This window comes from Thioalkalivibrio sp. ALE19 (genome assembly GCF_000428605.1).
Classification (GTDB): domain Bacteria; phylum Pseudomonadota; class Gammaproteobacteria; order Ectothiorhodospirales; family Ectothiorhodospiraceae; genus Thioalkalivibrio.
In genome coordinates, this window is the sequence record NZ_AUAG01000021.1 from 1 (window position 1) to 57,671 (window position 57,671).

Annotated in this window: 46 protein-coding genes and 1 tRNA gene (1 of these 47 running past the window's edge); 32 read left to right on the forward strand and 15 right to left on the reverse strand. The window is 68.3% G+C overall.

Annotated features, from left to right (window positions below; all coding sequences use genetic code 11):
- The first annotated feature begins 254 nt into the window (after nt 1-254).
- The gene (arsJ, locus tag F787_RS0109185) at nt 255-1,490 is read left to right on the forward strand and encodes an organoarsenical effux MFS transporter ArsJ (RefSeq protein ID WP_028491973.1); all 1,236 of its coding nucleotides are present in this window, start codon (nt 255-257) and stop codon (nt 1,488-1,490) included.
- A 90-nt stretch (nt 1,491-1,580) separates the two neighbouring features.
- Nucleotides 1,581-2,747: a GGDEF domain-containing protein gene (locus tag F787_RS0109190; protein WP_028491974.1), complete on the forward strand. Its 1,167-nt coding sequence runs from the start codon at nt 1,581-1,583 to the stop codon at nt 2,745-2,747.
- 11 nt (nt 2,748-2,758) lie between these two features.
- Here the strand turns inward: F787_RS0109190 and F787_RS0109195 are convergent, their stop codons facing one another.
- A complete protein-coding gene (locus F787_RS0109195; RefSeq protein ID WP_019570810.1) occupies nt 2,759-3,646 on the reverse strand; it encodes a LysR family transcriptional regulator in 888 nt (295 codons plus the stop codon).
- A 296-nt stretch (nt 3,647-3,942) separates the two neighbouring features.
- On the opposite strand from F787_RS0109195, the gene leuC reads away from it, so the two are divergent.
- The 17 genes from leuC to iscR all read left to right on the forward strand — a co-directional run bounded on the left by leuC (nt 3,943) and on the right by iscR (nt 21,839).
- On the forward strand, nt 3,943-5,352 hold the full coding sequence (leuC, locus tag F787_RS0109200) for a 3-isopropylmalate dehydratase large subunit (RefSeq protein WP_028491975.1): 1,410 nt from the start codon (nt 3,943-3,945) through the stop codon (nt 5,350-5,352).
- A gap of 3 nt (nt 5,353-5,355) precedes the next feature.
- Nucleotides 5,356-5,994 carry a 3-isopropylmalate dehydratase small subunit gene (gene leuD, locus F787_RS0109205; RefSeq protein ID WP_028491976.1) on the forward strand — a complete coding sequence of 213 codons (639 nt, stop codon included), beginning with the start codon at nt 5,356-5,358 and terminating at the stop codon, nt 5,992-5,994.
- A gap of 150 nt (nt 5,995-6,144) precedes the next feature.
- The gene (leuB, locus tag F787_RS0109210; protein ID WP_196801927.1) at nt 6,145-7,221 is read left to right on the forward strand and encodes a 3-isopropylmalate dehydrogenase; all 1,077 of its coding nucleotides are present in this window, start codon (nt 6,145-6,147) and stop codon (nt 7,219-7,221) included.
- A gap of 30 nt (nt 7,222-7,251) precedes the next feature.
- On the forward strand, nt 7,252-8,277 hold the full coding sequence (locus tag F787_RS0109215; RefSeq protein ID WP_018870826.1) for an aspartate-semialdehyde dehydrogenase: 1,026 nt from the start codon (nt 7,252-7,254) through the stop codon (nt 8,275-8,277).
- 155 nt (nt 8,278-8,432) lie between these two features.
- A complete protein-coding gene (locus F787_RS0109220; RefSeq protein ID WP_028491977.1) occupies nt 8,433-10,925 on the forward strand; it encodes a FimV/HubP family polar landmark protein in 2,493 nt (830 codons plus the stop codon).
- 89 nt (nt 10,926-11,014) lie between these two features.
- A complete protein-coding gene (locus tag F787_RS0109225) occupies nt 11,015-11,701 on the forward strand; it encodes a hypothetical protein (RefSeq protein ID WP_018870828.1) in 687 nt (228 codons plus the stop codon).
- Nucleotides 11,702-11,738: 37 nt separating this feature from the next.
- On the forward strand, nt 11,739-12,566 hold the full coding sequence (gene truA, locus F787_RS0109230) for a tRNA pseudouridine(38-40) synthase TruA (RefSeq protein WP_028491978.1): 828 nt from the start codon (nt 11,739-11,741) through the stop codon (nt 12,564-12,566).
- 57 nt (nt 12,567-12,623) lie between these two features.
- The gene (locus tag F787_RS0109235; RefSeq protein ID WP_018870830.1) at nt 12,624-13,259 is read left to right on the forward strand and encodes a phosphoribosylanthranilate isomerase; all 636 of its coding nucleotides are present in this window, start codon (nt 12,624-12,626) and stop codon (nt 13,257-13,259) included.
- Entirely contained in the window at nt 13,252-14,463 is a 1,212-nt protein-coding gene (gene trpB, locus F787_RS0109240) for a tryptophan synthase subunit beta (RefSeq protein ID WP_018870831.1), read from the forward strand. The genes F787_RS0109235 and trpB overlap by 8 nt, the downstream gene beginning before the upstream one ends.
- Entirely contained in the window at nt 14,460-15,293 is an 834-nt protein-coding gene (gene trpA, locus F787_RS0109245; protein WP_018870832.1) for a tryptophan synthase subunit alpha, read from the forward strand. The genes trpB and trpA overlap by 4 nt, the downstream gene beginning before the upstream one ends.
- 32 nt (nt 15,294-15,325) lie before the next feature.
- Complete coding sequence (accD, locus tag F787_RS0109250; RefSeq protein ID WP_019591799.1) at nt 15,326-16,291, forward strand: acetyl-CoA carboxylase, carboxyltransferase subunit beta; 966 nt, start codon at nt 15,326-15,328, stop codon at nt 16,289-16,291.
- Nucleotides 16,292-16,295: 4 nt separating this feature from the next.
- Nucleotides 16,296-17,654 (forward strand): folylpolyglutamate synthase/dihydrofolate synthase family protein, encoded by a 1,359-nt coding sequence (locus tag F787_RS0109255; RefSeq protein ID WP_028491979.1) that lies wholly within the window; start codon nt 16,296-16,298, stop codon nt 17,652-17,654.
- Nucleotides 17,630-18,286: an SPOR domain-containing protein gene (locus F787_RS0109260; RefSeq protein WP_019570846.1), complete on the forward strand. Its 657-nt coding sequence runs from the start codon at nt 17,630-17,632 to the stop codon at nt 18,284-18,286. The genes F787_RS0109255 and F787_RS0109260 overlap by 25 nt, the downstream gene beginning before the upstream one ends.
- Before the next feature lie 54 nt (nt 18,287-18,340).
- On the forward strand, nt 18,341-18,931 hold the full coding sequence (locus F787_RS0109265) for a CvpA family protein (RefSeq protein ID WP_028491980.1): 591 nt from the start codon (nt 18,341-18,343) through the stop codon (nt 18,929-18,931).
- Between the two features lie 87 nt (nt 18,932-19,018).
- Complete coding sequence (gene purF / locus F787_RS0109270; protein ID WP_019570845.1) at nt 19,019-20,530, forward strand: amidophosphoribosyltransferase; 1,512 nt, start codon at nt 19,019-19,021, stop codon at nt 20,528-20,530.
- A gap of 11 nt (nt 20,531-20,541) precedes the next feature.
- Entirely contained in the window at nt 20,542-21,111 is a 570-nt protein-coding gene (locus F787_RS0109275) for a L,D-transpeptidase (protein WP_196801928.1), read from the forward strand.
- 248 nt (nt 21,112-21,359) lie between these two features.
- Nucleotides 21,360-21,839, forward strand: coding sequence for a Fe-S cluster assembly transcriptional regulator IscR (gene iscR, locus F787_RS0109280; protein WP_018936055.1), 480 nt, complete (start codon nt 21,360-21,362; stop codon nt 21,837-21,839).
- A 111-nt stretch (nt 21,840-21,950) separates the two neighbouring features.
- Here iscR and F787_RS0109290 read toward each other — a convergent pair whose 3' ends face one another.
- A complete protein-coding gene (locus F787_RS0109290) occupies nt 21,951-22,766 on the reverse strand; it encodes a TIGR01458 family HAD-type hydrolase (protein WP_019570842.1) in 816 nt (271 codons plus the stop codon).
- Between the two features lie 30 nt (nt 22,767-22,796).
- Nucleotides 22,797-23,408 (reverse strand): methyltransferase domain-containing protein, encoded by a 612-nt coding sequence (locus F787_RS0109295; RefSeq protein ID WP_028491982.1) that lies wholly within the window; start codon nt 23,406-23,408, stop codon nt 22,797-22,799.
- 110 nt (nt 23,409-23,518) lie between these two features.
- Between F787_RS0109295 and F787_RS0109300 the strand changes: the two genes are divergently transcribed.
- Nucleotides 23,519-24,232, forward strand: coding sequence for an MBL fold metallo-hydrolase (locus tag F787_RS0109300; protein ID WP_028491983.1), 714 nt, complete (start codon nt 23,519-23,521; stop codon nt 24,230-24,232).
- Between the two features lie 54 nt (nt 24,233-24,286).
- On the opposite strand, the gene F787_RS0109305 is transcribed toward F787_RS0109300, so the two are convergent.
- A complete protein-coding gene (locus tag F787_RS0109305) occupies nt 24,287-24,586 on the reverse strand; it encodes a hypothetical protein (RefSeq protein WP_028491984.1) in 300 nt (99 codons plus the stop codon).
- A 761-nt stretch (nt 24,587-25,347) separates the two neighbouring features.
- On the opposite strand from F787_RS0109305, the gene yjjJ reads away from it, so the two are divergent.
- Nucleotides 25,348-26,742: a type II toxin-antitoxin system HipA family toxin YjjJ gene (yjjJ, locus tag F787_RS15665; RefSeq protein ID WP_028491985.1), complete on the forward strand. Its 1,395-nt coding sequence runs from the start codon at nt 25,348-25,350 to the stop codon at nt 26,740-26,742.
- Between the two features lie 279 nt (nt 26,743-27,021).
- Here yjjJ and F787_RS0109315 read toward each other — a convergent pair.
- Together F787_RS0109315 and F787_RS0109320 are read right to left on the reverse strand one after the other, a co-directional pair.
- Nucleotides 27,022-27,098: transfer RNA gene (locus F787_RS0109315), tRNA-Arg, on the reverse strand.
- A 104-nt stretch (nt 27,099-27,202) separates the two neighbouring features.
- Nucleotides 27,203-27,949, reverse strand: coding sequence for a glutamine amidotransferase (locus F787_RS0109320; RefSeq protein WP_231373425.1), 747 nt, complete (start codon nt 27,947-27,949; stop codon nt 27,203-27,205).
- Nucleotides 27,950-28,079: 130 nt separating this feature from the next.
- On the opposite strand from F787_RS0109320, the gene F787_RS0109325 reads away from it, so the two are divergent.
- Nucleotides 28,080-28,424, forward strand: a complete 345-nt coding sequence (locus F787_RS0109325) for a hypothetical protein (RefSeq protein ID WP_028491987.1) — start codon at nt 28,080-28,082, stop codon at nt 28,422-28,424.
- 21 nt (nt 28,425-28,445) lie between these two features.
- On the opposite strand, the gene F787_RS0109330 is transcribed toward F787_RS0109325, so the two are convergent.
- On the reverse strand, nt 28,446-28,967 hold the full coding sequence (locus tag F787_RS0109330) for an MOSC domain-containing protein (RefSeq protein ID WP_028491988.1): 522 nt from the start codon (nt 28,965-28,967) through the stop codon (nt 28,446-28,448).
- A 301-nt stretch (nt 28,968-29,268) separates the two neighbouring features.
- Between F787_RS0109330 and F787_RS0109335 the strand changes: the two genes are divergently transcribed.
- Both F787_RS0109335 and F787_RS0109340 read left to right on the forward strand, forming a co-directional pair.
- On the forward strand, nt 29,269-29,619 hold the full coding sequence (locus tag F787_RS0109335; RefSeq protein ID WP_028491989.1) for a hypothetical protein: 351 nt from the start codon (nt 29,269-29,271) through the stop codon (nt 29,617-29,619).
- A gap of 3 nt (nt 29,620-29,622) precedes the next feature.
- Nucleotides 29,623-31,737: a bifunctional diguanylate cyclase/phosphodiesterase gene (locus F787_RS0109340; protein WP_028491990.1), complete on the forward strand. Its 2,115-nt coding sequence runs from the start codon at nt 29,623-29,625 to the stop codon at nt 31,735-31,737.
- 60 nt (nt 31,738-31,797) lie between these two features.
- Here F787_RS0109340 and F787_RS0109345 read toward each other — a convergent pair whose 3' ends face one another.
- The 5 genes from F787_RS0109345 to F787_RS0109365 form a co-directional block, all read right to left on the reverse strand.
- The gene (locus F787_RS0109345; RefSeq protein WP_028491991.1) at nt 31,798-32,001 is read right to left on the reverse strand and encodes a hypothetical protein; all 204 of its coding nucleotides are present in this window, start codon (nt 31,999-32,001) and stop codon (nt 31,798-31,800) included.
- Between the two features lie 92 nt (nt 32,002-32,093).
- The gene (locus tag F787_RS0109350) at nt 32,094-32,834 is read right to left on the reverse strand and encodes a bifunctional 2-polyprenyl-6-hydroxyphenol methylase/3-demethylubiquinol 3-O-methyltransferase UbiG (protein WP_028491992.1); all 741 of its coding nucleotides are present in this window, start codon (nt 32,832-32,834) and stop codon (nt 32,094-32,096) included.
- A gap of 105 nt (nt 32,835-32,939) precedes the next feature.
- Nucleotides 32,940-34,694, reverse strand: a complete 1,755-nt coding sequence (gene treZ / locus F787_RS0109355; protein ID WP_028491993.1) for a malto-oligosyltrehalose trehalohydrolase — start codon at nt 34,692-34,694, stop codon at nt 32,940-32,942.
- On the reverse strand, nt 34,691-37,348 hold the full coding sequence (gene treY, locus F787_RS0109360; RefSeq protein WP_028491994.1) for a malto-oligosyltrehalose synthase: 2,658 nt from the start codon (nt 37,346-37,348) through the stop codon (nt 34,691-34,693). Before treY ends, treZ begins: the two co-directional genes overlap by 4 nt.
- 58 nt (nt 37,349-37,406) lie before the next feature.
- Nucleotides 37,407-39,209, reverse strand: coding sequence for a glycoside hydrolase family 15 protein (locus F787_RS0109365; RefSeq protein WP_028491995.1), 1,803 nt, complete (start codon nt 39,207-39,209; stop codon nt 37,407-37,409).
- A gap of 127 nt (nt 39,210-39,336) precedes the next feature.
- Between F787_RS0109365 and F787_RS0109370 the strand changes: the two genes are divergently transcribed.
- The 6 genes from F787_RS0109370 (at nt 39,337) to F787_RS0109395 (ending at nt 49,964) form a co-directional block, all read left to right on the forward strand.
- Nucleotides 39,337-41,982 carry an AMP-binding protein gene (locus tag F787_RS0109370; RefSeq protein ID WP_028491996.1) on the forward strand — a complete coding sequence of 882 codons (2,646 nt, stop codon included), beginning with the start codon at nt 39,337-39,339 and terminating at the stop codon, nt 41,980-41,982.
- Nucleotides 41,983-42,187: 205 nt separating this feature from the next.
- Nucleotides 42,188-42,760, forward strand: a complete 573-nt coding sequence (locus F787_RS0109375; RefSeq protein ID WP_018870854.1) for a hypothetical protein — start codon at nt 42,188-42,190, stop codon at nt 42,758-42,760.
- Between the two features lie 233 nt (nt 42,761-42,993).
- Nucleotides 42,994-44,094: an acyltransferase family protein gene (locus F787_RS0109380; protein WP_028491997.1), complete on the forward strand. Its 1,101-nt coding sequence runs from the start codon at nt 42,994-42,996 to the stop codon at nt 44,092-44,094.
- Nucleotides 44,095-44,207: 113 nt separating this feature from the next.
- On the forward strand, nt 44,208-46,733 hold the full coding sequence (locus tag F787_RS0109385) for a VWA domain-containing protein (protein WP_028491998.1): 2,526 nt from the start codon (nt 44,208-44,210) through the stop codon (nt 46,731-46,733).
- 221 nt (nt 46,734-46,954) lie between these two features.
- The gene (locus F787_RS0109390; protein WP_028491999.1) at nt 46,955-47,956 is read left to right on the forward strand and encodes a diguanylate cyclase domain-containing protein; all 1,002 of its coding nucleotides are present in this window, start codon (nt 46,955-46,957) and stop codon (nt 47,954-47,956) included.
- Between the two features lie 118 nt (nt 47,957-48,074).
- Entirely contained in the window at nt 48,075-49,964 is a 1,890-nt protein-coding gene (locus tag F787_RS0109395) for a DEAD/DEAH box helicase (RefSeq protein WP_028492000.1), read from the forward strand.
- Between the two features lie 27 nt (nt 49,965-49,991).
- On the opposite strand, the gene F787_RS0109400 is transcribed toward F787_RS0109395, so the two are convergent.
- The 3 genes from F787_RS0109400 to F787_RS0109410 form a co-directional block, all read right to left on the reverse strand.
- On the reverse strand, nt 49,992-50,501 hold the full coding sequence (locus F787_RS0109400) for a CZB domain-containing protein (protein ID WP_028492001.1): 510 nt from the start codon (nt 50,499-50,501) through the stop codon (nt 49,992-49,994).
- A 140-nt stretch (nt 50,502-50,641) separates the two neighbouring features.
- Nucleotides 50,642-54,184 carry a hypothetical protein gene (locus tag F787_RS0109405; protein ID WP_028492002.1) on the reverse strand — a complete coding sequence of 1,181 codons (3,543 nt, stop codon included), beginning with the start codon at nt 54,182-54,184 and terminating at the stop codon, nt 50,642-50,644.
- The gene (locus tag F787_RS0109410) at nt 54,181-55,512 is read right to left on the reverse strand and encodes a DNA repair exonuclease (protein WP_028492003.1); all 1,332 of its coding nucleotides are present in this window, start codon (nt 55,510-55,512) and stop codon (nt 54,181-54,183) included. Before F787_RS0109410 ends, F787_RS0109405 begins: the two co-directional genes overlap by 4 nt.
- A gap of 163 nt (nt 55,513-55,675) precedes the next feature.
- On the opposite strand from F787_RS0109410, the gene F787_RS0109415 reads away from it, so the two are divergent.
- Together F787_RS0109415 and F787_RS0109420 are read left to right on the forward strand one after the other, a co-directional pair.
- Entirely contained in the window at nt 55,676-56,797 is a 1,122-nt protein-coding gene (locus tag F787_RS0109415; protein WP_028492004.1) for a hypothetical protein, read from the forward strand.
- Between the two features lie 65 nt (nt 56,798-56,862).
- Nucleotides 56,863-57,671, forward strand: partial view of a DEAD/DEAH box helicase gene (locus F787_RS0109420; protein ID WP_028492005.1) — the 5' portion only. Its footprint extends 1,588 nt past the window's final position; 809 of the gene's 2,397 nt are visible here — the first part of the coding sequence; its start codon is at nt 56,863-56,865; its stop codon lies beyond the right edge, outside the window.

Sequence of the window (57,671 nt, forward strand, 5' to 3'; positions counted from 1 at the left end):
GCGTTGGCACCCCGGGTTTTCCGAGACAAGGCGCGGTGCGCAGCCGGTAGTGGTTCTACCGGCAAGGGCCGCAACGCAGGATCGGGGAACCCGGGGTGCCAACCCCCACAAGTTATTGAATGCAGGGGCTCGGCCGCCCGTTGTTATCGAAAACGGGCGCGCGCACGGCGTTGCGGCTCCCTTGTGCAGAATGACTGCACGGCGGTCACCGCGCCTTGTCCGCACGCAAAAGCGACTCGAGCGCGAGCGTGTACATGAATCAGCGTTTCCCTGGTCCGGATCCTGACGCTTCGCCGGTCCTCGGCGTGGGCGCCTACGCGCGCATCACCGCGAACTACTGGGCGTTCACCATCACCGATGGCGCAATCCGCATGCTGGTCGTGCTGTTCTTCCACCAGCTGGGCTACAGCCCGCTGGAGATCGCCTTCCTGTTCCTGTTCTACGAGCTGTTCGGGGTGGTCACCAATCTGACGGGCGGCTGGCTGGCCGCGCGGCTGGGGGTGAACACCACGATGATCGGCGGGACGCTATTGCAGGTCGCCGCGCTGTTGATGCTCACGGTGCCCGAGGCGTGGCTGGGCGTGGCGTACGTGATGTTCGCGCAGGCCCTGTCGGGGATCGCCAAGGACCTGAACAAGATGAGCGCGAAATCCGGCGTGAAGCTGGTCGCCGGCGACGGCGAAGGGCGTCTGTTTCGCTGGGTCGCGGTGCTCACCGGCTCCAAGAACGCACTGAAGGGGGTCGGTTTCTTCGTCGGTGGGGCGCTGCTGTACTCGGTCGGATTCCAGATGGCGCTGGTGGTCCTGGCCGGGATGCTCGCCGTGGTGATGCTGTTCTCGGTGGTCGGGCTGCCGCGTGGCCTTGGCAAGGTCGGCGGCAAGCCGAAGTTCACCCGGATGTTCTCGAACTCCACCGCGATCAACGTGCTCTCGGCCGCGCGCTTTTTCCTGTTTGGCGCGCGCGATGTCTGGTTCGTGGTCGCGCTGCCGGTGTTCCTGAGCGCGACCCTGGACTGGAACCACATGCAGGTGGGGGCGTTTCTGGCGCTGTGGGTGATCGGCTACGGCATCGTGCAGGCCTCGGTGCCGCGCCTGCTGGGCCGGGGCGGGGTGCATCCGACCGGGCTGACCGCGCGTCTGTGGGCGTTCGTTCTGATGCTGCTGCCGCTGGCCATCGTGATCGGCCTGGAGGCCGGCCTGGACCCGGCCTGGGTGCTGATGATCGGGCTGGGCGTGTTCGGCGTGGTGTTCGCCATCAACTCGGCCGTGCACTCCTTCCTGATCCTCGACTACGCCGAGTCCGACCGCGTGGCGATGAAGGTCGGCTTCTACTACATGGCTAACGCCGGTGGCCGCCTGGTCGGCACGCTGGCCTCTGGCGCGATCTTCATGCTCTGGGGGCTGGAGGGGGCGTTGGTGGCTTCCACGCTGTTTGTCTTTGCCGCCTGGATGATCTCCTCGGCGCTGCCGCGCGAGGCCCTGCACGCCTGAGCGAACTCCCGTGCCGAGCACGGAATGCTCTGGTGCACTCACACCTCTTGTGGGATCCTGCACTGTCAATATCCATTCGGAGGGGAAGCGGTGGGCGATCGTCCCAGCTATATGCCGTATGGCGGCCTCCCGGTGTCGCTGCCGCGCCCTTCCTCGTGGACGGCCGAGTTCCCGGACCGGGAGCTGGAAGGGCGGTTTCGCAGCGAGCGTTCGCGCGGGATGCGGGGGACGTTCCTGGTAGTCCTCGTGCTGATACTGGCCATGCTGGGGGCGCTGGTTCCGCTGGATCTGGCGCGTCTGGAGGCCGAATGGCTTTCGCTTGCGCTGGGGCTGCGAGGGATCTTCGCGGTGATGCTCGTGGCGGCGGCGGTGAGTGTCTGGCGCTGGCCGGAACGCCTGCTCACCGCTGCCCCGCTGACCGGCATCGGCGTGACGCTTCTGACCCTCGCGCTGACCTTTGTCTATGGACTGGAACACTCGAATCCGGCGCTGGACGTCAGCCAGTTCGCGTTTGTCGGGGTGGTGTTCGTGCTGCTGCTGCCGAACACCGGCCGCTGGCGCTGGGGTCTCACCGCGGTGCTGTTGCTCGCCACCTGGGGCGTGGTGCTTGGCAGTGCTGCCGGCGCCGAGGAAGCGGAGGCCCGACTGGCGGGGCTGTTTGTCTCCTTCGTGCTGCTTGCGCTGCTGGCCATCGCGCATCGCGAGGATACATTGCGCCACTGGCAGTTTGCGGCCATGGACCGGCTGGTGCGGATGTCCACCACGGATCCGCTGACCGGCGTGGCCAACCGGCGCGGATTCTTCGATGCCGCCGAGGCGGCCCGCCATCGCACGCGTCTGGAGGAGGAGCCGCTGACGGTCGTGCTGCTGGATCTCGACCACTTCAAGGGTGTGAACGATCGCCACGGTCATGCCGTCGGTGACGAGGTCCTGCGTCGGACGGCGCGGGTGCTGGGCGATGCCCTGAAGCCCGGCGAGACCCTGGCCCGACTGGGCGGGGAGGAGTTCGGGGTGCTGCTGCCCGGCGTGCCGCTGGAACGGGCGGAGAAGCGCGCGCAGGGCCTGCGTTCCGAGGTCGAGGCCCTTTGCGTACAGAGCGGGAATGCGGTGGTGCGCATGACCGCGAGCGTGGGGGTGGCCGCCTGGATGCCGGAGGAATCGATCGATGCCGTTCTGGCCCGGGCGGACCTGGGTATGTACGAAGCCAAGGCCGAAGGGCGCAACTGTGTGCGCGTGCAGGCCGACGACGCCGCCTGAGCGGCGAGAATTCAGGTCTGCGCCGCGCCTTCCAGTTCCTCGATGACGGCCTGCAGGGCACGCGAGCGGTAGCGAGCGGCGTGGCGTACCCAGCCGAGGGAACGGACAACCGGGGGCCCCGGCCAGTCGAGCACCGCGAGATCGTCGGTGGCCATGTCGCGTGGCAGGAAGCCGATGCCGAGACCCGCGGCGATCATCATGCGGATCACCTCCAGATAGGGACTCTCCTGGGCGGCGGCCGGGCGCAGCTCCGTCGCGGCCAGGGCCTGTTCGATCCGCCGACGGGTGGTGGAATCCGCCGGGGGAAGGATGGCCGGCCAGTCCCGCAGGCGCGTGAGGGTGTCGCCGGGCGCTCGGACAGCCTGCGTGCGGGCGATCATGGGCACCAGTTCGTCGGTCCACACGGTCCGGGCCTCGATTCCGTCGGGCAGCGACTCGGGCAGCGTGGCGAGGGCCAGATCGGCGTCGCCGTGCAGCACGGCCTGGATACCCGCCTCGGAGTCCATGAATGCCAGCTCGAGTTCGAGTTCCGGGTAGCGCCCGCGCAGCGCGGCCAGCGGGTCGGGCAGGCGGTGCAGCGCGATGTGATGGGAGGTGGCCAGGCGGATGCGACCGCGTACCACGGTGTCCAGATCCGCGATCTGCTGCTCGATCGCCCGCAGCCGGGCGAGGATCTCGCGGGCCTCGGGCAGCAGGCGTTCGGCGACTTCGGTGGGGCGCACGCGGCGTCCCTGACGTTCGAACAGGGGGCGTTCCAGGGTGGCCTCGAGTGAGTGGATGCGCTTGCTGATCGCTGGCTGCGTCAGGTGCAGACGTTCGGCTGCCGCGGAGAACGCACCCGTGTCGACCACCGCGACGAAGGCCTGCAGGGACTCAACACTCAGTTGCTCCGGGCGCATGCCTGTCTCTCCGGGGGCCGCGTGCGATAATGGCCGATTCGATGGCGGAATCCGGCTCGTCTGCCGCCGATTGATAACTGTATGGAATGATACGGATAAGAAATCGGATTTGAAAGAATATCGCGGCAGCCGCAGACTGACGATGTGATCGGCATGCCCGCCCGTAGGAGGCCAGCCCTCTGGCCGATTTGCCCCAACGTCGAATCGGCCAGAGGGCTGGCCTCCTACAGGGGGCTTTGGCGGCCGCTCACCGAAAATATGGCAGGAACATCGCGGCGCGGCCGGGGGAGTGAGGAATGGCAGGCAAGACCCTGTACGACAAGTTGTGGGAGGCACATGTGGTGCGCGAAGAGCCGGACGGTTCGACGCTGCTCTACATCGATCGCCACCTGGTGCACGAGGTGACCAGTCCGCAGGCCTTCGAGGGGCTGCGTCTGGCCGGGCGCACGCCGTGGCGCGGGGATTCCGTGCTGGCGGTGCCGGACCACAACGTGCCCACCACCAATCGGGATGCCGGGATCGAGGATCCGGTCTCGCGCACCCAGGTGGAGACGCTGGAGAGAAACGTTTCCGGCTTCGGGCTGAAGTTCTTTCCGATGGCCGACGTGCGCCAGGGCATCGTGCACGTGATCGGGCCGGAGCAGGGCGCGACCCTGCCGGGCATGACCGTGGTCTGCGGCGATTCGCACACCTCCACCCACGGCGCGCTGGGCGCGCTGGCCTTCGGCATCGGCACCTCCGAGGTGGAACACGTGCTGGCCACCCAGTGCCTGTGGCAGAAAAAGACGAAGGCCATGCAGATCCGCGTGGAGGGCGAGCTGCGCCCGGGCGTGACCGCCAAGGATATCGTGCTGGCGATCATCGGCCGTATCGGCACCGCGGGCGGTACCGGCTATGCGATCGAGTTTGCCGGATCGGCGATCCGCAGCCTGTCGGTCGAGGGCCGTATGAGCATCTGCAACATGTCCATCGAGGCCGGGGCCCGCGCGGGCATGGTGGCGGTGGACGAGAAGACCATCGAGTACGTGCGTAACAAGCCGCAGGCGCCCACCGGCGAGATGTTCGAACGCGCCGCCGAGTACTGGCGTACGCTGGTTTCCGACCCGGATGCCGAGTTCGACGCGGTCGTGGAGCTCGATGCCGCAGAGATTGCCCCGCAGGTGAGCTGGGGCACCTCGCCGGAGATGGTCGCGCCGATCGACGGTCGCGTGCCGGACCCGGCGGCCGAGTCCGATGCGGTGCGCGCCGAGGGCATGCAGCGCGCCCTGGAATACATGGACCTGAAGCCGAACACGCCGATGACGGAGATTCGTCCGGACAAGGTGTTCATCGGTTCCTGCACCAACTCGCGGATCGAGGATCTGCGCGCCGCCGCCGAGGTGGTCAGGGGTCGCAGGAAGGCCGACAACATCAAGCTGGCGATGGTGGTGCCGGGCTCCGGGCTGGTGAAGCAGCAGGCGGAGCAGGAAGGGCTGGACCGGATCTTCCTGGATGCCGGATTCGAGTGGCGCGAGCCGGGCTGCTCGATGTGCCTGGCGATGAACGCCGACCGGCTGGAGCCGGGCGAGCGCTGCGCCTCCACCTCGAACCGCAACTTCGAGGGCCGCCAGGGGCAGGGCGGGCGTACCCACCTGGTCAGCCCCGCGCTGGCGGCCGCGGCGGCCGTGGCCGGGCATTTCATCGAACCGTCGAAGCTGGAGGGCTGAGCGATGCAGGCCTTTACCGTTTACCGCGGGATCGTCGCGCCGCTGGATCGCTCCAATGTCGATACCGACGCGATCATCCCCAAGCAGTACCTGAAGTCGGTGAAGCGCACCGGCTTCGGCCCCAACGCGTTCGACGACTGGCGCTACCTGGACCCGGGCGAGCCGGGCATGGACCACTCGCAGCGCCGGCCGAACCCCGACTTCGTGCTCAACCGGCCACCGTATGACCAGGCGACCATCCTGCTGGCGCGCAAGAACTTCGGCTGCGGCTCCTCGCGCGAGCACGCGGTGTGGGCGCTGACCGATTTCGGCTTTCGCGCGGTGATCGCGCCGTCGTTCGCCGACATCTTCTTCTCCAACAGCTGCAAGAACGGGCTGCTGCCGGTGGTGCTGGCCGAGGACGAGGTGCAGAACCTGTTCGAGCAGGTGGAGGCGAATCCGGGCGCGCAGGTCGAGGTCAACCTGGAAGAGATGACCGTAACGGCGCCGGACGGTACGGTGTTTCGTTTCACGCTCGACGAGGACCGGCGCCACCGCCTGCTGAACGGGCTGGACGATATCGCCCTGACGTTGCAGTACGCCGATGACATCCGCGCCTATGAAGAACACCTGCGGCAGGAACGCCCGTGGATGGTGGAATAACGGTCGGATCGACCGGGCGCCAGGACGGGGTTACCCCCGTAGGAGGCCAGCCCTCTGGCCGATGGAGCCTGTCCTGGCGCCCAATCGGCCAGAGGGCTGGCCTCCTACGGGTGGAAAAAATTTGATGGATCTGATGGTTAGGAGAGGTTTGTGAGCCGAATTCTGGTATTGCCCGGTGACGGGATCGGGCCCGAGATTGTGGCCGAGGCGCTGAAAGTGCTGGAACGCGTCGCCGAGATCGGCGGCCTCGAACTGGAGATCGAACAGGGTCTGATCGGGGGCGCCGCGCATGATGCGGCGGGCCACCCCTATCCCGAGGCGACGCGGGAGCAGGCGCGCCGCGCCGATGCGATCCTGCTCGGTGCGGTCGGCGGCCCGCAGTACGAATCCCTGGAACGTGACCTGCGCCCCGAGCGCGGCCTGCTGGGGATCCGTTCCGATCTCGAGCTGTTCGCCAATCTGCGCCCGGCGATCCTCTACCCGCAGCTGGCTTCGGCCTCCACCCTCAAGCCCGAGGTGGTGAGCGGGCTGGATCTGCTGATCGTGCGCGAACTGACCGGCGGGATCTATTTCAGCCAGCCGCGCGGAATCGAGCAGCGTGACGGCGAACGCTACGGCTTCAATACCGCCGGCTACAGCGAGTCCGAGATCGAGCGCATCGCGCGGGTCGGCTTCGAGGCCGCGATGAAACGCAACAAGCGCCTGTGCTCGGTGGACAAGGCCAACGTGCTGGAGGTCTCCGAGTTGTGGCGCGAGGTGGTCGAGCGCGTCGGGCAGGAGTTCCCCGAGGTCGAGCTGTCGCACATGTACGTGGACAACGCGGCCATGCAGCTGGTGCGCGATCCGAAGCAGTTCGACGTGATGGTGACCAGTAACATGTTCGGTGACATCCTGTCGGATGCGGCCGCGATGCTGACCGGCTCCATCGGCATGCTGCCGTCCGCCTCGCTGAACAGCGAGGGCGTGGGTCTGTACGAACCGATCCATGGCTCCGCGCCGGACATTGCCGGGCAGGGCAAGGCCAATCCGATGGCGACGGTGCTGTCGATTGCCATGATGCTGCGGCACAGCCTGAACCGGAACGATCTTGCGGAACGCCTGGAAGCCGCGGTGGGCCGGGTGCTCGATCAGGGCCTGCGCACCCCGGACATCCATGGCGACGGCATGCAGCTGGTATCGACCCAGGGCATGGGCGATGCGCTGGTGGCTGCGCTGGACGACGCCTGACACCCTTTCTCAACGTTACAGGACTCCGACATGAGTGATCGCAAGTTCAACGTGGCCGTCGTCGGCGCCACCGGTGCCGTCGGCGAGACCCTGCTCTCCATCCTGGCCGAGCGTGACCTGCCGCTGGACCGTGTGCATGCCCTGGCCAGTGAACGCTCGGCCGGCAGCACCGTCTCCTACGGGAACCGCGAACTGATCGTGGAAGACCTCGCGCAGTTCGATTTCTCGCAGGTGGATATCGGGCTGTTCTCGCCGGGAGCATCGGTGTCGAAGGAATACGCGCCGAAGGCGGCCGCGGCCGGATGCGTGGTGATCGACAACACCTCGCAGTTCCGTTATGACCCCGAGATCCCGCTGGTGATCCCGGAGGTCAATCCGGATGCGGTGGGCGACTACGAGCGCCACGGGATCATCGCCAATCCCAACTGCTCCACCATCCAGATGCTGGTCGCGCTCAAGCCGCTGCACGACGCGGTCGGCGTGGAACGCGTGAACGTGGCCACCTATCAGGCGGTTTCCGGTACCGGCAAGGACGCGATCGAGGAGCTGGCCCACCAGACTGCGGCCCTGCTGAACGGTCGCCCGGTGGAATGCAGCGTCTACCCCAAGCAGATCGCGTTCAACGCGCTGCCGCATATCGATGTCTTCCAGGATAACGGCTACACCAAGGAAGAAATGAAGATGGTCTGGGAGACCCGCAAGATCATGGGCGACGAGTCCATCCAGATGAACCCCACGGCGGTGCGCATCCCGGTGTTCTACGGGCATTCCGAAGCGCTGCACATCGAAACCCGCGAGAAGATCTCGGCCGAACGCGCGCGCGAATTGCTGGCGGCCGCACCGGGCATCGAGGTGCTGGATCGCCACGAGGACGGAGGGTACCCGACCGCCGTGACCGAAAGCAGTGGCACCGATGCGGTTTACGTCGGCCGTATCCGCGAGGACATCTCGCATCCCCGCGGGCTGGATATGTGGGTGGTCTCCGATAATGTGCGCAAGGGCGCAGCCTTGAACACGATCCAGATCGCCGAGGTTTTGATCCGCGATTACCTGTGATTAAATCCCACAATATGCCGGGGATCTGGTAGCCTCATTGTTCAAGGGGCCGGGCAACAGCCCGTGTCGGCAGAGACACGGGCGGCCCCGGACAGCAACCACGCACACACAGGGGGACGTTCGTGCGCAAGTTACTATTCGGGCTAATCATTCTTTTGCTGGTCGCGCCGGCCTCTTCCAGCTCCGTGGGGCTGGGCGATCCCCAGATCCAGTCCACGTTGAACCAGGCGCTGGATGTCCGGGTGGCGCTGCGCGGAGGCGCGGCGACCGATGAATCGCTGCAGGTGCGTCAGGCCTCCGAAGAGCGGTACCGCCGTGCGGGACTGGACCGGGGCCGCGTGCCGGGGGACCTGCGGGTTGAACTCCGTGGCGAGGGGCAGGATCGCGAAGTCGTCCTGCGCACCCGCGAGCCCGTGCGCGAGCCCTACATCGGGGTCCTTCTCGAAGCCCGCTGGGACGGGGGGCGCAGTTACCGTGAAATCAACCTGCTGCTGGATCCTCCGGGCACGCTTCCGGATGATCGTGCGGCGGCACGCACCACCGCGGCCGCGCCCGATGATGACCGCGCGGCCCCGCAGGATACCTATCGCGTACGCTCCGGTGACACGCTGTATGCGATCGTGCAGCGGGCAGGGCTGAGCGGGGTCAGCAACGAGCAGGCCATGCTTGCGTTCCTGCGGGAAAATCCCGATGCCTTTATCGATGGCAACGTCAATGCACTGCGTGCCGACGCGGAACTGCGCACGCCGGACCGTGCGACGCTGGAAGCGGTCGACGCCGCCGGGGCGCGTGAAGAAATCCAGCGTCAGACCGAAGCCTGGCAGGCGCGTACGCGTCCCGAACCGGAGCCCGAGCCCGAGGTTACCGAAGAAGAAGTGACCGAGGACACGGATCCGGACGTGGCCGAGGAAGCCGTCGAGGAAGAGGCCAGGGACGAGCCCGAGGAAGATCCCGAAGAAGTCCGTGAAGAGGAAGCCGAACGCGAAGATGACGAAGCCGTGGCGGCCGAAGACGATGCGGACGCAGTGGATGATCGTCTCGAAATCGTCACCGACGTGCTGCCGGAAGGTGAGGAAGCGGCGCTGATCGCCGAATCGCCCGAAGTCGTTCAGGAGGCCCTGATCTCGCAGCGCGCCGAAATGGACGAAATGCAGGAAGAAATCGCACGCATGCGCGAATCCCTGCAGGATCGCGAACAGGTGGCCGAGATCGCCAGCGAGGAACTGGCCACGCTGGAAGCCCAGCTCGCGGAGCTGCAGGACGAGCGGGCGGAACTGCGGGCGCGCATGGAAGAGGCCGAGGCCGAACGTGACGCTCCGCTGCACCAGCGGATCATGAACGATCCGCTGCTCATGATGATGGCCATCGCTCTGGTGGTGCTGCTGGTGCTGGTTCTGCTGGCATTTGCCCGCGGCGGTCGTGGTGGCGGCCCGGGTGGCCCGGGTGGCCCGGGTGGCGACCGCAATGCCCGGGTGGACAACTCCGGCGTGAAGGCGACCCCGGATCCGCGCAGCGGTTACGAGGCCCGCGAGGAGGCGTCCGAGCCGTCCGTTTCGGGCGCCGCGGTGGCGGGTGCCACGGGGGTGGCTGCCGGAGGCGCCGTTGCCGCCTCGGCCGGTGGCACCGGTACGGAACCGCAGGACGAGGCCCCGGCCACGCCCGCGCGCCCGGGCGACGGGGACGATGCGGGCATGAGCCAGGCGGAAGAAGCGGTGGGCGAGCCGACCCCGGCTGGTGAAATCGGGGCGTCGGAAACCGGGGGTATGAGCGCCGACGACGTGCTGGCCGAGGTGGATGTCTGCCTTGCCTACGGCATGAACGATCAGGCCGTCGATACCCTGTCCTCGGCCATCGACGACGAGCCCGATAATCTCCAGTACCGCCTGAAGCTGGTGGAAGCCTTCGCGGCTCAGGGGCGCGACTCCGAGATGCGCCAGGCCGCCGCCAGCCTGCGCGAACGCCTGGGTCCGGAAGACGGCGAGATCCGCGAGAAACTCGCGGACCTGGAAGCCGGATCGGGCGACGGTTCTGCGGCCTCGGGTACGCCGTCCGCGGATACCGCAGCCAGCGATTCGGCCGACGAACCCGGGGAGTTTGACCTGTCGGGTTTTGCCGAGGAACAGGAGGCCCCGGGTTCGGGCGAGCCGGCGGCGCCGGAAAAGGCGGCCGGTGAGCTCGATTCCGGTATGGATTTCGAGGCCGATACCGGGCTCGACGAAGAGCTGGCCGCTGCCAGTCAGGGTTCGGAAGCCGGGGATGCGGCGGGGGATCTCGACGACCTCGACAATCTGTCCTTTGATATCGAGGAATCGGATCTGCCCTCTGCCGATGACAGTCAGCCTGCCGGCGGCGATGCCGGCAGCGATGTCCCGTCCATGGATCTGGACGAACTGCTGGGCGACGAAGCCGGCGGCGACGAGCCACCGGTTGCGTCCGCCGAAGCAGACGAACCGGCGGCGCTGGATTCCGCAGCTCCGGCGGCCGAAGGCGAAGACGATAACGAGACCCGGCTGAACCTGGCCCAGGCCTATGCGGACATGGGTGATCAGGAAGGCGCGCAGGATCTGATCGACGAGATCATGGCCTCCGGGTCGGATGAAGAGAAAGAGCGGGCCCGGGCGATCCAGGACCAACTGAAAGACGCCTGACGGGGTGGCCGGTCGGCGGGTTCGCCCGCGGTCCGGACCGTACCGGCGAGAGGGGCCTGCGGGCCCCTTTTCGCGTTGGGGAGGTGGTCATGCAACCGGCGATCGGGGCCCTGGGGGCCGTTCTGCTCTTGTCGGGGGCCGTGCTGACGGCATCCCCGGTGGCTGTCTCCGTGACGGTGCCGGCTCTGCTGCTGGCCCCGGGGCTGCGGGCGTTTCCGTGGGAGCGTGCGTTGCGCATGTGGTGGCGCATGAAGTGGTTCTACCTGTCGCTGGCCCTGTTCTTCGGGCTGTGGCCCGTGGATGGAGGCACCGCGGCGGGGCTGCTGGAGGCAGCTACGCGGATCGTGGCGCTGATGCTGGTGGTGCTGGCCGTGGTCTGGCTGACGGATCGGTACGCGCGCACGGAACTGGTGCCGGCCCTGGGCAGCGTGCTGGGCGGTCGGCGGGGTTCAGCGCTGGGGGCCGGACACTCTTTCGCCCGCCGGCTGTTCCTGGCGCTGGAGGCGTTCGAACGCGACCGGGCCGGAATCGAAGCTCGGCGGGGCCGGCTGTCGGGGGACCGCAGGGCGAGGGTGGATGCGGTGCGTGAATGGCTGGTGCAGCGGCTGGACGCGGCCCTGGATCCGGCCCTGGATCCGGCCGAACGGGAACAGCCCGCTCCGGGCTCCCCGATGGCGGTGCGCGAGGATCGCTGGCGGGGAGTGGAGACCGGCTGGATGGCGCTGGTGGGGATGGTCGCACTGGGGTTGCAGTGGGGCGGTTGGGTGACGGGGTGAACCGGCACCGAGGAAAGACGGGGAGTACGGGCAGCGGATGGGCAAGACAAGGGAACCGGAGGCGGGCTTGCAGCGCTGGGCGGCCGGGGTCGAATACGACGGTACGCCGTGGCTGGGCTGGCAGCGGCAGAAGGACGGGCCCAGCGTGCAGGAGAAACTGGAGAAGGCGCTTGGCTTTGTCGCGGATCACCCGCTGGAACTGACCTGCGCCGGAAGAACCGATGCGGGGGTGCATGCCACGGCTCAGGTGGTGCATTTCGACACCGCGAGCCGGCGTGAGGCGCATGCCTGGATCCTGGGGGGCAACACCAACCTGCCGGATTCGATTGCGATTCGCTGGGCGCAGCCGGTCGCACCGGCGTTCCATGCCCGTTTCGCGGCGCGTTCCCGCCGGTATCGCTACGTGATCGCGAACCGACCCGTGCGGCCGGGTCTGGAGGCGGGCCGCGTGGCCTGGTGGCGGCGGCCGCTGGATGTCGCGCGGATGCAGGAGGCGGCGCGGCATTTTGTCGGCGAGCAGGATTTCACCAGTCTGCGCGCGGCGGCCTGTCAGGCGAAGTCGCCGGTGCGTCGCGTGCACGAAGTGACGGTCCGGCGGCGCGGTGAGTACGTGCTGGTGGACGTGCATGCCAATGCGTTTCTGCATCATATGGTGCGCAACATCGCGGGCGTACTGCTGGCGGTGGGCGACGGCCGCGCGGAGCTGGAGTGGCCCCGTGAGGTGCTGGCGGCGCGGGATCGACGCCAGTCGGGGATCACGGCGCCGGCCGGGGGGCTGTACTTCGTGCAGGTGGAATACCCGCCGGAGTTTGCGCTGCCGGATCAGGAGGCACCGGTTCTGGGACCGGTGCCGGCCAGTGTGTAAGGGTGATCCCGGGCAGGGTATCCGCGGGAATCCGGCGCGTTCTGGTAGGCTTGGCCAATGCGTTATCGGATCAAGATCTGCGGGGTCACGACCCCGGAACAGGCGCGCGCGGCGGCCGAGGCCGGGGCCGATGCCGTGGGCCTGGTGTTTCACCCGGCCAGTCGGCGTTGCGTGGGCGCGGAGCAGGCCGCAGGGATTGCCGCGGCGCTGCCGCCGCTGGTGAGCGCCGTGGGTCTGTTCGTGGATCCGGATCCCCGGCGGGTGGAGGAGGTCCTGGACGTCGTGCCGCTGGACTGCCTGCAGTTTCACGGGAACGAGGAGGCGGCGGACTGTGCGCGGTTCGGCCGGCCGTATCTGAAGGCGGTCGCGATGGCCGGCGATGCGGATCCGCGCCGGGCGATGGACGCGCACCCGCAGGCACGCGGGTTCCTGCTTGACAGCCACGGTGGCGGGCGTACCGGCGGAACCGGTCACCGCTTCGACTGGTCGCGGATTCCGGCCGATCTGCCACGGCCGTGGCTGCTGGCCGGCGGTCTGGATCCCGAGTCGGTACAGACGGCATTGAACGTAACGCGGCCCTGGGGGGTCGACGTGAGTTCCGGGGTGGAGTCCGCACCCGGGATCAAGGAACCGGAACGCATGCGCGCCTTCGTGCGCGCGGTGCGACGCAACGAGGTGACACTGAATGAGTGAAGCGATCGACTGGGGGGCGTTCCCGGATGCCCGCGGGCATTTCGGCGTGTATGGCGGGCGGTTCGTGTCGGAGACCCTGATGGGGGCGCTGGACGAACTGCAGGGCGTGTACGAACGTTACATGAAGGACCCGGCATTTCTGGCCGAGCTGGATCGCGATCTGCGGCAGTTCGTGGGGCGGCCGAATCCGCTCTATCACGCGGAGCGGCTGTCGCGCGAGCTGGGCGGCGCGCAGATCTACCTCAAGCGCGAGGATCTCAACCATACCGGCGCGCACAAGGTGAACAACACCATCGGCCAGGCACTGCTGGCGCGGCATCTCGGCAAGAAGCGCATCATCGCCGAGACCGGGGCCGGGCAGCACGGCGTGGCCACCGCCACCGTCGCGGCTCGCCTGGGCCTGGAGTGCGTAATCTACATGGGCGAGGAAGATACCCGCCGCCAGGCCCCCAACGTCTATCGCATGCGCCTGCTGGGCGCGGAGGTGGTGCCGGTGACCTCCGGGACCCGCACCCTGAAGGATGCCCTCAACGAGGCGATGCGCGACTGGGTCACCAACGTCGACGACACCTTCTACATCATCGGCACGGTCGCCGGTCCGCACCCGTATCCGGCGATGGTCCGCGACTTCCAGGCGGTGATCGGACGCGAGGCTCGCGAGCAGCACGTGGAAGCGACCGGTCGCCTGCCCGACACTCTGGTGGCCTGCGTGGGTGGCGGTTCCAATGCCATCGGACTGTTCCATCCGTTTCTTGCGGATGAGTCCGTGGAGATGGTCGGCGTGGAAGCCGGCGGCGAGGGCGTGGATACCGGGCGCCATTCCGCGCCGCTGGGCGCCGGGCGCCCCGGCGTGCTGCACGGCAACCGCACCTACCTGATGGAAGACGACAACGGCCAGATCATCGGCACGCACTCCATCTCGGCCGGGCTGGACTACCCCGGCGTGGGGCCGGAGCATGCGTGGCTGAAGGACATCGGCCGGGCGAGCTACGTGTCGGTGACCGACGATCAGGCCCTGGCCGGCTTCCATCGACTGACCCGCACCGAGGGCATCATCCCGGCGCTGGAAACCAGCCATGCGATCGCGCACGTGCTCGATCTGGCGCCCACCATGCGCCCGGACCAGAGCATCATCGTCAACCTGTCCGGCCGTGGCGACAAGGATCTCGCCACCGTGGCCGACCGCGAGGGGATTACGCTGTGAGCCGCATCCAGCAACGCTTCGAACAATGCCGTGGGGCCGGGCGTGCGGCCCTGGTGCCCTATATCACCGCCGGCGACCCGGAACCGGGCGCCACGGTCGACCTGATGCATGCGCTGGTGGAGGCCGGCGCGGACCTGGTCGAACTCGGGGTCCCGTTTTCCGACCCGATGGCCGACGGGCCGGTGATCCAGCGCGCGCACGAGCGGGCCCTGCAGCATGGCACCGGGCTGCGCGACGTGCTGGAGATGGTGCGTCAGTTCCGCGAACGCGACGCGGATACCCCGGTGGTGCTGATGGGCTATCTGAACCCGGTCGAGCGCATGGGTTTCGAGACCTTCGCCACCGAGGCCGCGGCGGCCGGGCTGGACGGTCTGCTGACGGTGGACCTGCCGCCGGAGGAATGCGACGAGGTGACCGGGCTGCTCGACCGGGCGGGGATCGATCCGATCTTCCTGGTGGCCCCGACAACCTCCAGCGAACGGATCGGTCACCTGGCGCGTGCGGCACGCGGGTTCGTTTACTACGTTTCGCTCAAGGGCGTGACCGGTTCGCAGAGTCTGGACCCCTCGGCACTGAATGAACGTCTCGACGCGATCCGCCAATACACCGATCTGCCCCTGGGCGTAGGCTTCGGGATCCGCGATGCGGAATCCGCGGCGGCCGTGGCGCGGGTGGCCGACGCGGTAGTGGTTGGCAGTGCGCTGGTCAGTCTGGCGGAGGCCCATCCGGGGGATTCGGCGGGCTTCATCCGGGCGGCGGCGGACAAACTCGGTGAGATGCGTCGCGCGATGGATGCGGCACGCTCCACGAGTGCCGCCGGCTCGGTGTAGAATGCGCGTTTTGCGTCCGTGACGGAGTCGGCATGAGCTGGTTCGAAAAGTTGATGCCCTCGCGCATCCGCACCGACAACGCGAACAAGCGCGGGGTCCCGGAAGGTCTGTGGGTGCGTTGCGAAGGCTGTGACGCCACGCTCTACCGCCCCGAGGTGGAGCGCAATCTGGATGTCTGCCCCAAGTGCGGGCATCACCGGCGCATGCACGCGCGGCGGCGTCTGGAGACCTTCCTCGACGAACAGGGACGCGAGGAGATTGCGGAAAACATCGAATCCTCGGATGTCCTCAAGTTCCGCGATTCCAAGAAATACAAGGACCGCCTCGCAGCCGCGCAGAAATCCACCGGTGAGCGCGACGCCCTGGTGGTGATGGAAGGGCAGCTGCTGGGCCGGCCACTGGTGGCCTCGGCCTTCGATTTTCGTTTCATGGGCGGCTCCATGGGCTCGGCGGTCGGCGAGCGCTTCGTGCGCGGTGCGGATCGGGCGCTGGAGAAACAGATCCCGCTGGTCTGCTTCAGCGCTTCGGGCGGAGCGCGCATGCAGGAGGCGCTGTTCTCGCTGCTGCAGATGGCCAAGACCAGCGCGGTACTGGCGCGCCTGCGCGAGGAGCGCATCCCGTTCGTCTCGGTGATGACCGATCCCACCATGGGCGGGGTTTCGGCCAGTCTGGCCATGCTGGGCGATGTCAACGCGGCGGAACCTCAGGCGCTGATCGGTTTTGCCGGCCCGCGGGTGATCGAGCAGACGGTGCGCGAGACCCTGCCGGAGGGCTTTCAGCGCTCGGAATTCCTGCTGGATCACGGCGCTATCGACATGATTGTCGACCGTCGCGAGATGCGCACCCGCATGGCGTCCATCCTGGGCATGATGATGCACGCGCCGGCCCCGGGCGAGGATCCCGAGCCCGGAAGCCGCGAAGCCCATTCCGGTTCCGTGGACACGGCCGTGCCGGCCACCGCGGGAGCGGACGAAAGCCGCGGCCGGCCGGCCGACTGAGGCCGTGCGCTTCGAACGTCTCGACGACTGGCTGAGCTGGCAGGAGACCCTGCATCCGGTCGCCATGGATCTGACCCTGGAGCGGGCGGCGGTGGTGGCCGATCGCCTGGGGCTGTGCCGGCATGCGCCGCGTACGGTGCTGGTGGCCGGGACCAACGGCAAGGGCAGCGTGGCCACGCGTACCGCGGCCCTGCTGCAGGCAATGGGTCTGCGCACCGGTCTGTTCACCTCCCCCCACCTGGTTCGCTACAACGAACGCATTCGCATCAACGGCGGCGAGGCCGAGGACGATGCACTGTGCCGGGCCTTTGACGCGGTGGATCGGGCGCGGGGCGAGGACTCGCTGACCTATTTCGAATTCGCCGCGCTTGCCGCCGGCTGGCTGTTTCGCGAGGCCGCGGTGGACGTGCAGGTGCTGGAAGTGGGCCTGGGCGGGCGGCTGGACGCGACCAATATCTGGGACGCCGACATTGCGGTCATTACCGCGGTGGATCTGGACCATCAGAAATGGCTGGGCGACACCCGCGATGCGATCGGGGCCGAAAAGGCGGGGATCCTGCGCGAGGCTCGCCCGCTGATGCTGGGCGACCCGGATCCGCCCGACAGCGTGCAGGCCAGGGCTCGCCTGCTCGACGTGCCGGTACGTCAGGTGGGCGAGGACTACGACCTGCAGCCTGCCGTGGGGCGCGCAGATGCGCTGCGGTGGTGCTTCGAAGCCGAGGAGACGCTGCTGGAGCTGGCGCCGGAGGCGGTCGCGACCGTGGATGGCGCGGCACGCATGAACCTGGCCACGGCCATGGCCGTGGTGGCGGGTCTCGGGCTGGAATACCGCCTGGACGGCTCCGTGGTGGAGGCCGCGTTGTGCAGCCAGGCGCCGGGTCGGCTGCAGCGGATTCGCCCGGGTGGGGCCGAGCCCGAATGGTTGCTCGACGTAGCCCATAACGGGCATGCGGTCGCGGAACTGGGTCGCTGGCTGCGGGCGCGACCGGTATCGGGTCCGGTGGTCGCCGCCGTGGCGGTGATGGCCGACAAGGAGCGTGCCGCGATGTGGGCGGCCCTGGACGAGGTGGTCGACCACTGGGTGCCGCTGTCCCTGGATCTTCCGCGCGCGTTGCCGGCGGCTGACATCGCCGCGGAGCTGGCTGCAGCCGGTGTCGGCCGGGTTGAAGCCCCTGCGGCGAGCGTGGCGCAGGGGCTGGATCGGGCGCGGGAGCTAGCCGGGGCGTCGGGCCGCGTGGTGGTGTTCGGGTCGTTCCACACCGTGGCTGCCGCCGCGACCGAAGGGCCCGCGTTCCTGGCCGAGGCGGCAGCCACGGCGACGCGCCCGGTGGAGCGGGTATGCACGGGCGAGGTGTCACCGTGAGCGACGAGCCGGTTGTGCGTTATCGCCTGGTCGGCGCGGTGATCCTGATCGCGCTCGCGGTGATCTTCCTGCCATGGTTGTTCGACGGGGCGGGCTACCAGTACATGACGGATGCGGAAGACCCGGTCCCCGAGGCACCGCAGTTCGCCGAGCCGGACGTGCCGTTGCCATCGGAACGTGACACGCGCATGCGCGATGAAGCACCGGAGGACGAGATGGAAACGCCCGGCATGGATACGTCGCGCGTTGCGGAGGCGCGGAGACTGCCATCGGACCTTGACGCGGAAGATGACGAAGATGACATGGCCGCGGACGACTCTGTGGCCAGTCCCGAAACCGAGGCGGCGCAGGGGCCGGAACCGCTGCGGCGCGAGGGGGAACCGACGCAGGAGGTCACCAGTGGATGGGCGGTCCAGGTCGGCAGTTACCGTGACGGGGATAATGCGCGCGAACAGGAACGGGCCCTGCGGGATGCCGGACTGGCGGCGTTTGTCGAGGACGTGACGGTGGACGGCGAGACCGTCTACCGGGTCAAGGTCGGGCCTCGGGCCGATCGCGAAGCGGCGATCCGACTGCGCGAGGACCTGGAAGAAGAACGGGATTTGTCCGGGATCGTGGTGACCTTCCCCTGAAGGCCGCCACGCATCGATGTACGTGTTCCAGCAAGCCTGCGATAGACTGACACCGTGAACTGGATCGACCTTGTCATTATTGCCCTGATCGCCGTATCAGGAGTCATCAGCCTGTTCCGCGGATTCGTGCGCGAGACCTTCTCGCTGGCGACGTGGATCGTGGGCATATGGGTGGGCATCCGCTTTGCCGCCGACGTGGCCGTGGTCCTGCCGGATGCGGTCCCGGACGAGACCATTCGTCTGGCGATCGGTTTCGCCGTGCTGTTCATTGCCGTGCTGATCGTGGGCGGCCTGCTGGGCGTGCTGGCGGGCAAGCTGGTGAAGGGAACCGGGCTCACCGGGACCGACCGTTCCCTGGGCGTCATCTTTGGTGCTCTGCGCGGGGTGGTGCTGGTGGCCATGCTGGTGTTCCTCGCCTCGCTGACCCTGATGCCGGAGGAGGGCTGGTGGGAGCGCAGCATGCTCATCCCGCATTTCGAGCGCGTGGTCGACTGGATGCTGGGACTGCTCCCGGAAGACTGGCAGGAACATCTGGAGGGTCTGGTGTCCGGCGGCGAGACGGACGCGGGCGCCGGTGGGGAGGCCCCGTTCCCGTTCGAGTCCGGGGCCGAACCGGACGCCGAACCGCCGGATGCGCCGCAATAGGACGTCATCCGTAATCATCACCCGTCGAAACGAATCACCGATCCGGCCCGGTCACGCAAGGGCCATCCCGAACCCCCTGGAGTCAGTATGTGCGGAGTTGTCGGAATCGTTGGCCGTTCCCCGGTCAATCAGCCCATTTATGATGCCCTGCTGGTGCTGCAGCACCGTGGCCAGGACGCCGCGGGCATCGTGACCTGCGACGATGACGGGCGGCTGCATCTGCGCAAGGACAACGGGCTGGTGCGCGATGTGTTCAACAATCATCACATGCAGACGCTGACCGGCAACATGGGGATCGGCCATGTGCGTTATCCCACCGCCGGTTCCTCGTCTTCGGCCGAGGCCCAGCCGTTCTACGTGAATTCGCCGTTCGGCATCACGCTGGGGCACAACGGCAACCTGACCAATGCCGGGGAACTCAAGCACGAGCTGTTCGCGACCGATCGGCGCCACATCAATACCGATTCCGACTCCGAAATCCTGCTCAACGTCTTCGCCCAGGAGCTGCTCCGGTTCATCGACAACGGCCTGACGCCGGACTCTGTCTTCGATGCGGTGGAACGGGTGCACCAGCGGGCGCGCGGGGCGTACGGCGTGGTGGCCATGATCGCCGGCCGCGGGATGCTGGCGTTCCGCGACCCGCAGGGGATCCGGCCGCTGGTCTACGGCTCGCGCGAGGCCGAAGACGGTGAGGGACGGGAGTGGATGGCGGCCTCCGAGAGCGCGGCGCTGGAGTCGCTGGGCTTCGAGCTGGAGCGTGACCTGGCCCCCGGCGAGGCGCTGTTCGTTACGCCCGAGGGGGAGGTGTACACGCGCGCCTGCGCGGAGAATACGCGGCTGACGCCCTGCATGTTCGAGCATGTGTATTTTGCCCGGCCCGATTCGGTGATCGACAACGTGTTCGTCCATCGCGCGCGCATGCGCATGGGCACCGCGCTGGGCGAGAAGATCCGCCGCGAGTGGCCGGATCACGATATCGACGTGATCGTGCCCATCCCCGACACGGGTCGTACCGTCGCGCTGGAGATGGCCCACGAGCTGGATATCAAGTACCGCGAGGGCTTCATCAAGAACCGCTACATCGGCCGAACTTTCATCATGCCGGGGCAGACCAAGCGGCAGAAGTCGGTACGGCAGAAGCTCAATGCGATCTCGCTGGAGTTTCGGGGCAAGAACGTGATGCTGGTGGACGATTCCATCGTGCGCGGGACCACCTCGCGCGAGATCGTCCTGATGGCGCGCGAGGCGGGGGCGAAGAAGGTGTATTTCGCCTCCGCCGCGCCGCCGGTGCGCTATCCCAATGTCTACGGGATCGACATGCCGGCTGCACACGAGCTGATCGCCCACGGGCGCGACGAGGACGAGGTGTGCGAGGCGATCGCGGCGGATCGGCTGATCTATCAGGACCTGGAAGACCTGAAGGCAGCGGTGTGGCGCGGTAACCGCGCGATCGACGAATTCGACTGCTCGGTATTCACCGGCGAATACGTGACCGAGTTGCCGGATGGCTATCTGGACCAGCTGGCCGCGGCCCGCGCCGACGGCGTGAAAAACACCCCGGTCGCGGGCGAAGTACTCGACCTGGCCAACAAGAAGTAGGCGACGTGACCTTGCCCTCGCTCGAATGGATCGAACCGGTGGTGGCCGACGCCCGTGAACGGGCGCGGGCCTCCGCCGATCTGCCGGTGGTCGTGGTCCGCGTGGACCAGCAGCGCCTCTACGTGTGGGAGGGCGGCCGGGTGACCGATATCTTCGAGGTGTCCACCGCCGAGAACGGCGTGGGTAACGAGGACGGGAGCCTCAAGACCCCGCCGGGTCTGCATCGCATCGCCGAGCGCTTCGGCGAGGGCGCCCCGAAGGGCACCATCTTCCGCGCCCGGGGCAATACCGGGCAGACGGCCGAGATCCTCACCGGCCCCGATGAACGCAGTCCGCGTGACAACATCACCTCGCGGATCCTGTGGCTGGAAGGTCTGGAAGATGGCGTGAACCGTGGCGAGGGCATCGACTCGCTGCAGCGTTACATCTACATCCATGGTACCGACGAAGAGGGGCGTATCGGCCAGCCGGCCTCGCATGGTTGCGTGCGCATGCGCAATGACGAGGTCATCGAGCTGTTCCCCCGTCTCCCGGTCGGCACGCCGGTGCTGATCCTGCCGGAGGCCCGGGCGGGGTCGTAGTCCGTCCGGGCCTATAGCCCCGATACCGCCAGGGAAAAAAATCCCCGCGATTGTTGGAACTTTGACCGTTCCCGAATATCCTAATGCGTACAACCGTTAGAAAAGCGTGAAATCTGTCAAAACGCTTGTTAGGATAGCGGAATTATTCCTGACCATGGTTGTCGGGAACTAGGAACGGAATCTGTTGCCATAAGGACTGGGAAAAGGAACAAGGCGACATACCGACCACGATTTCGGAGGCGAAAGACATGAAACTCTCGACCAAGGGCCGCTATGCGGTGACAGCAATGATGGACCTGGCGATTCACGACCGGATCGGTCCGGTGACCCTCGCCGACATTTCCCAGTGCCAGGGGATCTCCCTGTCCTATCTGGAGCAGCTGTTTGCGAAGCTGCGCAAGGCCGGGCTGGTGGAAGGCGTTCGCGGCCCCGGCGGTGGCTATCGTCTGGCCAAACGGGCCGATCAGATCAGCGTGGCGAACATCATCACGGCGGTGGACGAATCGGTGGACGTGACCCGCTGCAAGGGCCACAAGGACTGCCAGGAAGGTGACCGCTGCCTGACCCACGAGCTGTGGGACGAGCTGAGCCAGCAGCTGTACGACTTCCTCGACGGCATCACCCTGGCGCAGTTCGCCAACCGTCCGGAAGTGCAGAAGGTGGCGCGGCAGCAGGACGAGCGTCGCGGCGCCCGGCACCACTTCATCTTCCGTAACGACGCCGCCTGATCACGATCAACGGTGCGGCCCGCTCTGGCGGGTCGTGCCGGGTTCGTGGTCCGGTACCCTATCCGCCCCGTCGGTCTTCTCCCCCCGGAAGTCCGTCGGGGCGGTCCTCATTCAGGGGCGTTCCCGCTCGGGATGGCAGGCGGGATCCAGCAGGCCGTCCACGACATCCGCCAGATCGCCCGCCAGTCCCGCACCGGGGTGACCGCACAGGTTCTCGTCGCCGGGCTGGTACTTGCCCGTCTGTACCAGGCAGGCGGCCATGCCCGCCTCCAGTGCACCGTCGACATCGGCGGTCACGTCATCCCCCACCATCAGGACTTCTTCCGGTTGCAGTCCCAGATCGGCGACGGCGGCGTGGAACAGCCGCGGGTCCGGCTTGCCGAAGTTTTCCGCGGTGACGTCGGCGGCGAATTCCAGCGCGCGCACGAACGGGCCCAGATCCAGCGACAGACCGTCCCCTTCGCGGAAATACCGGTTCAGTCCCATGACCCACAGGGGTGCCCCGTGCATCAGCACCCGGAACGCGCCGTTGAGATGGGCATAGTCGAAGGCCTCGCCCATGTCGCCCATGACCACGACGTCGGGATCTTCCGTCGGCAGGTCCGCGAACTCCGGCGCGAGATCCGGATTCAGCAGCAGGAGCGGCCGCCGCCCTTCGGCCTGCAGGCGGGCGTGAATGGCCGCGGGCGCGGTGGCCAGGTGCTCCGGCTGGATGCTGAAGCCCAGCGCGGCCATCTCCCGCACGATGCGGGATCGGGAATGCCGCGTGGTATTGGTGACGTAGCGCACCGGGTAGCCGGCGGTGTGCAGGCGCCGGAGGGCATCGGCCGCCCCGGGCAGCGCCTTGTCCCCGACATACAGGACACCGGAGAGATCCAGAAGCACCGCGCGGGTGCGGTCGAGGCCACTGGGTGGCTGCAGGAACATGGTCACCTCCCGGCCGTCGGGCGGCCCGTATCAGCGCCGGATCAGCCGACGCAGGATTTCATGCTTGCCGTTGAAATGCTCCGTGGCCCCGGCGTCGTCGCGCCAGATCCAGTGCTCCTCGGGAAACAGTGCCTGCATGTCGGGCAGGGCGCAATGATAGGGCGGCCCGCCTTCGCGCCCGGTCTGCATGAAACAGGCGAACAGCTCGCCACCCGGGCGCAGCCAGCGCCGCAGGCGCTCGGCGTACGCCTCCCACTGCGCGGGCGGCAGGGCACACAGCGAGGTCTGTTCGTAGATGGCGTCCGCGGGTGCCTCCGGCATCCAGTCGAGCATGTCGACCTGTACGGCCGCCGCGTGTGCCTGCAGGCCCCGGCGCTCCAGCTCCGCCCGCAGGTGCTCGACCGGCGTGGGGGCCACGTCCAGGCCGGTTACCCGGAAGCCGCGTTCGGCCAGCGCCGGCACCTCGTGGCCATAGCCGCAGCCCGGCACCAGCACATGGGCGCCGGGCGCGAGATCGGTGAGCGCCAGCCAGCGCTCCAGAGAAGGGCTGGGTTCGCCCCGGTCCCAGCGGGTCGAGCCCGCGTCATAACGGGCCTGCCAGTGCTGTTCGGGGTTTTCGGCTTCGGGCGCGGAACTTTGCATGACGTTTCGGGATTCCACAGGATGTAGGTTTACTTCCTCATGGTAGCCGGCCCGCGTTCCGGGCCGGAATCGCGACAGCATTACCACGGACATCACCACGGAGACAGCCAATGCCCCAGTCCAGTGCGCTTCCCTATCGGATCCATCGCCAGGAACTCGGTCCCATGGAGAACTTCGTCTACCTGATCGAAGATGTGGGCAGCCGGCGCGCTGCCGTGGTGGATCCGGCCTGGGACCCGGACGCGATCCTGCGCCAGGCGCGGGAACAGGACGTGGAGATCAGCGACATCCTGCTGACCCACAGCCATCACGACCACATCAATGGCATCGAGGCGATCCTCGAATACAACCCCTCGGCGCGTCTGCACCTGCTCAAGCCCGAGGCGGAGTTCTGGGGCCGTGACCTGGAACAGCCGCAGCTGCACCACGGTGGCGACCGCTTCATGCTCGGCGACACCGAGATCCGCATGCTGCACACCCCCGGTCATACCCCGGGCTCGACCTGCTTCCACATGCCGGCCGGCGACGACCTGATTACCGGGGATACCCTGTTCGTGTTCGGCTGCGGCCGTTGCGATCTGCACGGCGGCGACCCCGAGCAGATGTTCCACACCCTGAAGGGCCTGCGCGAGGGCCTGCCGGAGCACACCTGCATCCATCCCGGCCACAACTACGCGGAAAAGCCCGAATCGACGCTGGCCGAGGAAGAAGAGGGCAACCCGTTCATGCACTTCGAGGCGGTGGACGACTTCGTGCACTACCGCATGCACGAACACGACCGGATTCGCAGCCAGCCGTACCGGCCGGTGCCGCGCGGGGGGTGACGTGGCGACTTGCCCACCGTGAAGCGCCTGCCTGCCGGATCGGGGCACAGGCTGTCAGGCCCGGATATCGACGCGGTGATGATGTTGAGTGTGGACGGACACCTCGTTTCCCTGGCGGTCGGTCAGGGTCAGTTGCTGGCTTCCGCCAAAGAGCTTCACGCGTTCTTCGTAATGCACCCGCTGGCCATCCACCACCGCCATCGAGCCCTGGATGTTGCCGTTGTTCAGCGAATAGCTTGAGCCCGCCGGGGGCAGCCCCGACGCGGGTGGCGCGCTACTGGACTGGGCGGTATTGGACTGGGGAGTGATCCGTTGCAGCAGCGCAAGATCGGAGAACAGATTTCCGGACAGCATTTCGATTCCTCGGGGGAGGAGATACGGCCTCCCTCAACCTGTTAGCGGCCAGCTACGCCGGGACTTGAGACGGTCTCGGAGGTGGACGTGAGGGCGGGAACGACCACTGTCCCGCAGGTGTCCCGGAACGGTCCCACAGCTTGGGGGCCTGAATTCATAGATTACGCGCAACGGGTGAACCACGAGGCTCTGCAATATTACCCGGTGCCCGTTCGGACGACCCCACCGGTGTTCGATGCCCCGGCGCCTTTTGCCCGATCGGATGGTTGTACAGGCGCTGGTAGTCCCGGAGGGTGTCTTTCAGATGCGCCCCCGAGTCGAAGCGGTCCGTGAACGCCTTGCCGTCGAGCCGCTGATACCACCGCCGATGCGTCTCTGCCCAGCCACTCACACTATCCTCGGTCCGCGGGTACTTGCACACGGTGTTGCGCGAGCCTCCGGGTTCCTTCCCGATGGCCCGGATCGGCCTCGGCCGTCTTCGTGCAGCGTCTCGATCTTGTGTCTCACAACTTACTTCTTCAGGGCGGGGGAGTCGGTCATGGTGCGTTCCCGGGGTTGAGTCTTGAACTCCGGGATGGTGTCGCCCCGCCTTGGTCACAAATCGTGTCACAAACCTGTCCGGCCGAGAGTTGGCCTGGTTGAGCCCCGTTTCGGTCAAAGAATTGTTTCAGTGCACACCTCCAAAGGCTGTGGAAGCGATGCATATCAGCCCTTTGATGGGTTAGGATCTTCTCAATAATCATTTCAATAGGTGGGGTCGGATGAGGAGCAAGCGAGAGGCAGCGCATCAGCGGCTCGGCCTGGCGCTTGCGAGGCTCGCCCCGGCGCGCGCAGCTGATCTTGCCCGCGAACTGGGGCTGTCGGTCCCCACCCTTCATCGCCTGCTGCAGGAGACGACCGAGCCCGTCCTTGCGGCCGGGCGGGCCCGGCGCACTCGCTACGCTCTGCGCAGAGCGCTGCGAGGCGACTTCGCGCCCATCCCCATCCGTGTGATTGATGAAGCCGGCCAGCCGGACGAGCTCACGGAGATCTCGCCCGTGCAGCCGCAGGGCTGCCATGCCGACTTCGGTGGCTCGGATTGGCCTTTGGAGGATGACGACGAGACCCCCGAAGGATGGTGGGCCGGTCTGCCATACCCTTTGTACGATATGCGCCCCCAGGGCTACCTCGGGCGCCAGCTGGCGCATGGCCTGCAGGACACCCTCGCGGTGTCATCCAATCCCGATGCCTGGAGTGACGACGATATCCTCTGGGTTCTGAGTCGTATGGGGTCCGATCTCCCGGGCAACCTGGTTGTTGGTGATGCCGCATTCAAGGGCTGGCAGAAGGCCCGCCTGGACCCCCCTCCGATTCTCGGGGCGCATGAAATCGAAGCGATGTATGTGAAGGCGGCGGAGGAGGCCATCTCACTGGGCCTTGCGGGTTCCAGTGCCGCGGGTGAGTTCCCGAAGTTCACCGCCCTTCGAGACTTGCAGGGCAGTCGTAGTCCGCACGTCATCGTGAAGTTTTCGGGTGCGGACGAGTCCGTGACCGTGCAACGCTGGTCGGATCTGCTGGTGGCGGAGCATCTGGCACTGGAGGCGGTCGCGGGGCTGCCCGGTGTGCAGAGTCCGCCCAGCCGAATCCTCCGGCATCAGGGCCGCACGTTCCTGGAGATCGAGCGCTTCGACCGCCACGGACTGTTCGGCCGCAGCGCGGTCGTGACGCTGGAGACCGTGAACGCGGCCTTGCTCGGCCATGCGCCTTCGGCATGGGACGCCCTCGCCCAGGGACTCGCGGACAAGCGTCTGCTGGCGCCGGAGGCGGTTGCAGCCATCCGTCACATCACCTGGTTCGGCCGACTGATTGCCAATAGCGACATGCATCTGGGCAACCTCGCCTTTCGCCCGGAGGAGGGCCGGCTTCTCCTGTGCCCGATCTACGACATGCTCCCGATGGCGTACGCGCCGCTCCCGGGTGGTGAACTGCCACGCGTGAGGTTCGAGCCCGACCTGCCCTTGCCCCGTGAACATGGCGTGTGGGTCAACACTTGTCACGCCGCGATTCGGTACTGGCAAACCTTGGCGGATGACCCCCGCATCAGTTCCACGTTTCGCCGGGTTGCATCCGAAAACGCCCTCGAGCTGCAAAGGCGCCTGGCACTTGTCGGGCCCTGATCGCCGGTCGTATGGTCCGATGGCCGAATCAGGGCAGACCCTCCACGACATGTTGCAGGCATTCATGCGGGATGGCTGGTCGGGTCATCGCGTGTCAGGCCTGTGCGCGGGCGGCAGGGCTCGAACCGGACGATGCCAGGCGGCCAAATTCGGAGGAGGCAGGAAGATGCCGATCGAGACCGGTCACACAACGGTCGCAGCGTGGTCACAGACGGTTGAAAGGCCCCGAATGAAAAAGGGACCAGCGACCGTAAGTCACTGATCCCTTTCTCGAAATCATGGCGCGCCCGGGAGGATTCGAACCTCCGACCGCCTGGTTCGTAGCCAGGTACTCTATCCAGCTGAGCTACGGGCGCCTCGACTGAGAGGCGAATTATGGGGATCCGGGTCCGTTGATGCAAGCCCCTGCGCGCAATTTGCGGCACGCGGGAGGCCCCGTTCTTGCCGTCGGGCACGCTGCTCAGTCGTCGGCCGTCAGCTGCTGTTTCTGCTCTCGTCCGGCCACCCGTTGTCCGAATTGCTGCAGTACGCGGACGCTCTCGGGTGTCGCAGTCACATCTTGCAGGAGAGCATCCGCCCCGAGCTGCTGCCGGGTCAGTTCTTGCCGGTAGTACTCCACGTAATGTGGGACGATTTCCTGATCAAACTCCGGATGGAACTGCAGCCCCCACGCATGTTCGCCAAATCGGAAACCCTGATGCTCATCCATGTCACTCCAGCCCAGTCGTACCGCCCCCGGAGGCAGGGTGAGGACGGACTGGCTGTGGCTGACCTGGGCCGGGAATCGACGGGGTAAACCACGGAACACCGGATCGGTCGAAGCCGCGTCGTCAAGGGTGATCGAGGTGGTTCCGACTTCGATACCGCGGGGGTTGTAGCCCACTTCGCCGCCCAGGGACCAGGCCAGCAACTGGTGCCCGAAACAGATGCCCAGTACCGATACTCCCTGATCGACGGTGTCTTTCAGCCATGCTGCCGTACGGACCATCCAGGTTAGCTCTTCGGTGACCATGGATCCGGAGCCCGTGATGGCCACTCCAGCCACGGCGCCCGGTTCAGGCAGAGGGGCGCCGGACTGCACGTCGACTGACATCGTGTTTTGTAGCGGCCAGCCCATCGCTTGCGCGATCCAGTGGTCATAGTCCCCCGGATAATCCGCAAGGGACGGGATCTTGGTGCCTGTTTTTATGACCAGCAGCGGCTTCATGACCATATCCTTTCCCGAACCCAGCTGGCCATTCAAGTCTCAACCACGAGGACGTGTCGATTCCGCTGTCCTGTGGCGGACCGGGTTCGAACCCGGGTATCGTGCAGAAACGGAGGCTCAGGAGACCCGCATGTCCGAACTGGCAGCCCGACTGCGCAACGTCCGCGACCAGCTCTCGCGCCTGGAGGCGCTGACCCGCGATGACCCCGCGGCGGCCCGGCAGCTCGTGACGGAACTGACCCGCGAGCTGAATCAGGCGCTCGACGCCGCAGAGGAACAGGACGGCGCCGGGGCCGCGCGCAAGCCCGAGGAGCCGCGGCCCCCGCGCGACCCGATCGAGAAATGTCCCCGCTGCACCCTGCGCGGGTTCACGTTTCAGGAGGGCACCATCCGCGAGAGCGCGACGCGAGCAGGGCACTACGAGGCGCTCTACCACTGCATGAGCTGCGGCTACGAGGCGTGGCGGCCGCTCTGAGTCCGGCCCCTCGTGGTCATGTCATGGCTCGCCGGGACCGTCCCGCGCGACCGCGTGCCACTCCACGGGATCACCGACCTGCAGGATCCCACCCTCCATTGGACGCAGGCAGATGCCGCTGTCGTGGCGCAGGGCGGCCGCAAGGTTGTAGCCAACGACCTGGTTGAGCCAGCCGCAGGGTGGCCGGGGCCGTTCAATCATGAAGCGCGTTTCGCCGATCCGCAGCTCGCCCTCCCGCGGGCTGCGTCCCAGGCCGGAGACCACCAGATTGCGACGGTGTTCGCCGGGCGCAGGCTCGGCGGGCTGGCGCAGGCGTCGCGCGCGGCGTCCGGCCCGTTCGAGTTCCTCGGTGCCGATCAGGGTGACGCGACAGGCCTCGACCGTGTGCCAGTGCCCGCGACCGTGGCGGTAGCGATCCCCCTGCAGGCCCGCTCCGTCGACCCGGATGCGGTCGTAGGCGGTCATGGGCGCGCCGGCTCGTTCCGCGATCCAGATGGCGTCCAAAGTGCCGGTCGCGGTGTGGCGGCGGAAGAACGGGATCATGAGTGGCTTGCCTCACCAAGCGTGACGGACATGGTGCCGGATTCGGGGACAATGCGGAACCTGTTCCGATAAAGTAGAATGCGCTGATAATAGGGGGGGTATTCAGAATTCCGGGTCACGGCCGATGCTGATGGCGCAAGGCAAGGCCGTTTCATGCGCGGGATAGACGAACGGGGTTGATGACGAAAAGGCCTGCCGGGGGGGGCGGCAGGGTCTGAAAGGGTACCGGAGACGTCGGAGGGTTCTTCCTGCAGGCATGAAGCCGTGAAGAGGGCCGCCCGCGAGAGAGAGGAGAAGGGACATGGGCACAACGGGCCAGTATCGGCGGCGACACCGTATACGCGCGAGTCTGCGCGAGTTTGTACTTCCCCCGATTGACGATGGTCTCGTACTGGGCCGCGAGTCGCCGATCGGATACGTGGCGGTGGGGAGGGCGCTGGAACTGCTGGCGGTCCGGGCAGTTCAGCACGTGGAGACCGATGACGAGGTTATCGGTGACATCCTCGTGCGCAGTGCGATCCTGCGGAAGATTTCCGAAGATCAGGTCCGAGATTTCGTGCTCACCGAGATCAAGCCCTTGATGGGGGCGGAAGAAATCATTCAGCTCGACCTTCAGGTCGAGGTGGACCTGGACCTGGAACGGGAGCAGTAGCGCATGGAGGGGCTGGCACTTTCGGACTGCCTGGATGCGGGTGCACTGCGGGTCGATGCATTTGCGTGCTACGACGAGATCGCCCGACAGGGTGACCATCCCGTGTTCGTGGTGATCGACGAGACGGGGCAGTACCAGGGGCTGGTGACCCCACGTGCCGCAGCCCTGTTCCCCAAGCGGATCTTCGCCGATCTTCTTGTGGTGCAGCGGCCGGAGCCCGCGCTGGCACATGACCTCTCGTTGAGAGAGGCGCTGCAGGAGATGGATCGGCGTGCGGTCGATTTCCTGCCGGTGGCGGACACAGGGGGCGACTTCCTGGGCGTGGTGTCACGCCTGTCGATCGCCGATGGCCTGCTCCGCCGCGAGGCGCAGCAAAGGGATGAACTCGAGCGCCTGCTCGCGGATTATCGCGAGGAACTGGAACAGCGGCGGATCTCGACGGCCGTGTTCGAGGCAACCAGCGAGGGGATCATGGTCACCGATGCGCAGCAGCGCATCGTCCAGGTCAATCCGGCCTTCGAGCGAACCACGGGCTGGTCTCGTCAGGAAGCCCTTGGCGAGACCCCCGCCTTGTTACATTCCGGTGCTCAGGACGCCGGTTTCTACGCCGGTATGTGGAAGGCGCTGAATAAGACAGATGCCTGGGAAGGCGAGATCTGGAACCGCCGGAAGAACGGCGAGGTGTATCCGGAATGGCTGCACATCAACGTCATCCGCGGTGACGACGGAGAGATCCACTATTACGTCGGGGTGTTTTCGGACGCCACCAAACATGAAGAGATGCGCCAGCGGCTGCATTATTTCGCCTATCACGATGCGCTGACCGGTCTGCCGAACCGTCAGCTTTTCATGGACCGGCTGGAACAGGCGATGCGCGATGCGCGGCGCGAAGGCAAGGGACTGGCAGTGGCCTTCGTTGATCTCAACGGCTTTAAAGAGGTGAACGACACGCGCGGGCACGCGGCCGGAGATGAGCTCCTGAAGCAGGTCGCGGACACGTTGCAGGGGGCGGTACGCGAAGTGGATACGGTGGCGCGCTTTGGCGGGGACGAGTTCGCGCTGCTGCTGCCTGACTGCGGTGACGGAGAATCCGCGAGTGTCGTCATGGAGCGGGTGCTTTCGGCGCTCAACCGGCCCTTTTCCCTGGGGGGCCACGACGAGGTGCGGACCTCGGGCTCAGCCGGAATCAGTCGATTTCCCGCCGACGGAGATACGGGCGAGAGCCTGCTGATGGCCGCCGACAATGCCCTTTACGAGGCCAAGGCCGAACAGCGTGCGGGTTACCGCTTCTTTTCGGCCTCGGGCTATGACCAGTTCGTCGAACGTGTGCAGATGCTGGACGATCTGCGAGCGGCCCTGGAGAACGGAGACATCACGCTGGAGTGGCAGCCGCAGGTGGCGCTGGCAACCGGCCGGTTGGTGGGGCTGGAGGCTCTGGCTCGCTGGGTTCGCGGCGACGGCTCCCGGGTGCGTCCGGATGTCTTCGTGCGTCTGGCGGAACAGTCGGGCTTGATCGATGATCTCGGCACGTACATATTCGACCTGGCCATGCGGGAGGTGGCCGGGCTTTCCGGTGAGTCCTTGTTGCCCGACGGCGGGGATCTGCGCTTCGCCGTGAACGTCTCGCCTCTCCAGGTGCACCCACCGGCAAATGGCGACCAGGATCTGGCGAGCGTCCTCCAGGGCATCGCGGCATCGCATCAGGTGGGGCTGGATCGTATCGAGCTGGAGGTGACCGAAACCGCATTATCGCGCTGCCCGGAGGAAATGTACCGAGTTCTGGAGTGGCTCGGGGCCGAAGGGGCCCGCGTTGCAATCGACGATTTCGGCACCGGCTGTTCGAATCTGGCGGTCATGCGGCGCTTGCCGATCCACAAGGTGAAGCTGGATCGATCCATGGTCACGAATCTGGTCGAGGGGGCGGTGGATCGGGACATCGTGACCGCTGTAGTGGGCATGGCCCGTTCCATGAAGATCACGGTCCTGGCCGAGGGCGTCGAAACGCAGGAGCAGGCCGATATGCTCCGCGATCTGGGCTGTGACTATGCCCAGGGCTATCTGTTTGGACGGCCACAGCCCATGTCCATGCTGCGAGAGACCCTTCGAGGAACGGTCTGAACTCTCAGGCAATGGGCCCGGCGCGGTGGAACCTGCCCCGTGCCGTGGCCCGGCCCTGGCCTAGTCTTCCTCCGCGTCTTCCTCGCCGCTGGGGGTGATGGTGCGCCCCAGGGCGGCGGCGGTGCTGCCGGTGGCCTTGACGGTGCCGGTGGTGACGCTGACGGCGGCGCTGGTGGCCGAGCTGGCCACGCTGACGGCCGCGCAGCCACTGGCCAGCGGCAGGATGATGGCGACGAGGAGCAGCGGGCGCGCGCAGTGATGCATTCGCATGGGAGGGGCCTTGCGGGGTGGACAGGGCTACAGTCTGGCCGGAACACCCGTGCCTTGAAAAGTACGCGGCTGGGGCGCGGGTCTCATCAACGTTGCCGGCAGACCAGGAAGACTTCTTCGACGCCGTCGGTGGCGACCATGCCGGAATGGAGTTTCAGCGGTTTCTGCAGGCGCAGGCCCAGGGGCATGAGAAAGCGGTTATAGACCTTCATGGCCACGGGCCGGTGGCGCTCGAGGAACCACATGCCCAGGTCGTTCAGCCGCGAAGAGCGGGGTTTCATGCCGAAGATCGCGCTTTGTTCCACCTCCAGCCCGTGGTGGTCGAGCAGGTCCATGAGGCGGTCGGGTTCATAGCGGCGATAGTGGCCGACGATGTCGTCGAACGGCGTCCAGTATTCGGGGTGGAGCGGGGTGGAGAGCAGGACCTGTGCGCCGGGTTCGGCCACCCGGCTGATCTCCGCCAGTGCCGCCTCGTCGTCCTCCACGTGCTCGATGATGTCCAGGGCGCTCACCAGACCGAAGCTGTCGTCGGCGTGCGGCAGCTCGGAGACCGGTGCGGTATGGGTGATGCCGCCCTCGGCGGCGAGGGTGTCCAGCGCCGGCGGGCTGATGTCGACGAAGTGGGTGTTCTCGATGGGCAGTCGCGGGCGCATGCCGGGGCCGACCTCGAGTCGCCGGTCGTGACTCCGGGCCAGGCCGGAAACCAGGTCCCAGGTGTTGAAGCGTTCGGGGCGCACCAGCCGGCTGTCCGCCCATAGCTGGTCGTAGAAGCGCTGGTTGACGTCGCTGACTTCCGATGCCGGAGGGGTGGCTGGATCGTGCGTCATGGGGAGGGCCGGTGTTGAGCGTGGGGCCCAGTGTAGTCGCCCGGGCCGGGGGACGCAGGTGGTGTTTCCGGGAGCCGCTGGCAAAAAGGGTGGTGCGTCACGTTCTCAGTCCTGCGGCGCGTCCGGCCCGGCAAGCACGGCGACCGCTTCCGCGGGCAGCCGGAGCCCGGTGTGATCCAGCCGGATGTCCGGCTCGGAACGCAGGTGCAGGGACAGGTGCGAGGCCTCCGGGGGCAGGGTGAGGGTCCGCGGCCGGGCGGCGAGATTGCAGGCCACCACCAGATCCGGACGCAGCAGCAGGAGCCAGCGGCGGGATTCGTCGAATTCCACGCGCAGGCGGTCGAGACGGTCGTCGGCGAGGGCGGCTCGGGAACGGCGCAGCCGGATCAGGGCGCGGTGCCACTCGAGGATGTCCGCATGGGGTTCCTGCAGCGGTTCGTCCCAGTCGAGCCGCGAGCGCTCGAAGGTTTCGGCGGCCTGCGGGTCGGGGATGCGCGCGGGATCGTGGCCGAACCCGGCGAATTCCTTGCGGCGACCCTCGCGCACCGCTGCGGCCAGTTCCGCGTCGCGGTGGTCGGTGAAATACAGGAACGGCGTGGACGCGGCCCATTCCTCGCCCTGGAACAGCAGGGGGATGAACGGCGAGGTCAGCACCAGCGCGGCCCCGACTTTCAGCAGACCGTGCGACAGCAGATGGCTGCTGCGTTCGCCGGTGGCCCGGTTGCCGATCTGGTCGTGGTTCTGCAGGCAGCCGACGAAACGTCGCCCCGGCACGTCACTGGCCGGCCGGCCGTGCGCCCGCCGGCGGTAGCGGGAGTAGCGGCCGTCCAGGGCGAAGCCGCGGTCGAGCACGCGGGCAAAGTGCTCAAGTCGGCCGAAATCCGCGAAATAGCCCTGCGATTCGCCGGTCAGCAGGGCGTGCAGGGCATGGTGAAAGTCCTCGTTCCACTGCGCATCCAGGCCGTAGCCGCCGACCTCGACCGGCCGGATCAGGCGCGGATCGTTCGCATCGCTTTCGGCGATCAGCATCAGCGGTCGGCCGATCTGCGTCTCCAGACGCCGAACCTCGTCGGCCAGGGCCTCCATCAGATGGATGGGGGAGGTGTCGACGATGGCATGGACCGCGTCCAGGCGCAGGCCGTCGAAGTGATAGTCGCGCAGCCACATAAGGGCGTTGTCGAGGATAAAGCGCCGCACCTCGTCGCTGTCGGGGCCATCGAGGTTGACGGCATCGCCCCAGGGCGTGCTGTAGGTGTCGGTGAAATAGGGACCGAACTGACCGAGATAATTGCCGTCCGGACCCAGGTGGTTGTACACGACATCCAGGAGCACGGCGAGGCCGTGCCGGTGGCAGGCGTCCACCAGGCGCTTCAGGCCGTCCGGGCCGCCCAGGGCGTGATGCGGGGCGAACAGGCTGGTCCCGTCGTAGCCCCAGCCGCGTTCGCCGGGAAACTCGGCCACCGGCATCAGCTCGATGTGGGTGATGCCCAGCCGGACGAGGTGGTCCAGACGGTCGATCACCGCATCGAAGGTGCCGGCCGGCGTGAAGGTCCCCACGTGGATCTCCATGATGACCGCGGAGGCCAGCGGCGGGGCGCGCCATCCGGCATCGTTCCAGTGGAACCGGGAATGCTCCAGCCAGCGCGACGGCCCGTGGACGCCCTGTGGCTGCCAGGGTGAACGCGGGTCCGGGAAGGGGCCGCGATCGTCGACCCGGAAGGCGTAGTCCACGCCGTGCGTCAGGGCGGGCGCGTCCACCGCCCACCAGCCACCCTCGCGGCGCGCCATCGGGAACCGTTCGCCGGCGCATTCCAGCGTGACGTGGGCGGCGTGCGGGGCCCAGACCGTCACCCGCGTCACTGTGGCTCCCCCACCCGCTCGAGAAGGGCGACCGGGAACCCGGCCAGCAGAGCCGCGAGCGGGATATCCCCGCCTTCGAGGTCTTCCCCCGTGAGGACGTTCCGCCAGTGTCCCGGTGGCAGGGGAAGTACGGTGTCCTGCCAGTCGTCGGCCAGTCGGAGTATCAGCCGGGGCACCAGGGTCAGCACCTGGTCGCCGCGCAAAAAGGTTACGGCGTGGTCGGCCCGGGGGCCCCGGGCGGCGACCGGCTGATAGCTGCCGTCGGCCCCGAACGCCCCGGGCCGCCGCCGACGCAGGGCCAGCGCCTCGCGCAGCAGCCACAGCTTCGGGAGGCCTTCATCGGCGCGCTCCAGGATCTCGGCGGGCGACAGCACGTCCAGTCGGGCCAGCTGCTCACGGCGTAGCCGAAAATCGACCGGCCGCCGGTTGTCGGGGTCCACCAGGCTGAGGTCCCACAGCTCCGTCCCCTGGTAGGTGTCCGGCACTCCGGGTGCCATGCACTTGATCAGGGTCTGCGCCAGGCTGTTGACCCGTCCGGGCGCCACTAGCGGCCGGACGAAGGCCTCGAGCGCCTCGACGAATGCCCGGTCCTCCAGCAGGCCGCGGGCGAAATCCATTACGGCCCGTTCGTAGTCCGGGTCGGTCCGGGTCCAGCGCGTGTGCTGCTTCGCTTCGCGTATGGCCTTCTCCAGGTAGGCGCAGAGGCGTTCCTGGTCGATGGGCCAGGCGCCCACCAGGGTCTGGTAGATCAGGTATTCCGTCGCGGGGTCGGGACCGGTACTCGCACGGTGACGGGCGTTGCGCTCGCGCCATTTCTCCACGGTACGGCCCCAGTCCTGCGGGATCTCCGACAACAGCAGCAGGCGGGCCCGCACGTCTTCGCTGCGCTTGGTGTCGTGGGTGGATGTGGCGAGCATGGCGTCCGGGTGCCGGTCCAGGGCGTCGTGACAGGCGCGATGGAAATCCGCGGGGGATACCCCGAACCGGTCCGGCGCGCCGCCCACCTCGTTGAGCGCGACCAGCCGATGAAACCGGTAAAAGGCGGTGTCCTCCACGCCCTTGGCCATTGCCGGGCCGGTGAGCTGCTGAAAGCGCAGGGCCAGCTCGGCCTCCTGTTCCCCATCCACCTCCAGCGAGAGCAGGGCGCGCAGGAAGTCCAGGAGCTCGGCATCCAGCTCCGGGGCTTCGGCATGCGCCTGTTCGATGGCGCTGCGGATGCAGCGGGCATCGGCCTCGGTCAGGTCGGCGTCCCGCGCCAGGTAGGTGCGGTAGACGGGAAAGCGGGCGGCGACCTCCAGCAGCACGTGATGCAGCTGCTCGCGGGTGTAATCACGGTGGCGGCGATGACGTTCGCAGATCAGCACGAACAGCGAGGTCAGCCGGTGGAGTTCGCTGCCCAGAAGCTCGCGCAGGACCTGGCGCTTGCTCGCGACCACTACGGTGCCGAAATCCGCGGGCTCCCCGGTAAAGTTCTCGTACAGCGAGGTCATCGGGGGCTCCCCGGCGGGATCCACGAACAGGCCCTGGACCCGGTTCAGAAAGTCGTAGCCCGTGGTCCCCGCGATCGGCCACTGTGGCGGCAGGCGCTCGCCGGGTTCCAGGATCTTCTCCGCCACGATCCAGGCCTCCGGGCAGGCCTCGCGCAGGCGCCGGAAGTATTCTTCGGGGTCGCGCATCCCGTCGGGGTGGTCGACCCGCAGACCGTCCACGGTGCCTTCGGCCGTCCAGCGCAGGGGCAGCTCATGGATCGCGTCAAAGACCTCGCGTCGCTCCACGCGCAGCCCGGCCAGGTCGTTGATGTCGAAGAAGCGGCGGTAGCCCAGATCCTCTGCGGCGGTGCGCCACCAGGCAAGCCGGTAGTTCTGTTCACCGATCAGGGCGTCCAGCGCATCGGGGCTGGCGTTGATGGCATCGACCTCGGCCTGCACGGCGGCCCGGGTCCCGGCATTGTCGCGGCAGGTCTCGTCCAGCAGTCGCTGGATCACCTCCTGGTCGCGCCGGCGCCGTTCGGCCGGCTCGCCGCCGGTTACCCGCGGGCGTGGCAGGCGTGCGCAGGACTCGGCCAGAAAACCGAGCAGCTCCGGGCCGCTGCGCCGGTAGACCCGCTGGAGCAGGTCATGCAGCGAGGAGGGGTCGACGGGGAAACGGTGTTCGTAATAGTGCAGCGTGAACCGGCCTTCGGCGAACCGCAGCTGCAGTTCGCCCGCCTCGAGGATGCGGCCGTAATGGTCGCCCAGGACCGGCAGCAGCACCTTGTCGGGCCAGCGCTCTTCCGCGGCTTCCCAGTCGACGTCGAACCAGGGAGCGTGGCGGCTGGAGGGCCCGTTTTCGAGGACATCCCACCACCAGGGGTTCTGGTCGCCGGCGATCGCCATGTGATTGGGGACGATGTCCAGTACCTGTCCCATGCCGGCGCGGGCGAGGGCCACGTTCAGCCGCTGCCGCGCCGCCTCGCCGCCCAGTTCGGCATTCACGCGGCCCGGGTCGACGACATCGTAGCCATGGGTGCTGCCGGACACCGCCTGCAGGAACGGCGACAGGTAGACATGGCTGATCCCCAGATCCGCCAGATACGGCACGACCGCGGCCGCGTCATCCAGGGTGAACCCCGGATGCAGCTGGAGACGGTAGGTTGCGACGGGTCGAGCGCTCACCTCTCTCTCATAGCACGAAAGCGCCGCCACCGGAACGCCCGGCCGGCCCGGTTGCGGATCAGGTCCGGCCCAGGTTGATCCCGGTGGAGATCAGCCCGACGTGACTGAAGGCCTGCGGGAAGTTGCCGAGAAACGCCCCGCTGGCCGGGTCGATCTGTTCCGGCAGCAGGCCCAGCGGGCTGGCCCGGGCGCACAGTGAGTCGAAGAGCTCCATCGCCGCGTCCCGTTCGCCCTGGGCCAGAAGGTTGTCGGCCAGCCAGAAGCTGCACAGCAGGAAGGCACCCTCGTGGCCGGCCAGTCCGTCGGGGGATTCATCGGGAAGGTAGCGGAATAGCAGTCCGTCGCCGGCGCCCAGCCGACGCACCACCGCGCGAGTGGTGGCGATCATGCGCGGATGGTCGGCGGGAATCACCCGCCGCAGGGGCAGGGCCAGCAGGCTGGCGTCGATCCCGCCGCCGCCGAGGTGTTCGGTCAGGGTCTGCTGCTGCGGGTCCCAGGCCTGCTCGAGGATGGCCGTACGGATCCGCTCGTACTCGAGTTCCCAGCGTCGGGCATCGGCCTCCATGCCCATGGACCGGGCCATGCGCGCCCCCCGGTCCAGTGCCACCGCGCACAGCGCCGCGGAATAGGTGAACGGGCGCCCCGGCGTACGCACCTCCCAGATCCCGTGGTCGGGCGTCTGCCATTCCCTCGCCGCCGCTTCCACGAGGCGCCGCAGCCGGTCCCATAGCGCGGGTTCGAGTGCGCCGCCGCGACGCACCCATTGCCAGGCGCAGTCCATGATCTCGCCGAACACGTCATGCTGGCGTTGCTCGGCGGCGGCATTGCCCCACCGCACCGGCGCAGACCCGCGGTAGCCCTCGAGTCCGGGGTCGTGCCATTCCGGTGGCGGAGCGTGGCCGTCCACGTCATACAGCACGCGTGGCCGCCCGGCGCGGTCCACCGCATCGAGTACCCAGCCAAGAAAACCCTCGGCCTCGTGCCCCATGCCGATCTGGGCAAGCGCATAGACCGAGAACGCCGCGTCGCGGATCCAGGCATAGCGGTAATCCCAGTTGCGTGGTCCCCCGATCGCCTCCGGCAGGGAGGAGGTGGGCGCGGCGATCATCGCACCGGTCGCGGTGTAATCCATCATCTTCAGGGTGATCGCGGAGCGGCGGACCAGTGCCGTCTGCGGACCCTGGTAGCGGAACGAGCGCATCCAGTCGCGCCACACCGCGATGGTGTCCGTGAGGAGTTCTTCCGGCGGGCGGGGATGGAAGCGGTGCCCCGCGGATTCCCAGCTGAGGACGAGGTGGTGGCGTTCGCCCGCGGACAGCTCGTGGGTGGTGTCCAGCCCGGCCAGCGGGAGCGAGGAGGTCAGGTGCGGCTCGAGCTCCGGGCGACGCTGCAGGCGCAGCTGCAGGCCCGCGGCATGCGGTCGGCACTCGGTGTCACCGCGCGGTTCCAGCCGGACCCGCAGGCGCACGCGCCCCTCCACCACCTCGATCATCCGCAGGAGTTCGCCGCGCCCGGCGGGGGCATCTTCGGACAGGTCGGCGCCGGCGCGGAAGGTCAGCGCGTCGGTCACGCGGACGCGTCCCTCCGGCCCCGAAAGGTCCGTTACGAGCACCCCGGTGTCCGGCTCGTAGCGCTGCGTGGCAGCGGTCAGGTTTTCCGGGGCCACCGTGAAGGAACCGCCGTTGCGATGGTCCAGCAGGCCGCAGAACAGGGCGTCGGAATCGAACCGCGGGACGCAGAGCCAGGAGATGGAGCCGTCGCGCCCCACCAGGGCCGCGGTGGTGCCGTCGCCGATCAGCCCGTGGTCCTCGATCGGGAGGTAGCCATCGCGCGGGTACGGGGGCAGCTCGGTGGCGTTCAACGGAACCCCCTGCAGTCTTGTCGTTAGCCAGAAGATTGGGGTTTCGTGACGAATCCTGTCAATGCGTATGATGGAAACCGCACTGCCCACCACGTTGCGCGGGCGCCGTCCCGCCGGAGGCCAGCGGATGAGCGTTCAGACCGTCGACGAACTCCTCGCCTCGCGTTCCCCCGAGTCGGGTCGCGAGGCGGTGGTGGCCATGACCCGCGATGGCCACGAGACCACCGAGCGGGCCGAACTGCTCGAAAGGGCCGCGAGACTGGCGGCCGGGCTGCGCGCGGCGGGCCTGGAACGCGGGGACCGCGTGGTGCTGCTGGCCCCCAACAGTCCGGACTGGATCGTCTCGGCGCTGGGCGTGATGAACGCCGGCGGCAGCGTGGTGCCCCTGGATACGCAGATGCCGTCCGAGGACCTGCGCCACGCCCTGACGGATTCGGGCCCGCGCTTCGTCTTCACCACCTCGGGGCTGGAAGAGCGGCTGGCGGATGTCCCCGGTGACTGGCAGGTCCGCCTGTTCGACGCCGCAGAGGATGCCCCGAATGCCTGGGCGAGCCTGCTGCAGGCCGAGCCCGCCGACTCGATCGCTCAGGCCGGGGATGTGGCCGCGGTGTTCTACACCTCCGGCACCACCGGTCCGCCCAAGGGCGTGCCGCTGACCCACCGCAACCTGGCCAGCAACGTGGAGGCCCTGTGCGCCGAAGAGGTCGCGGACCATAAGGATCGAGTGCTGGTGCCGCTGCCGTTCCACCACGTGTATCCGTTCACGGTCGGCATCCTCGTGCCGCTGACCCTGGGGGCCTCCATCATCGTGCCGTTTTCCCTGGTCGGGCCACAGATCGTGCGCGGCCTGCGTGATGGCGAGGCGACCGTGATGCTGGGCGTGCCCCGGCTCTACGAGGCCGTGTGGAAGGCGCTGCAGGATCGCGTTGCCAGCCGGGGGCGGGTACCGGCGCTGCTTTTCCGCGCGATGCTGGGCCTGTCGAAACAGGCGCGCCAGCGCTTCGGCCTGCGCCTGGGTCGGCGCTTGTTCCGGAGTCTGCATCAGCGCCTGGCGCCGCGTCTGCGCATGGTGGTGGCCGGGGGCGCGGCGCTCGACCCCGCGCTGGGCCGCAACCTGCAGGCACTGGGCTGGGAGGTGGCGACCGGCTACGGCCTCAGCGAGACCTCGCCGATTCTCACCTACAACCCCCCGGAGCGGGTGCGTCTGGACGCCGCGGGGGTGGCGCTGCCGGGGGTCGAACTGGCCATCGACGACGGTGGCTCCGGCGACGGCCGTGGCGAGGTGATGGCCCGCGGGCCGAACGTGTTCGCCGGCTATCTCAATCTCCCGGACAAGACGGCGAAGGTCCTGGACGCGGACGGCTGGTACCGTACCGGAGATACCGGCGAGATCGATGCGGATGGGTTCCTTTATCTGCACGGTCGGGAATCCGCCATGATCGTGCTCTCCGGTGGCGAGAACATCGATCCCGAACGTGTGGAGGGCGCGCTGCAGTCGGCCGAAGGGATCCGCGAGGCGGGCGTGCTGGAGCATGACGACCGGCTGGCGGTCGTGGCGGTGCCGGATGCGGGCCTGATGCGTGAGGCCGCCGGCGAGGAGCTCGAACGGCGCACGCGCGAGGCCGTCAATGAAGCGGCGAAGTCGCTGCCCACCCATCATCGCCCGGGCGTGGTGCGCGTCGCGCTCGATCCCCTGCCGCGCACGCGTCTGGGCAAGCTGCGCCGGCACAAGCTGGAAGAGCTGTTCGAGGAGCTGGGGCGCGAGGACGCGGTCTCGCGGGCCCGTCCGGAGCCGGTGTCGCCGGAATCCATGGCCCCGGAGGATCAGCAGCTGCTGTCCGACCCGGGCGCGGAGCGCACCTGGAACTACCTCGCCGAGCGTTTCCACGACCGGCGCCTGACCCCGGACACCGGGCTGGCCGACGAACTGGGCATCGATTCGCTGAGCTGGGTCGACCTGACCCTGGCGCTGCAGGATCGCGCCGGGATCGATCTGGACGACACGGCGATCGAACGGGTCGAGACGGTGCGCGATCTGCTGCAGGAGGCGGCGGCCGCGGGGGTGGCCCGCGAGGGGCAGGCCGATCTGAAGGAACAGCTCGCGGATCCGGAGTCGCTGCTGGAGGCCGACCAGCAGACCGCCCTGGAACCGCCCGGTCCGCTGCGCCGCGCCGCGGGGATGGTGTTGCTGGCCGGCGCGCGGGTGCTCTCACGGCTGCTGATGCGCGTGGAGGTGCACGGTCGGTTCCCCGCGAACGGACCGTACGTGATCGCCCCGCGCCATCTCAGCTTCGTCGATGCGCTCGCGCTGTTGCCGGCGCTGGACCGGCAGCGTCTCGAGTCGCTGTACTGGGCCGGTTTCCAGGGTTACCTGTTCACCGGCCCGCTGTCGCGGGCCTTCAGCCGCACGGCGCGGATCCTGCCGGTGGACCCGGGGGCCGCGCCGCGTCGCAGCCTGGCCCTTGCGGCGGCCAGTCTGCAGCGCGGTCACGGACTGATCTGGTTCCCCGAGGGCCAGCGCTCGCCGGACGGAAGCCTGCAGCCCCTGCGTCCCGGCATCGGGCTGGTGCTGGCCGCGCAGCCCGTCCCCGTCGTGCCCGTGTGGATCGAGGGCACCCGCGAGGTGATGGCCCCGGGGCAGCGTCTCCCGCGGCCGGGCGGGAAGGTGCGCATCGTGATCGGGGACCCGGTGGATCCGACGACCGCCGGCGGGGATGAACGGGCGATCGTCCGCGACCTCCAGGCGGCACTGGAGGAACTGGGGCAGAAATGACCCGGTTGCCGCATGCCGAATGCCGGAAATGATCGGCAAGGGTGCTCCGGGGACACTGGAACGATCCGGGGATGCGTGAGGATCCGGGGCGCCGCATGGAGCGGCGCGGCCGTGCTCGGGAAGATTCTGGCATGCGTTTCGCTTGGCAAGGTTGCCCCGGCTCCGTTCATTTGGAGCGGGAAAACCTTTCGAGCAGGAGCACGCCATGATCAACAGTATCGGACCCAATCCGGCCACCATGGCCCAGACGGCGGGCATGAACGGACCGAATGGCGCCGGGAACCAGGGCCCCGCGGCCGCGGCCGGGCAGAACCCGGCGGGCCAGGCGACCGGGCAGGCCGCCGGCATGGCCGCGGCGCAGCAGGCCCAACCGGCCCAGGCGGGCGCACAGGGAGGCATGCAGGCGGCGCAGCCGGCTCAGGCCGCAGCCAGCCCGGCCATGGGGCAGGCCCAGCCCGCACAGAACGCCACCCAGGCGGCCGCTACCCAGAGCCCGGCGGCTCCGACCGGTTCCACCGGCAACACCGGGAGTACCTCCGGAATTGGCGGCACCGAAGCGACGCAGTCCGCGGGCGAGATCGATACCGGACTGTCCGTCGATTCGGAGATGCAGGCGGGCGATTCCTCGACGGACACCGGCTCTGGCAACCCGGATAACGGCGCCGCGCAGGACGAACCGGGCGCCGAGGAAGAGATGGGCTCCACCTTCATGGCGGACGGCAGCCTGGCCAGCACGGGCCCGGATACCACCGGCTCCAGCGTCAACATTCAGGCCTGATCGACCCGGAGACCTGTCCGTTCCCGGAGTGGCCGGCGATTTGCTAGACCCTCCGGCATGGACTGGACGGGGACACAACGAATCCGGATCCGGGCTCGCGGGGGGCGCCGTACGCCCGGGTGCCGCGGGTGTGGCAATGTGCCACATGGGTCGCGCCGACCTGTCGCTTTTCGACACATAACCCCGAACTTCGAGCTCGGGGCCGAAGTTGCTGGCGCGAGCAGGGTGGCCGCATGACCGCCCTCTCGGCATCGCGCCTGGAGGGCCTGGATCTGGCGCGTGCGCTGGCCGTGGCCGGCATGCTGTCGGCGCATGTCGGGCCGGTGGGCCTGGAGACGCTCGGCGGGCAGCTGTACGCGTTGCCTCAGGGTCGGGCGTCGGTGCTGTTCATGCTGCTGGCCGGGGTGGGCGTATCCTTCCTGGCCGCCTCGCGGCGTCCGCGACGCGGCGGGGCCGAGGCCCAGTTGCTGTGGCGGGCCGCGCTGCTGTTCCTGATCGGGCTCGGGCTGCAAGCCCTGGAGCCCGACGCCATCTACGTGATCCTGCCGGCCTACGCGGCTCTGTTCGTGCTGGCGATCGCCATGCTGCGCATGCCGTCACCCGGACTGCTGGCCATCGCTGCATTGATGCTGGCTCTCGGTCCGGCGATCTTTCTGCACGGGCAGCTGACTAGCCCCGAGGTGTTCGACCGTTCGCCCGTGATGCCGGGGCTTGCCGCGGGCGAGATGCTGCACCGTCTGGTGCTGTCCGGCCCGTATCCGCTGGTGACCTGGATCGTGCCGTTTGCGGTCGGGATGTGGCTGGGCCGGCTCGATCTGCGCAGTACCGCCGTGCGCCGGCGTCTGGTCGTGGTCGGGGCGGTGGGGACGGCCGGGGTGCTGCTGGCCAGCGCCGGGCTGCAGCGGGCGCTGGGAGTGGATGCCGACGACTGGGGCTGGAACCGGCTGCTGGTCACGCAGCCTCACAGTCAGATGCTGTTGTGGCTGGCCGGCTCGGTGCTGACCGCCGGCGCGGTACTGGGGCTGTGCCTGCTCCTCGCCGATCGGACGCGCCGCTGGCTGTGGCCCCTGATCGCGTCCGGGCAGCTGGCGCTGACCTTCTACGTGACCCACCTCCTGGTGCTCTGGATGCTGCGGGAGACACTCGAGAGTTCGGGCCTGGACGACCACGTGATGGACTCCCCCGCGATCGCGACCGTGGTGACCCTGCTGGCGATGGCGGCCTTCGCCGCCTTCGCGGTCCTGTGGCGTTCACGGTTCCACCGCGGTCCGCTGGAGAGCCTGCTGTTTCTGCCGTGGATCGCAGGGCGGCAGGGCCAGGACCGGCCTCGCTGAACGGGCTTTGAGCCGTGTCGCCCCCTCCTTTTGGAGGGGGCGTTCTTTTGTGCATTGCGCGATCCTCTCAAGGGGAACATCGGGCCAATCAATGGCACTGAGGGGAGCGGACAATGTACGGAAAACTCTGGCGCCGGGCCGTGGCCGGCGGTTTGCTGGCCGGCGCATTCGGCGTGGCGTCGCCGGTGATGGCCGATGATCACGTGAGCATCATGGTGTTCGATGCCTCGGGGTCCATGTGGGCGAGGATGGAAGACGACAAGTCGCGCATCGAGGTGGCGCGCGAGGTGGTCGACGAGTTCGCGGCCAGTCGCGACGCCAGCATTCCCTTCGGTGTGGTGGCCTACGGGCATACCCGCCGAGGGGACTGCGACGACATCGAGGCCGTGCTGCCGCTGGGTACCCACGAGGGTGACGAGATCGCGCGCACGATCCACGATCTCAATCCGCAGGGCATGACGCCGCTGACCGACTCCATGGCCAGGGCCCGGGAGATGATCCCGCGCACGGCCGAGTCCGCGGACATCATCCTGGTGACCGATGGCCTGGAAAACTGCGGTGGCGATCCCTGTGCGCTGGCCGCCGAGATGGCGGAGGAGGGCATCGACCTGCGCGCCCATGTGGTCGGCTTTGCGCTCGAGGAGGAAGAGGTTCAGACCCTTTCCTGTGTGCCGGAGCAGACCGGTGGCCAGCTGTTCACCACGCAATCCGGCGAGGAACTCAGTGCCGCCCTGGACGAGATCGCGGTAGCGGAACCCGAGGCGCTGCGTGTGCAGCTGCGCGCGCTGGACGAACGCAATCCCGAAGAGCACGTGCGCCGGGTGGACTGGGACGTCGCCGAGGAGGCGGGCGAGTCGATCTTCTCCGGGGAGTCGCGGGGCATCATCGACCTGGAGCTGATGCCCGGTCATTACACGGTCGAGGCCGAAGCGGAGGTCTTCGCCGGCGGGACCGAGTTCGAGATCACCCCGCAGACCGACGAGCCGGTCGACATCATGATGGCGAAGACGCAGGCCACGCTGGAGCTGAGTGCCGAGGATGCCGAAACCGGGGAAGCCCTGGACGGGGTCGACTGGGTCGCACTGAACGTGGAGATCGAGGACGCGGTCGAGGTTCGCAGCGAGGATACCGATCCGCTGGAACTCCACCTGGAGCCCGGGGAATACCGCATCATTGCCGAACGCGGCGCGACGAGCGGTGATGCGCGGGAGATGGCGACCCTCGCGGAAGACCGGGAAGTGGTCGTGACGCTCGAACAGGCGCTGCCGGGCGCCGAGCTCCATGCCCCGGACACCGCCGGCGTCGGTTCCATGGTCGATGTCGGCTGGGACGGGCCCGGCGAGGATCGTGACTTCATTGCCGTGGTGGAGCCGGGCGCGCCCGAGGATGATACGGGCCATTCACGCCGCGCCAGCGACCGCGTGCAGGGCGAGGAGCAGGTAACCCTGCAGATGCCGGATGCCCTCGGGCCCCACGAGCTGCGTTACGTGCATCGGGAAATGGGGGCGGTCCTGGCCACTCGCACCATCGAGCTGGAGCCGGTGGAGGCGTCCGTCTCGGCACCCGGTGATGTCCCGGCCGGGGCGCAGTTCGAGGTCGAATGGGAAGGCCCGGTCAACCGCAACGACTACATTGCGATCGTGGCGGCGGGGGCCCCGGACGACGACACCGGGCATGGCCGGCGGGCCACTGCGCGGGTTTCGGAGGACGGCGAGCCGGTGACCCTCCAGGCCCCGGATGCGCTGGACACCTACGAGGTGCGCTATGTCATCCGTGACAGTCGCCGAGTGCTGGCCTCGCAGGAGGTGACGCTGACCCCGGTGGAGGCTTCCGTCTCCGCACCGGAGGAGGTCCCGGCCGGGGCCTATTTCGAGGTCGAGTGGGAAGGCCCGGTCAACCGGAACGACTACATCGCGATCGTGGCGGCGGGGGCGCCGGACGATGAAACCGGGCATTCCCGCCGCGCCACGAGCCGGGTTTCGGAGGACGGCGAGCCGGTGAAGATCCAGGCGCCGGATGCGCTCGGCACCCACGAGGTGCGCTACGTGCTGCGCGACAGTCGCCGGGTGCTGGCCTCGCAGGAGGTGACGCTGACTCCGGTCGAGGCGTCGCTGGAAGCGCCGGACACCGTGCTGCCGGGTGCCGATTTCGAAGTGCGGTGGGAGGGACCGGAGAATCGCAACGACTTCGTGGCCATCGTGGAGCCGGACGCGCCCGAGGGTGACAGCGGCGACAGCCGCAGCGCCAGCAGTCGTGTCTCCGGCGACACCGAGACCCTGACCGCGCCGGACGAGGAGGGCGAGTACGAGATCCGCTACGTGATCCGCGATTCCGGCCGCACCCTGGAGGCCATTCCGATTACCGTCGGCGGTACCGATGTGACCCTTTCGGCCGAAGATTCCGTGGCCGCCCGGAGTACGGTGGAGGTGAGCTTCACTGGTCCGGGGCGCTTCGAGGATCTGATCGAGATCGTCGAGGCCGGCGCGGACCCGGACGACAGCGCGGTGCAGGATGCACGGGCCTCGCAGGGCAGTCCGGTGCAGCTGTTCGCGCCTTCCAGTGCGGGCAGCTACGAGATCCGCTACCGCGCTTCCGACAGCGGTGAGGTGCTCGAGAGCATCCCGCTGGAGGTGGAATAGGAGCCGGGGACTCAGGCCTTCACCAGGGGCAGGCGCCCCTGGTCGACCCGGCGCAGGCCGTACACCAGGTCAGCGACGGGCTAGACCGGTGCCATGTTCGGACCGGGGAGCCGGACCGGGCGGAAGGATTCGCCCGTATGCCCCCGGCGGGTGCACAATATGGCCTGTTTCAGGCCTGCAGGACGCCCCGGGCGGCACCCGTACATGGTGGATCATCGGCAATGACGGCTTTATCACCCGAAGCAGAGGTCCGGGCGGCGGTGGAGCGGTATTTCGATCGCTACTTCCGCGAGCGCGACCTCGTTGCTACATGTGAGCTGCTGAGCCCCTCCATGCACGGCATTGGGACCGGTTCCGGCGAGGTCTGCTTTACCCGGGAGGCGTCCGAGCAGCTCTACCGGCACGACATCGAGCAGGCGCCGAATCCTGTGGAATACTCCCTGCGGGATCTGCATGTGTCGCAGCCGGCGCCAGGGGTGGCGATCGCCAGCTGTGTGCTGGATCTGCACACGACCATTGCGCGTCAGGCCGTGCGCTTCAACGGAGTGCGACACAGCCTGGTGTGGAGCCGGCACGATGACGTCTGGCGCCTGGAGCACATCCACGTGTCCTTCCCGGGTGTGGAGCACGGGGATGATGAAGCCTACCCGGTCAAGGAACTGGAAGACCGCAATGCGGTGCTGGAGCGAAGGGTGGAAGAGCGTACGGCCGAGCTCCATGATGCGCTGGCACGGATCGATCGTCTCGCCCGCACGGATTCGCTGACCGGCCTGGCCAACCGTCGCAGCATCGATGAAACCCTGCAACGGGCCCTTGCGCAGACGGGTGGCGGGGCCTCGGCGCTGGCGGTGATTCTGCTGGATCTGGACCGGTTCAAGCGGATCAACGACGTGCACGGTCACCTTGAGGGAGACCGGATCCTGAAGGCGCTGTCCGGCATCCTGGCGCGGGCTGTCGAGGGCGCGGGCCACGTCGGGCGCTGGGGCGGCGAGGAGTTTGTCATCATCGCCCACGAGATGGATCTGACCGTCGCCTCGCAGCTTGCGGAGACCCTCCGTGGCGAGATCCACGGCCTGCGTGATCCCGACGGGGGCTCCGTGACCGGCAGTCTGGGCGTGGTGGAGGCTCGTGCCGGGGATACTCATGAAACCCTGATGGCGCGTGCGGACCTGGCCCTGTATGCCGCCAAGGCCGGCGGACGCGATCGCGTGGAGCGCGGCTGACCGCACGGCTCTCGCGTTTCGTGTATAGTGCGCAGCTGACCGTGTGGTCATTCCTTTTCGCCGGGCCCGGGGCACGTCCTGTGCCGTCGCTGTTTCCGGCCCGTGTGAGTACTGTGTGATGTCCGAATCTCCCTCCTTTGACCAGCTCGGTCTGTCCGAGCCGCTGGTCCGTGCCCTGTCGAATCTGGGCTTTGCCACCCCCACCGCGGTTCAGGCCGCCTGCATCCCTGCCCTGCTGGGTGGTCGCGACGTGCTGGGCGAGGCCCAGACCGGCACCGGCAAGACCGGCGCGTTCGGCCTGCCGCTGGTGGATGGCGTGGACGCGGCCCTGAAGGCGCCGCAGGCCCTGGTGCTGGCCCCCACCCGCGAGCTGGCCGGTCAGGTGGCCGACGCCCTGACCAGCTTCGCCGCCGGCCTGAAAGGCATCGAGGTCCTGCCGGTGTACGGGGGTCAGCCGATGGGCGTGCAAATGCGCGGCCTGCGCGGCGGTGCCCAGGTCGTTGTGGGCACTCCGGGGCGTGTAGCGGACCACGTCCGCCGTGGCAGCCTGGACCTCTCCAGCCTGCGCATGGTGGTGCTGGACGAGGCCGACGAGATGCTGCGCATGGGCTTCGTCGAGGAGATCGAGTGGCTGCTGGAGCAGACCCCGGCCGAGCGCCAGACCACGCTGTTCTCCGCGACCATGCCGGCGCCGATCCGGCGCATCGCGCACCGCCACATGCGCGAACCGGAAGAGATCCGCGTGGGTGCGGGCAACGAGGCCGGCGTCGACATCGACCAGAGCTACTGCCTGGTCGATCAGCGCAACAAGCTTGAGGCCCTGACCCGCCTGATGGAGACCGAGCCGGATCTGGATGCGGCGGTGGTCTTTGCCCGCACCAAGGCCGCGACGGTCGAGATCGCCGACCGGCTGGGCGCCGCCGGCGTGGCGGCGTCGGCGCTGAACGGCGACATGGAGCAGGGCGAGCGCGAGCGCGTGGTCGCCAACCTGCGCGACGGTCGTCTGGACGTGATCGTGGCCACCGACGTGGCCGCGCGCGGGATCGACGTCCCGCGCATCAGCCACGTGTTCAATTTCGATGCCCCGGGCGATGCCGAGGTCTACGTGCACCGCATCGGGCGTACCGGCCGCGCCGGGCGCAAGGGTCGCGCGATCCTGTTCCTGGAGCCGCGCAAGCGGCGCATGCTGAAAGACATCGAGCGCCTGACCGGCAAGTCCGTGCGTGAACAGGCCGTGCCCGACCGCGAAGCGGTTCGGGCACGGCGCGAGGATCGCTTCGCCGAGCGCGTGCGGGCTGCCGTGGCGGATGACGCCGGGGGCCGTCACGCGGCCCTGGTGGAACGCCTGCTGGCCGATGGCGAGACCTCGCCGCAGGATCTGGCCGGTGCCCTGGTGGCGCTGGCCACCGAGGGGGCCCCGCTGGATGCCTCCGCCACCGCCGGTGCGGACCCGCTGGCCAGTGCGGCCCGCGCTGCGCGCGACGACCGCTCCGGCGGCCGGGATCGTGGCGAGCGTAACAACAAACGCCGCGAAGGCGGCCGTCAGGGCGATCGCGACGCGGGTCCCGAATCCGGCATGGTGCGCTACTACATGCCGGTGGGCCGCACCCACGGCGTCGCGCCGGGCGCGATCGTCGGCGCGCTGGCGAACGAGGGCGGGCTCAAGGGCCGCGACATCGGCCGCATCGGCCTGCAGCAGGAACACTCGCACGTGGATCTGCCGGAGAGCCTGGACGAGGGCGCGATCCGCAAGCTGGGCGGCATCCATGTCGCCAACCGTCGCCTCGGCCTGACCCTGGAGATCCCGTCGCCGCAGGGCCCGAGCCACGACGCGCCGGCGCGCAAGTCGAAGCCCGCATCCCGCAAGCCCGCCGGTGGCAAGCCGGCGACCGGCAAGCGCCCCGCGTATCAGGCGGCGGGCAAGGGCCCCGGACGGGCTGCGGGCAAGGGCCAGAGCAAGAACGGTACCGGAACCCTGGGCATCCGCCGCAAGGCCGCCAACGGCTGACCGCGGAAGGGGCGGCCGGGAGCCGCTTCAGCTCTCGCAATGCTCGCAGACGGCGTCGGCGGAGGCGTCGTCCGGATATCCGCCCAGCCGCCGGCGGACCTCCGCCTCGTCCATCGCCCGGATATCTTCGGCCAGGCGGTCGAGGTGCGTGAGGATAGTCGCGGAGCACTGCTTGAGATGGGGTAGCAGCTCCCGAGCCCGGTCCAGCCGCCGGGTGTCGTCGAACCCGGTGGAACCGAACAGCCGTGCCAGCGGTGTCGGCTTTTCGGTCTGTTCCTCGAACAGGATGTTGAAGATCCGCCGGTAGGTGGCGTGGAGTTCGTCGTGTGGCGGTTCGATCCGGCAGTAGGAAGCCAGATCCGACAGGCCGCGCCCTTCGCCGTAGTACCACTGGCCGAACTTGCAGTCGGTGGGGGCGACCGGGACCTTGTCCTGGTCCAGCGGGATCCCTTCGATCAGTCCGTGGGCGTAGCTGACCCACATCTTGTGGCTCAGCCGGGCGCGGTGGATCCGCTTGATCACGTCCGCTTTGGTCATCTTCGTCTCTCCGAGCGACGCGGAGCGCCGCGGCAGAGGGGGTATTCAGGGATGAAGCGATCCCAATTCTGGCCTGCCTGCGGCGCGGATGGGACGACCGGAATGCGGAACCGTTCACGGTTCCGCACATCGTCCGGGAGTCAGTCGCCGGTTTCGTGCTCGAGGTGGTCGATCAGCCGCTGGATGTCGGCGGGGTCGGCCGCGGCGGGGAGGTGCTCGAGGACACGCTGGCGGCGCGCTTCCGGCGTGAGGGGCTCGCGCTCGTCGAGCACGCCGCGCTCCCGCAGGAATTCGTGCAACTGTTCGCGATGGCCGGCCCGCAGGCGCTGTTCCGTGCCGCTGGCCATGGTGATCGGGTGCTGCTGCAAAGTTTCCAGCAGGGCCTGCGGGTCGCCTTCGAGTTCCGTGGCGCGCTGCGCCACGCCCTCCAGCGCATTGTCGGTGAGTACGCCGGCATCACGGGCCTCCTCCAGCAGGCCTCGGTCCACCGTCCGGTTGCGGCCGATGCGCCGGGCCGCAAGCCAGTGTTCCAGCGCGAGGGAGCGATATGCCAGCGCGGCGCGCCGGTGCTCGTCGGGCAGGGCGCGGCGTGCGATCCGTCCATCCAGCAGGCTGCGCAGCGGGCCCACCCGATCGACCCGCCAGACCTGCATCAGGTCGCGCGCGGTCGCGGGATCATCGAACAATACATGCAGCAGGTGGACGTCTTCGGCGGGGCCCGTCGGGTCCGGCCGTGGCACCCCCAGTTCGCGTGCCCAGGCGGTCAGGTCCTTGCCGGCCGGCTCCGGGATGGCGGGAGCTGCGGGGAGCTCGAACCGCGCAGGTTCGGTCGCCTCCGCGGGGAGCCCGCGCTGCGCCTGCAGGTCCACGCGGTGCGGCCATTCGCCGGTGGCCTGGTGCCATAGCTGCACCTCGTAGTCACTGGCGGCCAGGTACAGGATCTGGCGATCCCCGTCGCGGGCCAGTTCCTGCAGGGTACGGAACATCACGCGGGCGCGTTCGGGGTCGGTGGTGGCCAGGGCCTCGTCGATCAGCAGCGGCCAGTGCCCTGCTCCCCCGGTCGCCTCGCGCGTCTCGACCCGGGCCAGGCGCAGCGCCAGCAGCAGCTGCATGCGAGTTGCAGTGGAGAGTTCGCCGGGGGAGCGCAGCGCGCCCTGCACGCGATCCTCGCCGACAAAACCGTCTTCGGCCTCGCTCAGCCGCAGGGCCCACTGGTGGTGAGTGAAACGGGCAAAGGCCTCACGCGCGCGGCGTAACAGTTCCGGCTCTTCCTCGCGGCGGAATTCTTCCTGGATGTCGTCGAGCAGGAAGCGTCCGGCTTCGGCGTCCAGGGCCTCGTCGCGCCGCCGTTCCAGTTCCTCGCCGGCGGTCTGCTCGGCCGCCAGTGCTTGTTCGCGTTCCCGTTTGCGGCCGGCCTGCGCGATGCGTTCCCGGATCTGGCTGCGTTCTTCCTGCAGTGGTTCCAGTCGCTCGGCACGGTCGGTGGTTTCCGCAAGCTGGCGTGCCAGGCTTTCACGGTCGCCGGGCGGGTCCCCGATGCCCGCCAGGGCCAGCAGATCCGTGCGGGACTCGAGCTGGCGGGCCAGGTCGTCCCGACGCAGGGCCTGCTCCTGTCGCTGGCGCTGCAGGGCTTGCCACTCTTCCCGCTGTTCCAGACGACGATCCAGGGTTTCCCTCTGGTCGGGCTCGAGGCCGACATCGGCCAGTTCGCGTGCCTCTTGTCGATCGATTTCCGCCAGCGATGCCTGCAGGCGTCGACACTCGCGATCCATCTCCGCGATCCGGCGTTCCGCTTCCGCGGCCTGACCGGCGCGGGTCCGCAGGGCCTCGAGCGCCGCCGCCAGATCCGCGGGGGAAGCCTCTCCGGGGACAGCGCCGTTCGGGGCGGGGGCCGGCCAGCGCGCGAGGGCCTCCTGCAGTTGTTGTGTCAGAGTCCGCATCCGGGCGGCGATTTCCGCGTTCCGCGCTTCGGCCTGGCCGAGTGCCAGTTCGGCCTGTTGCAGGGCACGGGTGCGTTCGAGGAAGTCGTCGAGTCGCCCGGCCAGGGCGGGATCGAAACCGGCCTCGCGGGCGAACTCGGCCTGTTCGGCGTCGAGTTGCTGCAACGCCGTGTCCACGGTGTCGCGGTCGGCGCGCAGGGTCTCGGCCTCGTCGAAGCGCCGGCGGGTCATGCGCAGTGCGTCGCGCTGCTGTTCGACGGCCTCGAGGCGGGTGCGCACGCCGGCTGCGTCCCAGGCGCCCGGGGGGGTGTCCAGGTCCAGGTCCTCGAAGTCGCGGGCGAGGCGTTCGCGCTGCGCCGTTCGTGCCATGGCTTCGGCCGAACGCCGCAGGCCCGCCGGCAGCACGCGCGGGAAGACCAGCGGGATCAGCGCGAGCAGCATCACGCCGCCGCCGATGGCGGCCAGCCACGGGGGACCGAGGACCCCGCCATACACCGCGATGCCGCCGCCCAGTGCGGCCCCCGTCACCGTCGGCAGGACCGGCCGTGCGGGTTCGGCCGGTGCCGGCAGGGCCAGCCAGTCGTGCAGCAGGCGGGCGGCGCGTTCGTGGTGCTGCAGGGCCTGTTCCGGAGAGTTCTCCGGCGCGCCCTGCAGGCGGGCCTGCAAGGCCGTGCGGCGGTCCTCCAGTTCCTGCCGTTGACGGGTCAGGTCGCGGGCGCGGTCGAGCGTGGCATTGTCGAGGCGGGGCAGCTCGCGCGCCGCGGCCGTATGGCCGTCCAGCCGGGCGATAGCCTGCTCGCGGGCAGTCCGGGCGTCGGTGCATTCGCGGGCCGCCGTGGCGAGCGCCTGTTCCTGCTGGCGAAGCTCGTCGAGCCGTGCCCGCAGACGTGCCAGTTCGGTTTCGTCGGGGCGTTTGTTCTCCAGGCCGGTTTCGGCCACCCGGGCGTACGCCCGATCACGATCCTGTTCGGCCTGAGCCAGTTCCTGTCGGGTGTTTTCACGCTGGCGGGCCAGCTCGTCCAGACGCGCGGGCTCGCGGCCGGTGAGGTGCTCCATGTCCGGCGGGAAGCGCTCGAGCTGCGCGTCGAGGCCGCGCAGGGCCTGTGCGGTGTCGTGCAGCTGCAGGGCGGTGTCCAGGGCGCGACGTTCCTGATCCGCGTTGCGCGCGTCGTCGATGGCCCGGTCCAGATCCGGCAGGCGGCGTTCCTCGTCCGCGATCCGGCGCTGGTCGCGTTCCACCTCTTCGCGGCTCCGGCGGGCCTGCTCCAGTTCCCGGCGTTCCTTGTGGCCGGCACGCGGGGCGGAATGGAACAGCGTCTCGCGCAGGGCCGGCAGATCGAAGCCGCCATTGAGTTCGCGCCGCAGGTGGCCGGCCAGCGCCTGTTCGCTGGCGCCCTGTACCTGCAGGAGGTCTTCCACCCCGATCAGGTAGCTGTCCAGCAGGTCGGGGGGCGGCGGTGCCGGCGGATCGGCGGGCCGTCCGTCACACTGCCAGGCCACGTGGGTGCCATTGCGGTCCACCGTCCAGCGGTGCTCGCCGTCGTGAAAGCCCGCGGTCAGGGACAGCTGGTGCGGATCGCCCGCGCGGTGACCGGCCAGCAGGTAGCGCAGCGCACGGATCAGACTGCTCTTGCCGGAGGCGTTGGGTCCGGTGACGAAATTGATGGTCGGGTCCAGCTCGTTGACGGAAAAACCGCGGTCGATGCCGGGCAGTCGGTGGATGTCGATGTGCTGCAGTTTCACGGGCGGGCCTCCGTGTCCGGATCGGCCAGCAGGTGTTCCAGCAGCCGGCTGCCGCTGTCGGCCAGCCGCGCAGCGACGGCCTCGTCATCCAGTCCGGCCTCGGGCAGGCCGCGCCAGCGGGCGTCGGTGGCGACCGAAGCCAGGCGCTCGCGTGCCTGTTCCAGGAGGGCGCGGCGGTCGGGGTCGTCGGCGGGATGTTCCAGCAGCTGCAGGCGGCGGGCGAGCAGGCCGGCGTGGTCCTGGCGCCGTGCCAGCTCGTCGAGATCGACGGGCGGGCGGGTGTCGGCAAGGATGCGCTCGATGAAGGTGAAGCGCTCGGGCCTGGCGGCGATGCTTTCCTCGCGGTGCTCCTCCAGTTGGTGCGCGACCTCGCCGGCCAGGGTGGTTTGTCCGGTCAGGCGCAGGCGCAGGCCGAGGGCGCGCGGCGGGCAGGGCCGCGTATCGAGCCGGGCTTCCAGCTCGCGCAGCCTCTGCAGCAGCCGCGTGCGGGCCTGCTCCGGGGCCTCGAGCCCGGTGAGGTCGAGATCCAGACGCGCCCAGTGCAGCGGCGCCAGGCATTGCTGTTCGATCGCGCGGATGCGCTCGCCTTCGACGGTGATCAGCCACGGGCCGCGGGGGCCGTGTTCGCCGGGGTGCAATCCGGTAACGGACCCCAGGTAGCCGCCCGAGTAACGCGGCGCAGCCGACGAGGTTCCCGGTCCGGCGAGCGTGTCCAGGGCATCGGGTCGATGGATATGCCCCAAAAGCCATGCGTCCAGCCCGGCGGCGGCGAGTTCGGCGGAGCTGACCGGGGCATAGTGCGAGTCGCGCGCGTCGCGGTCGGCGTGCAGCAGGCCCAGGTGAACGCCGGCTGCCGCGCCTTCGCCCCGCGCATGGAAGTCATGTCCGGCGAGCGGGCTGGTGGTCACCCGCCGCGACGGGAACGACCAGCCGTGCAGGGTCACCCGGTCCTCGTCCGCGCCCAGGGTGAGGCGCTCCCAGGTCCCGCCACGGCCCAGCAGGTGAAAGCCCTCCAGTTCGTCGGCCAGGCGTGGCAGCACGGTGACATCGTGGTTGCCGGCGACGCCCACGACGGTGATGCCGGCCTGATCGAGCTGCCGAATCCCCTGCAGCAGGAGGCGGTAGGCCTCGAAGAAGTCGTCTTCGCGTTCGACCAGGTCGCCGGCCAGTGCTACCGCGTCTACCTGCTGTTCGATGGCCAGGCGGACACAGCGCTCCCAGGCCTCGGCCGGCCCCAGGCGCGCGCCGTCGTCGGCCAGCGCGGCCGGCAGCCGGGACGGACGGCGACCCAGGTGCATGTCGCCTACGGCGAGGATTCGAACGGGCATGGAGGTCCCTTTCCGGTGTTCGGGACCCTATGGTCGCACCGCCGTGGCCGGGGGAGAAGCCCGGCAATGCGCGTCCACCATCCCCTCCGTCTGGAGGGGGACAGGTTGGAGCCGGTGCGCGATGCTGGGAGGCGACGGCAAAATCATCTCCGGGGGGAGGGCCATGAAAGATTTCAGCATGCGGGAGACCCTGGGTCTGCTGCGCAGTACCGCACCGTTTCTGGTGTTCCGGTTCGTCATCTACGTGGGGATCACGCTGGTGTACGTGATCGGCACGGGGGTCGGTGCGGGGCTCGGCTACGGGATCGGCTACATTGGTGACAATCCGGGGGTGTTCGGCCTGTGGGGCGGCTTCATCGGCTTCGGCCTGGTGGGCGCGGTGGTGTACTTCTTCCGCGAATACCTGCTGTACATCGTGAAGGCCGGGCATATCGCGGTACTGGTGGAGCGCATGGACGGGCAGGAGCTGCCGCAGGGCCGCGGCCAGATCGAGCACGCGCGCGAGGTGGTGCGCGAGCGCTTTGCCCAGGCCTCGGTGCTGTTCGCGGTGGATCAGCTGATCAAGGGGGTGCTCAAGGTCTTCAACCGGGCCTTTTTCAGCATTGCGGCGCTGATCCCGCTGCCCGGTACGAAGGGTCTGGCGAGCTTCATCAACACGGTCATCAACCTGTCGCTCACCTATCTGGACGAGGTGATCCTCGCCTACAACATCCGCACCCGGGCCGAAAACCCGTGGGCGGCCAGCCGCACCGCGCTGATCCTGTACGCGCAGAACTACAAGGCGTTCCTGAAGAACGCGTTCTTCCTTGCCTTCTTCATCTGGGGCATGACCTTCCTCGTGTTTCTCGTCATCCTTGCCCCCGTCGCCGGCCTGGTGGCGCTGATCCCGGCGCTGGCCGGTCCGCTGACGGTCGTCATCGCGCTGGTGCTGGCCTGGGGCGTGAAGCAGGCCGTGATCGAGCCGGTGGGCATGGTCGCTTTGATGCAGGTGTTCAACCGCGTGACCGAGGGCCAGGACCCCGACCCGGAATGGGAGGGGCGGCTGGAAAAACTGACCGGCAAGTTCGGCGAGATGCGGCAGAAGGCCGCGGCCTGGACGGGCGGCGGGTCGGACCGTTCCGATGATGCGGAGGGCATGGCCACCGCCGGGTCGGGTGTCGACGGGGATCCCGCTTCCGGTTCCGCGCCCTCGACCGATACGGGTTCGGATCAGACCTCCGGGCAGGGTCGGGGCGAGTCCGGACCCGGGGCAGGATCCGGGTCAGGACCCGGGCCGGATCGATAGGCTCCACCAGCCGGCTCCCGGAGCCGGGGCAGGGGCGTCCACCACGGAGGGGCGGATGCAGTAGCATGCGTCCCATGAATGCAGACAGCGACACCGGGGGAGGCGCGCGCCGGCTGGCGGAGCGGCTGAAGGCGCGCCATGGTAAGCGGATCACCGGCGAACTGGTGATGCCCGCGCGTCCGGCACGTTACGAGCCGATTCCGGAGGACATTGATCCGGCTCTCGCCGCGGCCCTGCGGGCGCGCGGTCTGCACCAGCTGTACAGCCATCAGCGGGCGGCCTGGGACCGGGTGCGGGCCGGGCATCACACGGTGGTGGTGACCCCCACTGCTTCGGGCAAGACCCTGTGCTACAACCTGCCGGTGCTGCAGGCGGTGCGCGAGCGCAAGGCGCGCGCGCTGTACCTGTTCCCCACCAAGGCCCTGTCACAGGACCAGGTGGCCGAGCTGATGGAGCTCAACGAGGCCGGTGATCTGGGCGTGCGCGCCTATACCTTCGACGGCGATACCCCGGGCGATGCGCGCAAGGCGGTGCGCACGCGCGGCGACATCGTGGTGACCAACCCGGACATGCTGCATCAGGGCGTGCTGCCGCACCACACCAAGTGGGCGCAGTTCTTCGAGAGCCTGGAATATGTGGTCATCGACGAGACCCACAGCTACCGCGGGGTGTTCGGCTCGCACGTGGCGAACGTGATGCGCCGGCTGCGCCGGGTCTGCCGCTTCTACGGCGCGGATCCGGTGTTCATCCTGAGTTCCGCGACCATCGCCAACCCGCAGGAGCTGGCGGAAGGGCTGGTGGGCGCACCGGTGGAGGCGATCACCGAGAGCGGCGCGCCGGCCGGCGAACGCCACCTGCTGCTGTGGAATCCGCC

Bases quoted from the DNA above. Each gene is read 5' to 3' on its own strand.
- arsJ (WP_028491973.1), top strand. From the start codon at position 255: ATGAATCAGCGTTTCCCTGGTCCGGATCCTGACGCTTCGCCGGTCCTC.
- F787_RS0109335 (WP_028491989.1), top strand. From the start codon at position 29,269: ATGGGCACAACGGGCCAGTATCGGCGGCGACACCGTATACGCGCGAGT.
- F787_RS0109390 (WP_028491999.1), top strand. From the start codon at position 46,955: ATGACGGCTTTATCACCCGAAGCAGAGGTCCGGGCGGCGGTGGAGCGG.
- F787_RS0109235 (WP_018870830.1), top strand. From the start codon at position 12,624: ATGCGTTATCGGATCAAGATCTGCGGGGTCACGACCCCGGAACAGGCG.
- accD (WP_019591799.1), top strand. From the start codon at position 15,326: ATGAGCTGGTTCGAAAAGTTGATGCCCTCGCGCATCCGCACCGACAAC.
- trpB (WP_018870831.1), top strand. From the start codon at position 13,252: ATGAGTGAAGCGATCGACTGGGGGGCGTTCCCGGATGCCCGCGGGCAT.
- F787_RS0109345 (WP_028491991.1), bottom strand. From the start codon at position 32,001: ATGCATCACTGCGCGCGCCCGCTGCTCCTCGTCGCCATCATCCTGCCG.
- F787_RS0109370 (WP_028491996.1), top strand. From the start codon at position 39,337: ATGAGCGTTCAGACCGTCGACGAACTCCTCGCCTCGCGTTCCCCCGAG.
- F787_RS0109375 (WP_018870854.1), top strand. From the start codon at position 42,188: ATGATCAACAGTATCGGACCCAATCCGGCCACCATGGCCCAGACGGCG.
- F787_RS0109330 (WP_028491988.1), bottom strand. From the start codon at position 28,967: ATGATCCCGTTCTTCCGCCGCCACACCGCGACCGGCACTTTGGACGCC.
- purF (WP_019570845.1), top strand. From the start codon at position 19,019: ATGTGCGGAGTTGTCGGAATCGTTGGCCGTTCCCCGGTCAATCAGCCC.
- F787_RS0109320 (WP_231373425.1), bottom strand. From the start codon at position 27,949: ATGAAGCCGCTGCTGGTCATAAAAACAGGCACCAAGATCCCGTCCCTT.
- F787_RS0109415 (WP_028492004.1), top strand. From the start codon at position 55,676: ATGAAAGATTTCAGCATGCGGGAGACCCTGGGTCTGCTGCGCAGTACC.
- F787_RS0109380 (WP_028491997.1), top strand. From the start codon at position 42,994: ATGACCGCCCTCTCGGCATCGCGCCTGGAGGGCCTGGATCTGGCGCGT.
- F787_RS0109215 (WP_018870826.1), top strand. From the start codon at position 7,252: ATGAGTGATCGCAAGTTCAACGTGGCCGTCGTCGGCGCCACCGGTGCC.
- truA (WP_028491978.1), top strand. From the start codon at position 11,739: ATGGGCAAGACAAGGGAACCGGAGGCGGGCTTGCAGCGCTGGGCGGCC.
- F787_RS0109400 (WP_028492001.1), bottom strand. From the start codon at position 50,501: ATGACCAAAGCGGACGTGATCAAGCGGATCCACCGCGCCCGGCTGAGC.
- F787_RS0109260 (WP_019570846.1), top strand. From the start codon at position 17,630: ATGCACGGGCGAGGTGTCACCGTGAGCGACGAGCCGGTTGTGCGTTAT.
- leuD (WP_028491976.1), top strand. From the start codon at position 5,356: ATGCAGGCCTTTACCGTTTACCGCGGGATCGTCGCGCCGCTGGATCGC.
- F787_RS0109410 (WP_028492003.1), bottom strand. From the start codon at position 55,512: ATGCCCGTTCGAATCCTCGCCGTAGGCGACATGCACCTGGGTCGCCGT.
- F787_RS0109395 (WP_028492000.1), top strand. From the start codon at position 48,075: ATGTCCGAATCTCCCTCCTTTGACCAGCTCGGTCTGTCCGAGCCGCTG.
- leuC (WP_028491975.1), top strand. From the start codon at position 3,943: ATGGCAGGCAAGACCCTGTACGACAAGTTGTGGGAGGCACATGTGGTG.
- F787_RS0109385 (WP_028491998.1), top strand. From the start codon at position 44,208: ATGTACGGAAAACTCTGGCGCCGGGCCGTGGCCGGCGGTTTGCTGGCC.
- F787_RS0109300 (WP_028491983.1), top strand. From the start codon at position 23,519: ATGCCCCAGTCCAGTGCGCTTCCCTATCGGATCCATCGCCAGGAACTC.
- F787_RS0109225 (WP_018870828.1), top strand. From the start codon at position 11,015: ATGCAACCGGCGATCGGGGCCCTGGGGGCCGTTCTGCTCTTGTCGGGG.
- F787_RS0109350 (WP_028491992.1), bottom strand. From the start codon at position 32,834: ATGACGCACGATCCAGCCACCCCTCCGGCATCGGAAGTCAGCGACGTC.
- F787_RS0109295 (WP_028491982.1), bottom strand. From the start codon at position 23,408: ATGCAAAGTTCCGCGCCCGAAGCCGAAAACCCCGAACAGCACTGGCAG.
- F787_RS0109340 (WP_028491990.1), top strand. From the start codon at position 29,623: ATGGAGGGGCTGGCACTTTCGGACTGCCTGGATGCGGGTGCACTGCGG.
- iscR (WP_018936055.1), top strand. From the start codon at position 21,360: ATGAAACTCTCGACCAAGGGCCGCTATGCGGTGACAGCAATGATGGAC.
- yjjJ (WP_028491985.1), top strand. From the start codon at position 25,348: ATGAGGAGCAAGCGAGAGGCAGCGCATCAGCGGCTCGGCCTGGCGCTT.
- F787_RS0109195 (WP_019570810.1), bottom strand. From the start codon at position 3,646: ATGCGCCCGGAGCAACTGAGTGTTGAGTCCCTGCAGGCCTTCGTCGCG.
- F787_RS0109325 (WP_028491987.1), top strand. From the start codon at position 28,080: ATGTCCGAACTGGCAGCCCGACTGCGCAACGTCCGCGACCAGCTCTCG.
- F787_RS0109305 (WP_028491984.1), bottom strand. From the start codon at position 24,586: ATGCTGTCCGGAAATCTGTTCTCCGATCTTGCGCTGCTGCAACGGATC.
- F787_RS0109290 (WP_019570842.1), bottom strand. From the start codon at position 22,766: ATGTTCCTGCAGCCACCCAGTGGCCTCGACCGCACCCGCGCGGTGCTT.